The following is a 53,385-nucleotide window of genomic DNA, read 5'->3' as shown; positions in this document are numbered from 1 at the left end:
TGGGACCGATCAGGGCGTAGCACTCCTCAAGCGCTGCCTCGTCTCCGCTGGCCAGCCGAGGCCCCAGCGCGTCCACCACCTCCACGATGGCTACTTCGTACCGGGGGGCGCGACCGGTTGCAGTGCGGAGCGATGCAACCGCGCCAGCCGTCCGGGCCGAAGAGGGGTCGACCGGAACACCCCAGACCCCGCAACGACGCGGGGTCCCTGCTCGGGAGGCAACGTGTCCGTGATCCGCCGCTCCATCACCTCTGTCGTCGCCGCAGCCCTGCTCGGCGCGACCGCCCTCGCCGTCGCTCCGTCGGCGAGCGCCTCGACCCAGCACCGCGCCCGGCCCACGTCGGCCGCGCTGGGCACGAACAGCCTCGCCGCCGTGCTGGCGGCCGACGGGCACTCGTTCGACCGCAACTGGTCGGACTTCGACATCGTGGACGCCGCCGTCGGGGCGGTGCTGGCCGCGAAGCCGTCCAGTCCCGTCGCGGTCCTGGCCGACGGCACGGTGCCGCTGACCGCGTTCCTGCCCACCGACCGCGCCTTCCAGGTGCTCGTGGCTGACCTGACCGGGCACTGGTACCGCGCCGAGGCGCAGGTCTTCGCGGCCGCCGCCACGCTGGGCATCGACACCATCGAGGCCGTCCTGCTCTACCACGTGGTGCCGGGCGCCACGATCACGGCGAAGCAGGCGCTGCGCTCCGACGGGGCGGTCCTGCAGACCGCGCTGCCGGGCGCCACGTTCAAGGTCGACGTCCTCAGCCGGTGGTTCGGCATCGTCCAGCTCGTCGACAACGACCGCAACGACATCAACCCGTTCCTGGTGCCCGGCAAGCTGGACATCAACAAGGGGAACGTGCAGATCGCGCACGGCATCAGCTTCGTGCTGCGGCCCGCCGACCTCTGAGTCCCGGACGCGAAGCGACCCACCCCCCGAGCAGCCAGCTCGGCGGGTGGGTCGCTTCGTGCGGCGAGGGGCTCAGTCGCGGGTGAGCTTGCGGTACGTGACGCGGTGCGGACGCGCAGCGTCGGCACCCAGCCGCTCGACCTTGTTCGCCTCGTAGGACTCGTAGTTGCCCTCGAACCAGTACCACTTCGAGGGGTCCGCGTCGTCGCCCTCGTAGGCGAGGATGTGCGTGGCCACCCGGTCCAGGAACCACCGGTCGTGGCTGATCACGACGGCGCAGCCGGGGAACTCCAGGAGCGCGTTCTCCAGCGAGCCGAGGGTCTCGACGTCCAGGTCGTTCGTGGGTTCGTCGAGCAGCAGCAGGTTGCCGCCCTGCTTGAGGGTCAGCGCCAGGTTCAGCCGGTTGCGCTCGCCGCCGGACAGCACACCGGCCGCCTTTTGCTGGTCCGGACCCTTGAACCCGAACGTCGACACGTAGGCGCGCGAGGGGATCTCGACGTTGCCGACCTTCATGTAGTCCAAGCCGTCGCTGACGACCTCCCACACGTTCTTCTTCGGGTCGATGCCGCCACGGCTCTGGTCGACGTACGAGATCTTGACCGTCTCGCCGATCTTGAGGTCGCCGCTGTCGATCGGCTCGAGGCCCACGATCGTCTTGAACAGGGTGGTCTTGCCGACGCCGTTCGGGCCGATGACACCGACGATCCCGTTGCGGGGCAACGTGAACGACAGGTCGTTGATCAGGATCCGGTCGTCGAACCCCTTGCGCAGCGAGGCGGCCTCGATGACGACGCTGCCGAGCCGCGGGCCGGCCGGGATCTGGATCTCCTCGAAGTCGAGCTTGCGGGTGCGCTCGGCCTCGGACGCCATCTCCTCGTACCGGGCCAGGCGGGCCTTCGACTTGGTCTGGCGACCCTTGGCGTTGGACCGCACCCACTCGAGCTCTTCCTTGAGCCGCTTGGCGGTCTTGGCGTCCTTCTTGCCCTGGACCTGCAGTCGCTCGGCCTTCTTCTCCAGGTACGTCGAGTAGTTGCCCTGGTAGGGGTACAGCCGGCCGCGGTCGACCTCGGCGATCCACTCGGCGACGTTGTCCAGGAAGTACCGGTCGTGCGTGACGGCGAGTACGGCACCCGCGTACGCAGCCAGGTGCTGCTCGAGCCACTGCACGCTCTCGGCGTCCAGGTGGTTCGTGGGCTCGTCGAGCAGGAGAAGGTCGGGCTTCTGCAGCAGCAGCTTGCACAGCGCGACCCGGCGGCGCTCGCCGCCGGACAGCACGGTGACGTCAGCGTCCGGCGGCGGGCACCGCAGCGCGTCCATCGCCTGCTCGAGCTGGCTGTCGAGGTCCCACGCGTCCGCGGCGTCGATCTGCTCCTGGAGGGTGCCCATCTCCTCCATCAGCGCGTCCGAGTAGTTCTCGGCCATCTCGGCGGCGATCGCGTTGTAGCGGTCGAGGGCCGCCTTGATCTCGCCGGCGCCCTCCTCCACGTTGCCGAGGACGGTCTTCTCCTCGTTCAGCGGCGGCTCCTGCAGCAGGATGCCGACGCTGTAGCCGGGGCTCAGCCTGGCCTCGCCGTTCGAGGGCTGGTCGAGCCCCGCCATGATCTTGAGGATCGTCGACTTGCCGGCGCCGTTCGGCCCCACGACGCCGATCTTGGCGCCGGGGTAGAACGACATCGTCACGTCGTCGAGGATGACCTTCTCGCCGTGGGCCTTGCGCGCTTTGGTCATGGTGTAGATGAACTCGGGCATGCCCCCTAGGCTATCCGGCCCCACGGACCTGGCTGACCACACGCACCGCAGGCACGCACGACGTGGTGCAGGGCTAGGCGGTGGCGGCCAGCACCTCCCGCTCCTCGCCGTCGGCCACCGGCTCGGCCATCAGCTCCCCCGCGGGGGTCCGCCCCTCGTCGACCGGGGCGACCGGTCGGCGCTCGTGACCGGCCCGGCTCACCTTCTGGAAGTCCGCGCAGCCCCGACGCAGGTCGTGCCCCAGGGTGTGCGCGTTCAGCTCGAAGTCCTTGCCCGACCGGCCGTCCTCCGACTGCCACTCCCGACCGCGCAGGGCTCCGGTGACCACGACCGGCTGCCCCTTGCGCAGCGACCGGTCCGCGTTGAGCGCGAGCGAACCCCAGCAGCTCACGTTGACCCAGGTGGTCTCACCGTCGACGTACCCCTGGACCTCCTGGTCGAACTTCCGCGGCGTGGACGCCAACCGGAAGCTGGTCAGCGTCTGCCCCTTGGCGGTCGTGCTGCTCTTGGGATCGGTGGCCACGTTGCCGCAGATGGTCGTGATGATCTCGTTATCGGTCCTCCTCCGTCGCGGCCGGGTGCCGCGGGTGCCGACGTTTCCGGACTCGACAGCCACCGGGAAAGGGGACGCGTGACACCTGTGGACGGTGGGACGCACCCTCATCCACAGGATGCGGCGCAACCCCACCGTCCACAGCGGTCAGGAGCTGATCCGCTGCAGCGCCTCGCGGGTGGCACGGTGGTCCGCAAGCACCGCTGCCGCGGGCTGGACGACGCGTTGGTCCACGACGGCCCGCAGGGCGACCGTCAGCCGGTCCCGGGCGCGCTGGCCCCGCCGTCGGGCGGCCGATCCCGCCACGACCCGCACCACGATCCCGAGGAGGAAGCCGATCAGCAGGCCACCGAGCAGCATGAGCGTGGGCACCGGGATCGCTCCCAGGTACGGCGTGCCGGGCTCCGGCAGCTTCAGCCAGCCGGTGATCGCGAGCGCCACCAGCCAGACCAGACCCACGACTGCGGCCAGTGCGAGCAGCAGCTGCAGCGCGCCGACCACCCGCCACCAGGCGGGTCGGCGCAGACCGAGGTCCGTCGAGACCACGGCCTGGTCGGCGGCGTCGCGCAGGTCCTGCGGCGAGGGCACGGCAGCCGCCCGCGCCGCATCGGCCCACGGCTCGGGCAGGCCCTCGGCCGCGCGCTCACCGACGCGACGCAGCGCCACCTCGACCTTGGTGCGCTGGCCCGCGCTCGCCGGGGGCAACGACGACCTCACGAGATCTGCGTCGACCTGGAGCGCGCCCGCGTCCCGTCCGGGGTCACGGCCTGAGCCGCTGGCTGCGCCCCCCGAGCCACTCCCCGGCCGCAACCGCAGGCGCCGCAACGGGTCCGGGCGGAACCTCCTGGCCCAGCGGGTGAACGGCCAGCCCGCGGCGAGCCCGGCGTCCCGCTGGTACGCCAGCTCGACCGCCTGCACGACCCTGGGAACACCCGCGGCGTCCGCCAGGGCGTCCACGACCCCGCTGCCGTCGGTGAGCTGGGACACGGAGGGTTCCTTCGCTGCCACCTGGTCCTGGAGCCGGACGACCATCGAGTCCAGGTCCGCCGAGAGCCGCTGCGACCACGCGTTGCGCCGGTCCACGGCCGCGGCGAGCTCCTCACGCAGCCCGGGGACTCCGTCGCCGAGTACGGCCGAGGTGGTCAGGACCTCGACGTCGTTGAGGCCGTCCGCGGCAATGAGCCGCTGCAGGTCGCGCCGGCAGGACTCCAGCGCCTCCGGGGTGAGCCGGTCGGCCTGGTTCAGCACCACCACGGTCACCGCGTCGTGGCCGGCCAAGGGCGCCAGGTACCGGCGGTGCAACGCGGCGTCGGCGTACTTCTGCGGGTCGGTGACCCAGACGAACACGTCCACGAGCTCGACCAGGCGGTCCACCTCGAGGCGGTGCGACAGCTCGGTGGAGTCGTGGTCCGGCAGGTCGAGCAGGACCAGGCCCTGCAGCCGTTCGTCGCCGCTGTCCAGGGCGCTTTCGTGGCTGACCCGGTGCTGGCGCGGTACCCCGAGCCATTCCAGCAGGGCATCGGCGTGCTCGGCCCCGTACACGCACGCCGTCGCGGTGGAGGTCGTCGGACGGCGGGCTCCGACCGTGGCGATGTCCAGCCCCGTGAGCGCGTTGAACAGGCTGGACTTGCCGCTGCCGGTCGCGCCGGCGAGCGCGACGACCGTGTGGTCGGCGCTGAGCCTCATCCGCTCGGACACCCGGCCGACCAGCTCGCGACCGCCGCGAGCGGCGTGGGCATCGATCCGGTGCCCGGCGTGGTCGAGGGCGTCGCCGAGGGCCGCCGCCCGGTTCGCGACGTCCGTGGCGCTCGGCGCCCCGACGTGGCGGGGCTTGCGGCGGCTCATCGCGCGCCCTCCACGTTCGCGAGGGCCTTGCGGAGGTCATCGGCCCCGGGGCCGGGCTCGACCTCGGACAGCGCGAGGTCGTACCGAGCGCGTTCGTCAGCGAGCAGGATGTCGCACCGGGTCAGGAGGTCCGCGCGGGCCTGGGCCGCCAGGCCGCGGACGGCCTGGTCGCCGAACACGGCCTCGAGCAGGCGCTGCGCGAGCAGGGCGGTGCCGCCGGCGATGCCCACCTCCGCCCCCGAGAGGCCCGCGGTGTGACTGAACACGACGAGCATCAGCAGGACCCCGAGACCGTTCACGCCGTACGACAGCATCCGCGCGGTCGTGCGCCGGTCGCTGCCCTCGCTGCCCACCAGCTCCAGCACGAAGCCCTGCCAGTCGCGGGTAGCCCGGGCCGTCCGCTCGTGCAGGTCCGCGGACGCGGAGTCCAGCTCGGGGTGGGCCGCCACCAGCACGGCGCCGCCGTCGAGGTGCCGCCAACGCTGCCAGGCGTTCGCCGCCGCCAGCTCGGCCTCGCCGGTGACCAGCGACTCGACACCGGTCTGCAGGGCGACCTCGAGGTCGACCTCGGGCGCGGGCCGACCCTTGACCGCGGCCACGACCCGGTCCCGGATCCGGCCGACCCGAGCCTCCAGCGAGCGCAGCATCTCGCCGGTACCGACGAACTCCTGCCAGCGGGCGAGCACCTCCCCCCGCAGCATCGACCCATCCGACAGTCCGTCGACGATGGCCTCGCGCGCCTCGCCATAGGCCTCCGCGGCCGCGTGGGCCAGGGCCTTGCGGGCCGCGTCCTGGTCCTCGGCCGCTGCCGTCAGGGCTTCGATGCGCAGCGGCAAGGTCTGCAGGATGCCGTTCAGCGTGCGGCGCACCACCACCTGGCGAGCCTGGGCGTCCTTGGCGAGCGCGACCAGCCAGGAGCGGACGGGCCGCACGACCTCGGGGTCCAGCAGCCCGGCGTCGTCGACGGCGCTCTCGGCGATGGTGAACAACGGCGAGGACTTCAGCCCGCGCTCGCGCAGCATCTGCGCCAGGTGCAGGCGGACCTCGTTCATCGCCTCGGGCGGCACCCGGTCCAGCACGATCGCTACCGACGCGCCGCGCTCGGACGCGTCCAGCAGCAGGTCCCAGGGCACCGCGTCTGCGTACCGCGCGGCCGTGGTCACGAAGATCCACAGGTCCGCGGCGGCCATCAGCTGGGCCGCCAGCACGCGGTTCGCCGTCACGACGGAGTCGATGTCCGGGGCGTCGAGCAGGGCCAGACCAGCGGGTAGGGCGTCGCTCGCAGCCAGCCGCACCGCGGTGATGGCCGCGCCGTCCGCCCCTGCCGCGTCGACGGAGTCGACGGAACCGGCGTCGCCGGTGACCCGTCGCAACGACGGAAGCACCCGCGGGTCGGCGAAGGCGGCGGCGTCGTCCGGGTGGTGCACGAGCACCGGCGAGCGGGTGGTCGGACGCAGCACGCCGGATGCGCTCAACGGTGCCCCGACCACCGAGTTCACCAGCGTGGACTTGCCCGCTCCGGTGGAGCCGCCGACCACGGCGAGCAGCGGGGCATCCAGGGCGCGCAGGCGCGGCAGCACGTAGTCGTCCAGCTGCTCGACCAGCTGCTGACGAACGTCCCGGGCATCCGAGACCCCTGCGACGTCGAGCGGCAGGCGCAACCCATCGACACCACGGCGGAGCTCGTCGACGGCGACGAGCAGCGGGTCTCGATCCGACTCGTCCTGCACGAGGGTTCAGCCTGCCGTCTCCGGATCAGCTAAGCCAACTCGGCGCGCAGGAACAGGTCAGGGCAGCCCAAACCGTGACAGCCCGCGGCCCGGCACAGCACCATCGCGACGTCCTACACTCGGGCACCGAGGCCGCCACCCGCGGGCTCCGGCGCCCGTAGCTCAATGGATAGAGCAGCGGCCTTCTAATCCGCAGGTTGCAGGTTCGAGTCCTGCCGGGCGCGCCGACCGAGCGCCGTCAGCCGCTCCCCAGCAGTGCGTAGCGCTGGGCCGTCACCTCGCGCAGCAGCTCGCGCTCGACGTCCGAACCGCCGTGCGGCGACGACGTGCGGATGGCCCGGTCCCGGGCGAACGCGAGCTCGGTGGCCGCGGTCTGGAAGCCCCGCATCGCCTTCCGCCCCCGCGCACCGGCGATCTGCCCCGCCCAGGCCCGCGCCCGACGACGCTCGGACGTCGACCCGAGCATCTGCGCCTCGGCCGGGGTGAACCAGCCCGAGGCCACGTAGACCTGCAGGTGCTGGCGGATCAGCCGGCCCTCGCGGCTGCGGGCCCAGACCGCGAAGCCCACGGCGCCCACGAAGATCGGCACCTGAACGGCGACGTACACCCAGACGAAGCCGCGCAGACCGGCGATCGTGCTCAGGTTCCACAGGCCGTGCAGCAGCACCGCCACGAGCAGCCCAGCCAGCGGGGCGAGCACCCGCAGCGACCACCGGGACGTCTGCGCGGCGATGCCCAGCCCGATCCCGGTGGCCATCGTGAAGAGCGGGTGCGCGAACGGGCCGAACAGGCAGCGCAGCACGAACGTCACCACCAGGCCCGCCGCGCCGTCCTCCTGCAGCGCCCGGCCGAGGTAGAGCACGTTCTCGGTGAAGGCGAAGCCCAGGCCGGCCAGGCCGGCGTACACGATCCCGTCGACCACCCCGTCGAACTCCTGCCGCCGCCACAGCAGGATGACGAGCACGGCGCTGCCCTTGAGCGTCTCCTCGACCCACGGGGCCACCACCACGCCCGTCATCGACACGTCCCCGCCGTGCGCCGTGAGCACCGTCATCGAGTACGTGTTCACCACCAGCGCGATCGACGTCGCCACCAGCGCGCCCCACCCGAACGCGAACAGCAGCTGGCCCACCGGCTCGGCCTCGAGCCGGTCCAGCCACATCAGCGCGGGCAGCACGACGCAGACCGGTACCAGCGAGAACACGAACCCGGCGACGAACCCCGTGACGCCCGTGTCCGACCCGATCGCCAGCAGCACCAGCAGCAGCCCGGCGCCCATCACGACGACCGCGAGCGTCAGCAGCAGGCCACGGCCCAGGGCGCTGCGGGCGGTCCGCCGGGGCCCCCCGACGTCGACGGTGGCCGCCGCGGACGGGACGGTGGACCAGCCAGGGTCCGGTGAGGTCATGGGGCCAGAGGCTAGTCAGGTGAAGCGGCGTGGTCATCCGGGCCCAGGCACTCCCCCGCCCGTACGCTCGGCAGGTGGGGCGACACGGACTTCCACCACCGCGTCGGGCGGTTCCCTGGGAGCTGCTGGGCTGGGGGGTCTTCGCCTGCCTCGTCGCCGCCATCGCCGTGGTCTGGCTCGGCGGATCCTGGACCACCGCACTGCTCGTCGTGCTGGCCGGCCTGCTCGCCCTGGGAGCGCTCGCAGCCGTCGCCACCAGCGGGTCGACGCGCGCCCGCCGCCCGCCGTCCAACTAGGGTGGGCGCGTGGACCGTTCTGCTGACCGCATCGTCTGGATCGACTGCGAGATGACCGGACTCGACCTGACGCGCGACGCGCTGGTCGAGGTCGCCGTCCTGGTCACCGACTCCGAGCTCGAGATCCTGGGCGAGGGGGTGGACGTCGTCATCGCCTGCCCACCCGAGGCGCTGGAGACCATGCCGGACGTCGTCCGCGAGATGCACACGTCCAGCGGGCTGCTCGACGAGCTCGCAGCGGGCATCACCATGGAGGACGCCCAGCAGCAGGTCATGGACTACGTGCGCGAGCACGTCCCGGACGCCGGCAAGGCCCCCCTGGCCGGCAACACCGTCGGCACGGACCGCGGCTTCCTGGCCCGCGACATGCCCGAGCTCGAGCAGTACCTGCACTACCGGATCATCGACGTCTCCTCCATCAAGGAGCTCGCTCGGCGCTGGTATCCGCGCGCGTACTTCAACGCCCCCAAGAAGCAGGGCGGGCACCGGGCGCTCGCGGACATCCGCGAGTCCATCCTGGAGCTGCGCTACTACCGGTCCGCCGTGTTCGTAGCCGAGCCCGGCCCCGACTCCTCCACCGCCCGCAAGCTCGCGAAGCAGGCTGGGGCGGGCGCGCCGGCGACCGAGGCCGAGGCCGTCGCGGACTAGTGTCCCGAGCACTCCTTCGGAGCCGGTACGATGGTCGCCGCGGTGCGGGCGAGAGCCCGGACCGATGCACGTGGTGGGTGTAGCTCAGCTGGTAGAGCGCCGCGTTGTGGTCGCGGATGTCGCGGGTTCGAGTCCCGTCACTCACCCCACTGGTGACGCCGTTCCGTCATGTCGGGCAGATCGAGAGGGCTATCCGCCCTACATTGCCTCCATGGCAGACATCATCCTGGGCCTCCTGGCGATCGTCGCCGGCGGCGCCATGCTTCTCGCGGGCCAGTTCGTGCTGCGCCTGCTGATCCCCGTCTGGGGCTTCTTCACCGGGTTCGCCTTCGGCGCCGGACTCGTCGCCGAGCTCGCCGACGAGCGGTTCCTCGGCACGGTCCTCGGCTGGGTGCTGGGCCTGGTGTTCGCGGTGGTCTTCGCACTCCTCGCCTACCTCTACTACTACGTCGCCGTCACGCTCGCGATGGCCGCGTTCGGCTTCGCGATCGGCTCAGGGCTGGTCGTTGCCCTGGGCATCGACTGGAGCTGGGTGGCCGTGCTGGTGGGCCTGGTCGTCGGACTGGTCCTCGGCCTGGTGTCGATCGTCGGCAACATGCCGATGATCGTGCTCGTGGTCTTCAGCTCGTTCGCGGGCGCCGTCGGCGTGGTCGGCGGAGTGATGCTGCTGGTGGGCTCGCTGAACTCCGCGGACTTCACCAGGGGCGACTTCACCAGCACCGTCGACAACGGCTGGGTCTGGTCGCTGCTGGTGCTGGTCCTGGCGCTCGTCGGCATCCTCAACCAGGCCCGACAGCGGGCTGTGATGCGCCGGAGCATCCACGAGAGCTGGTACGCCGAGCACCCCTGAACCGAGAGCATGATGGATTCCGCACGACAGCACGATCACCGAGCGGAAGGTGCGAGGCGATGGCGACACTGCTGTCGGTCAACGTCGGGCTGCCGAAGGACGTGTCGTGGCGCGGACGCACCGTGCACACGGGTGTCTGGAAGAGCCCGGTAGCGGGGTCGCGCCTGGTCCGCCGGCTGAACGTCGACGGCGACGGGCAAGGTGACCTGGTGGGGCACGGCGGCGAGCAGCGCGCCGTGCTGGTCTACCAGATCGACTCCTACCGGCACTGGCAGAAGCTCTTCGGACGGGACGACCTGACGTACGGCGCGTTCGGCGAGAACTTCACGGTCGAGGGACTGGGCGACGACGAGGTCTGCATCGGTGACCGCTACCGGATCGGTGGGGCGGAGTTCGAGGTCAGCCAGCCCCGCGTCACCTGCTTCCGGGTGGGGATGCGGATGGGGGAACCCCAGCTCCCGGCGCTGCTGGTCGCCCACCACCGTCCGGGGTTCTACCTCCGCGTCCTGACCGAGGGTCGCGTGACGGCGGGCGACGGGATCGTGCGCACCTGGCGCGACCCGCGGGCGTTGAGCGTGGCCGCCGTCGATGCCCTGCTCTACCTGCCCGGCCACGAGGTGGAGCAGCTGCGAGCGGCGATGGACATCCCAGCCCTCAGCCCCGGCTGGCGCGAGTCGTTCCGGAGCATGGTGGAGGGCGGCGCGGGGGCGGCCCCAGCGGGTGTGCAGGTCGCTCCCACCCCTGCCTGGCCGGGCTTTCGTCGCCTGACGGTCGCCGACGTGGTCGCCGAGAGCACAACGGTGACCTCGTTCGGGTTCGTCGCGGACGACGCACTGCCGCCGTACCTGCCGGGTCAGTTCCTGGGCGTCCGCGTGCCCGGCGCGGACGGCGACCCCGCCCAGGTCCGGTCGTACTCGCTGTCGGGTGACCCGGACGGCGGCGCCTACCGGATCAGCGTGAAGCGTGAGGAGCGCGGTCTCGTCAGCTCCTTTCTGCACGCGCACCTGCGACCTGGAGACCACCTCGAGGTCGCGGCGCCGAGAGGTGACTTCACCCTGGACGACGGCTCCGACCCGGTGCTGCTCATCTCCGCAGGCATCGGCCAGACGCCCCTGCTGGCGATGCTGCACCGACTCGTGCGGGACCAGAGCGGGCGCGTGGTGTGGTGGGTCCACACCGCTCACGACGCGGACAGCCATGCCTTCTCCGCGGAGGTCGCCGACCTGCTCGGCCGGCTGTCGTCGGTGCACTCGTTGGTCTTCTACACCTCTGCGGCAGAGCCGCTGGCGCCGGACTCGGGGGTCCGGACGGGGCGGCTCACGGCCGAGGTCATCGCGGGTCTGGGTCTGCCGTCCGATGCGCACGCGTACCTGTGCGGCCCAGAGCCGTTCATGGACGACGTCGCGCAGGCCCTGACGGGGGTCGGCATCGCTCCCGCTCGTATCCACACGGAACGGTTCGGGTCGCGGTCGCCGATCAACCCCGGCGTGGTCGGGGCGCTCGCGCCGCGCCCGCATCAACCAGCCGGCGCACCCGGCGCCGGGCCCCCGGTGACCTTCGCCCGCTCGGGCCTGACGGCCGCGTGGTCGGACGCGTACGGGTCGGTGCTGGAGCTCGCCGAGGCGTGCGACGTGCCCACGCAGTGGTCGTGCCGCAGCGGCGTCTGCCACACCTGCGTCACGGCCGTGCTGTCCGGGGCGGCGTCGTACGCGACGCCACCCCTCGAGACGCCCGGTGACGACGAGCTCCTGATCTGCTCGTCCCAGCCGACCACGGCCCTCGTGCTGGACCTCTGACGGCGACCGCTACGTCGGCAGCTCCTCGCCAGCGCGCTCACGCACCATGAAGAGCGCGTACCAGTCCGGCCAGTCCGGATCCGCTTCGCCCGTTCGCTCCTCGTGCTCGCCGTGCGCGGCCGCGGCCCGCCGCAGGGCCTGGGCGAGATCGCTCGCGGACTCGTAGGTCGTGCCCATGCGGAACTCCTCAGCGACCCGGCAACCGGGTCTTGATCTCTTGGAGCAGCCAGCCATTGCCGTCCGGGTCGGAGAAGGACGCGAACGAGCCGTAGTCGGAACGTCCTGGGGCAGGGCCGTCCAGGCGTCCCTCGGTCCCCGCGTGATGGAAGATGCCCGTGACGTCATGGAACGGTTCGCTGACGTCGACCCCGCGGGCGACGAGGTCGGCCCGCGCCTCGTCGATGTCGTAGACGGAGAGTTGAAGGCCTTCACCCGAGCCGGCTGGGGCCGAGGTGACCCCGACACCGAAGATGATCGAGCAGCCGGAGCCCGGAGGCGTCAGCTGGACCACCCGGTACCCGTCGTGGACGACGAGGTCGGCGTCCAGACGCCACCCCAACGTCTCGTAGAAGTCCTTCGCCCGATCGACGTCGGAGACCGGTAGGACGACGACCTCGAGTCTCATCTCCCCAGGCCGGACCGGTGGGCTGCTCATCCACGTCTCCCTCGGTTGCGGCCGCGGCACACGGCGGCGACCGGACCCCACGGTGCTCCGGGTACCTGGCGCAGGTCAAGGAGCCCGTCGCCCCCGCTGCGCTAGGGTGCCAGGTGGTGCGCCGGGAAGTCTGGTCGGCAACGTCTGCTTGCTGTCCGAGACCAGGAGCCTCAGGTGCGCGCCAGAGAACTTGCCGAACCCTTCCCGATCGTCTCGCTGGACGACGAGGCGATGTCCGCGGCCCGAGCCATGGCGGGGCAACGCCTGCCCGGCCTCATCGTCTGCGACGCCGGCGGCCGCCCGTACACGATCCTGCCGGGTTCGCAGGTGCTGCGGTTCCTGATCCCGCGCTACATCCAGGACGACCCTGGGTTGGCGGGCGCCCTCGACGAACAGGCTGCGGACGACCTGTGCCACAAGCTGGTCGCCAGCACGGTGCGCGACCTCCTGCCGCGCCCGCAGGACGTGGACGAGCTGCCTGTCGTGGACGCCGACGCGACCAGCCTGGAGGTGGCGGCGGTCATGGCGCGCATGCACAGCCCGGTCGTCGCAGTCGTCGACGACGACGGTGAGCGGCACGTGGTCGGGGCGATCACGGTCAGCCGCCTGCTCGAGCACCTGCTGCCCTCGTGACCGAGGTCCTCGTCGTCGCGGTGTTCGTGGCCGCGTACGTGCTGATCGCGACCGAACGGATCCACCGCGTCGCCGCTGCCCTGGCCGGCGCGGCAGGCATGGTGCTCCTCGGGGTCGTCGACGCGCACGTCGCGTTCTACAGCGAGCGCACCGGCGTCGACTGGAACGTCATCTTCCTGCTGCTCGGGATGATGATCATCGTGAGCGTGGTCAAGCAGACCGGGGTCTTCGACTACCTGGCGATCTGGGCGGCCAAGCGCACCCGCGGGCGCCCCTTCCCGACCATGGTCATGCTCATCGTCATCACGGCCGTCGCCTCCGCGTTGCTGGACAACGTCACCACGGTCCTGCTGATGGCGCCCGTCACGCTGCTGATCTGCGAACGCCTGGCCCTGGCGCCGGTGCCGTTCCTCATCGTGGAGGCGATGGCGTCGAACATCGGCGGCACGGCCACGCTCATCGGCGATCCACCGAACATCATCATCGCCAGCCGCTCCGGCCTGTCGTTCAACGACTTCCTCGTGCACCTGCTGCCCGTCGTCGTCGTCCTGGTCGTCGTGTTCATCGGGCTGTGCCGGGTGCTCTTCCGTTCGGCCTTCACCTACGACGCCGACCGGGTCGCGGCCCTGATGGCCCTCGACGAGCGCGAGGTCATCCGGGACCGCCGGCTGCTGGTGCGCTGCGGCGTCGTCCTGACCGCGGTGATGATCGGGTTCGTGGCGCACTCGGCGCTGCACCTCGAACCCTCGCTCGTCGCCCTGCTGGGGGCCGGCGCCCTCGTCGCGCTGTCCGGGCTCGACCCGCCGCAGTTCCTCGAGGAGGTCGAGTGGGCCACCCTGGTCTTCTTCGTCGGGCTGTTCATCATGGTCGGCGCCCTCGTCGAGGTCGGCGTCATCGGCCGCCTCGGCTCCGCCGTCACCGACGCCGTGGGCGACCGGTACCTGCTCGCGTCGTCCGTGCTGCTCTGGGGCTCTGCGGTCCTGTCCGGGATCGTGGACAACATCCCGTACGTGGCCACCATGGCTCCACTCGTCCAGGACCTCGTGCAGGCCGGCGGCAACGCGCCCCCGGCCCGCGCCCTGTGGTGGGCGCTGGCCCTGGGCGCCGACCTGGGTGGGAACGCCACGGCCGTGGGCGCCAGCGCGAACGTCGTCATCATCGGCATCGCCGCCAAGAACGGTCACCCCATCTCGTTCTGGCGCTTCACCAGGTACGGCCTGGTCGTCGCGACCGTCACCGTCGCCGTCAGCTGGGTCTACCTGTGGCTGCGCTACTACGCCCTGGCCTGACCGTCCTCCCGGCCGCAGCGATCACCACCTAGACGTGGGACGGCAGCCGCGGTACACCGGGGTCCCACGACAGAAAGCTGACCGCCATGGCTGACACCGGCCCGCCCGTCCTGCCCTCCCCCGGCTTCGCGGCACGCCTGCAGGTCGACTACCCGGAACGGCTCGACCGGGTGAAGACCGCCTTCCGTCTCATCCTGGTCATCCCGATCGCGATCGTCATCGGCGTGCTCACCACCGGCGCTACCAGGACCGTCTACGACGAGGCCGGGAACGTCGTGAGCACCACGAGCGGAGGCATCGGCGCCGGCCTGTTCCTCGCGACCCTGCTGATGATCCTGTTCCGCCGGCGCTACCCGCGCTGGTGGTTCGACTTCGCGCTCGAGCTCGCCCGCTTCAGCGCCCGCGTCGGCGCGTACTTCGCGCTGCTCACGGACACCTACCCGTCCACGGTGGAGGAGCAAAGCGTCCACCTGGACGTCGACTACCCGGACGTCGAGGGTGACCTCAACCGCTGGCTGCCGCTGGTCAAGTGGCTGCTCGCGATCCCGCACCTGATCGCGCTGTTCTTCCTGTCCATCGCGGCCTTCTTCGCGGTCGTGATCGCCTGGTTCGCGATCCTGTTCACCGGCCGCTACCCGCGCGGGCTGTTCGACTTCGTGGTCGGCGTCGGCCGCTGGTGGCTGCGCGTCGAGGCGTACGCGTTCCTGCTGGTCACGGACCGCTACCCGCCGTTCTCCCTGGCCTGAGCGCGAGGTCGTCCCGCCGCTCGCGTCGCGCGGGCGACCTCACGCTCGATCCAGTGCGCGCTGGACGCATCGGGATCGGTCCACTCCAGGCCCACCACCCGCAGGAGCCGGTGGTCGTGGCCGCGCCGGGAACGGACGGTGGCGACGAGCGAGGCGCCGGTCGGCAGCCGGACGCTCACCTGCGCACCCACCAGCGGAGCAGTCGCGGCCTCCAGGACGGCGCCGCCGCCGCCGGCAGTCAGGTCGACCAGCCGGGCGGCGACCGGCCCGCGCCCCTTGTCCAGCGTCACCGGGACCGACACCTCGACGCGCACGGCCTTGCGCTGCTGGCTGCGCACCAGCCACGGCGGCGGATCCAGCAGCAGGACGTCGGGGCGAACCTCCCGCACGGTCGTGGACCAGTTGCCGGCCCCGCTGAGGCAGTGCACGGTCTCGGCCCGAGCCGGGAGGACGGGCACGGGCCCGGACAGCTGGTAGGTCAACGCCGACTGCGCGGACGAGGCTCCGGGGCTCGTCACCAGGGTCGCCGGGACGCCGGCGGGGTTGGTCCGGAAGCTGATGATCGCCGTGGGACCCAGGCGCTCCACCAGCGACGACATGCGCGCCACCCTAGCCAGGGCGAGGCCCGAATGGACGTGGAGCCCATCGCAGGAAGCCGTGGCGCGATGCCGGGGAGCGCCGGTCAGTCGCTGGCCTCCAGCACGGACATGATGTTGCCGGCGGGATCGGTGAACCAGGCGATGGCCGGTCCGGGCTGCCCGCGAACGATGCCGTCCTCGTCCTGGCTGAAGCCGTCGTACCGGGTGAACTGGACGCCGCGCTCGGCCAGCCCGCGCACGGTGGCCGTCACGTCCGGCACGGGGAAGTTCAGCACGGTGTAGGTGGCAGGGACGTAGTTCGGCTTCGGGTAGACGAGCACGGAGAGCCCGCCGCCGAGGTTGAGCCGCAGCAGGCCCATCTCGCCGTCGATGCTCGCGTCGAGCCCGAGCACGTCCACGTAGAAGGCCCGCGCCCGCTCGACGTCGTCCACGGCGAAACCGCTGAATGCCTTCGAGTCCTGGAGCACGACGGCTCCTCTCGTTCGGGGATGTCGGTGTCTTGACTGTCCTCCCGATCTCGACTCATCGCCTCCGACGGCTAGTTGCAGTGCGAAGCAGATCACATCCATTCGAGTCGCAGATCGGTCAAGTCGGCGAAATGACATGCCGATCATTCACTAGCAGGCCGGAGACCCCGGCCGCGAGAACACCGAACAAGGGAGGCCGACATGCACGACAGCAAGCCCGCCGCACCCTCGGACCGCATCGCCGAGCACGTCGCGATCATGGAGCCCGCGGAGACCGTCAAGGACCTGCTCGGCGAGCACGTGCCGTTGTCGCTGCTCATGGACCTCACCGAGCCCCAGGGCCCGGACAGCCAGCAGATCCTGGACGCCGAGGGCGCCCCCGAGCAGGCCTGGTGGGACGAGGCCTGACCGATTTCAGGGTCACGGCATCTGGCTGGTAACCTCTTCCCTCGTTGCGCCATTAGCTCAATTGGCAGAGCAGCTGACTCTTAATCAGCGGGTTCGGGGTTCGAGTCCCTGATGGCGCACTTCAGTACGCAGACCCTCGTCCGGACCTCCCGGGCGGGGGTTTTCTGCGTTCCCAGACACCAGCCAGTTGTAGTCGATCCCCGTCGCCAGAGCCCACTGCTTGATGTAGGCCAGGCGCGGTACGCCCTTGTCGCCCATCCAGCGGCTCAGTGTCTGCCGGGACACGCCCAGCAGCTCGCCCATCTCTTCGGCCTTCATCTCGCCAAGAGACATCTTCAAGCGCCACCCCAGCGTCAACGCTGGCACTCGGCCCACGTTCGGCATCTCACTCATGCGCTCATGATGGGGCACACGTCTGACATGCGTCAACCTCTCTGAACGAGAAATCTATCGCGATGGGTTCTTGACAGACATGAGTCATTGCCTCACAGTCTGAGGCTATGACTCAAACCGAGGAACTGCTCACGAGCACTCAGGCCGGTCTCCGCCTGGGCAAGAGCGGCCGCACGGTCGTCCGGATGATCCAGGCCGGCAAGCTCCGCGCCGTTGGGCAGTTGCCCGGTCCCAACGGCGCGTTCCTGATTCGCCGGTCGGACGTCGAGGCGCTCGCTGCCGGCCGGGAGTCGGCGTGAGCACCGACGCGGCCGCGCCGCTCCCGTCGTCTCTCGCGCACGTGATCGACGACCGGGCGAGCAGGGCCGCAGCCGGTCCGGTGCGGTTCCCGGTGTCCCCGCAGGCTCAGGCTCGGGCTTACCGCGAGGAGCGCGACCACGTGCTGCAGCGGATCCAGAGCGTGCGCTCGGTCCTGACCGGTGCCGGTGCGTTCGGCACTGAGCTCGCCCGGGACACGGTCAGGGCGCTCGCGGAGAACGAGCTCGCCGTCCTGGCCGAGCACCTGTCCGACCTGCTGCTCCGATCGCCGGAGCGCGTCGCCGCGGGCACGCGCACGGCCTCGACGCCCCTGGGTTTCATCGACGACGACGAGCGCGACGAGCGCCTGGCCATCGAGATGGCCCGCTCGGTCGAGCGCATCAACCGCGGTGGCGCCCGGTGAACGTCGACCTGCACACCGCGCCGCTCATGGTCGCCCACTTCCACGCGACCAAGGACGAGCGCCTCGCGTGCGAGGCCGAGCAGGCCGCACTGCTCGCCCGCCTCGAAGTCGCGTTCGCCGCCTGACCACCCGCTCCTACTGCACGAGGAGACGTCATGTACCCACCCGGCCCCCCGGCCCCGCCGCTGCGCCGCGGCCTCGACGTCCTGGTCTCTACGCCCGAGTCGCGCTGGCGCCGCTCGCGTTCGCTGACGATGGCGATGCAGTGCACGGCGCTCGCGGACCGGCACCTGCAGCGGGCGCGAGCGGCGATGGCTGCCGGTGACCCGATCCTCGCGTTCAACGAGCTGCGCACGACGGAGCAGTGGACGCTGCGGGCGACCGAGCACTACCAGGCGAGCACGTCATGACGCCGGCCGAGTATGCGCAGCTCGACCACCTGCGCGTCGTGTTCGGGTGGCTGGCCGCCGGCTTCCTCGTCTCGTCGGTCGCAGCGTTCGTGTACGCCGGCGTCTGCTGGCGGCGGCAGTACTCGCAGCCGGGTGCTCGTCACGCGGCACGCCGTAACGAGCGCAGCGCCGAGCCGGGCGACCCGCTGCCGGAGATCGACTCGTCCTGCTACCCGCCCGGCGCGAAGCCGCTGCCGCCCACGACTTCGCGGCCGCGGACGGCGCGCCACGACTGGGCGCAGGTCACCGACGCACCGCTGCCAGTGCAGGTGGCGTTCGCGCGGCTGATGCAGGCAGCCGGCACTGGCTCGACGAAGGCAACGGCTCGCGCCTGGGACCGGCTGCTGTTCCAGGGCCTGGTCGACGAAGAGATCGTGGTCGTCTGCCTCGAGCTGGCCGAGCGTGCCCGCGAGGCGTGGGGTTACCAGGCTGGTTCGCACGCGCGGCCGTTCATCTCGCTGCAGAACGGACGCAAGGCGGACGACCCTGACGCCGCGGTGGCCGACTCCCCTACCGGCAAGGGCGCGCTGGCCGCGATGCGCGTGATTGCCGCGCACACCAACGACTGCGACGACATGGCTCGCGCGATCGTGGCCGCCATCATCGATGCCGACGAGTCGCTGAGCTCCCCGGTGCAGTACGCGTTCTTCGCCGCGCTGGCTCAGCTGGCCACCGGTCACGAGTCGACCGTGGTCGGTGGGTCATGAGCTACGGCCTGTGCCAGGCGTGCGGCGCGGACGTCATCTGGGCGCTGACGTTGCCGGGGCGCAACCGGATGCCCGTCGATCCCGACCGGTACGAGCCGGACGACGGCCGCGCGAACCTGCAGATCGGCCGCGACCACAACGGCTCTGTGTTCGCCCGCGTCGTCACCGAGGACGTCGAGATCCTCCCGGGCCAGTGGCGGGGCATGCCGCACTTCGCGACCTGCAAGGCGGCCGCGGGACGCCGCCGCCCGCCCACCGACATCGACGAGCTCGCGAAGTACTACCCCAACGTCGTCGTCCTCGACCTGCGCCGCCGCAGGCAGGGCTGACCACGCAACTGTTCCGCACCACCCGACTGCACACGGAAGGCAACCCAGCCATGACTGCACCCACCCTCGAGCTGGTCTCCCCCGGCAAGATCAAGCCCCACGGCGACAACGTCCGCACCGAGCTCGGCGACCTGACCGAGCTGGCCGACTCGATCCGTGAGCAGGGCATCCTCGAGCCCCTGGTCGTCGCCCCGACCAGCCTGGCCAAGACGCCGTACCTGCTGATCGCCGGCCACCGCCGGCTCGCGGCCGCCAAGCTCGCCGGCCTCAAGCAGATCCCGGTCGTCGTGCGCGCCGACCTCGACGACCTCCCGAAGCAGCTCGAGGCGATGCTCATCGAGAACGGGCACCGCGCGGACCTCTCGCCCGTCGACGAGGCCGACGCCTACCAGCAGCTGCTCACCTTCCCGGGGTACACGCAGAAGATCGTGGCCAAGGCCACGGGACGGGCTGCGACCTACGTCCGCGACCGCCTCAAGCTCACCAAGCTCGGCGACAAGGCTCGCCACAGCGTGGCGGACGGACAGATCGCGATCGCCGACGCGATCGCCCTGTCCGAGTTCGTCGACGACGTCGAGGTGTACGACCGCCTCGAGCGGTGGATCGGCGACAGCAGGTTCGCGTGGGAGGTCACCGCCGCGAAGCGTCGGCGCGACGAGGCCAAGGCCGCGGCCAAGGCGACCGCCGCGCTCGAGGCTGACGGCGTGCGCGTGATCGAACGGCCGGAGGGCTACCCGTACACGCGGCAGGACGTCGTCGCGCCGCTCCGGTCGGAGCGGAACGTGCACTACTCGCTGGGCATCGACCCGGCCGAGCACATCGACTGCCCCGGGCACGCCGCGCTGCTGCTCGCCGACAGCACCGTCGAGTACGTCTGCACGGAGGCGTCGCTGCAGCACCGACAGACCACGATCGACGACCAGGCCCCGGCACCGTCGTTCCCGGACCGCACCCCGGAGCAGGTCGAGCGCGAGGCCGCCGCCGACCAGTGGCGCGAAGACGCCGCAACCGCGGCCGCGCTCCGCGACGCGTTCCTTACCCCGTTCGTCACCGGCACGCAGAAGCTCACCGCCGACCAGGCCGCGGAGGTGTGCCGAGTCCACCTGCAGCTGCACCTGAACAGCGAGCTGTTCATCGACAGCCGGTGGCTGGCCCAGGTGGCACTGCTCCGTGACTGGGAGCTCGCTGAGGTCGCGGCCGACGAGGCCGGCGACGACCGGCCGGAGATGGACGACTGGCTGCAGGTGCAGCTGATCGACAGCACCCGCCCGATCGGCATCGCGCTCGGGTCCTGCGCCGCGCAGATCGCGACCGACGTGCAGTCCCGCAGCGGCCGCTGGGACGTCTACAACGCCGCACGCATCAGCGCCTGGTACGGCCTGCTCACCGCGCTCGGCTACGAGCCCAGCGAGTGGGAGACCACCCAGCTGACGGCGCTCGCCGACGAGATCCAGGCGCGGCTGCCCGCGCCCGTCGAAGACGTCGTGGAGTCGCTGTGAGCGCCGACGCCCCCGCCGCAACACCGGACCCGCTGGACCAGCCCGAGCAGCCGCTGCTCACGATCACCTTCTACGACGGCGGAGGCGAGCCCTGCGCGGCCGAGCAGGCGGCCGCCGCCGAGGGGCACCCGGAGAAGCGTTGCCTCGCGTGCCGCAAGGACCAGGTGAGCTTCGACGTCCCGCCCGGCATCACCCTCAGCAAGAGGGACGTGGCCATGACCCTCGGCAGCGTCGCCTACCGGCTCCTTCTCAACCCGAACAGCATGGCTTCGATCACCCCTGAGGTGAAGCCGTGACCACGACACCCGCTGTCGTCTACGACACCGAGATCCTGATCCTCAAGGCGCTCGCGGCCGGGCGTGAACCGGAGCAGGTCGCCCAGACGTTGGCCGCTCACCCGACTGCGGCGCACCTGACCGCGGACGAGGTCGAGCGCGTCGGCCTGGCACACGGCTTCCCGGACCCGGACCAGCTGCGGTACCGGATCGCCGAGCTGCAGCGCCTGCACCGCATGGAGCCCTCGCTGCAGCAGCAGGCGCCGGTGCGAGCTCCGGCTCGTCCTGTGCCGGCGCCTGTTCCGACCGCACCGGCGGCTGCTCGCCCCGGGCCGCCTGGCGCGGCGGTCCCTGACGGCCGGTTCATGAAGGTGCGCATCGCGCAGCTGCGCCCGTCACCGGAGAACCCGCGCGAGCAGCTCACCGAGATCGCCGAGCTGGCCGCCTCGATCCAGTCTGCGGGCCTGATCCAGCCGCTGATCGTGCGCCCAGCGGACGACGGCATCCCTGGGTTCATCATCATCGCCGGGCATCGCCGGCACGCCGCGGTGCAGCTGCTCGGCTGGGAGCGCGTCGACGTCGTCATCCGCAACGACATGCGCTCGGACGACGACCTGGCCGCCGCCCTCATCGAGAACGGGCAGCGCGCCGGCCTGGACCCGATCGAAGAGGCACGCGCGCTGCAGCTGCTCAAGACGCGCCTGGACTGCTCGGACCGCGAGGTCGCAGCCAAGGTGGGATTCGGCCAGGTCATGGTCTCCAACAGGCTCGCCCTGCTCTCGCTGTCACCGTCGGAGCAGGACGAGGTCCGCAAAGGCACGATGACCGTGACCCACGCGGTCGCCCAGGGTCGGCTGAACTCCGGCCGAGTCCGCTCGAAGGGGCAGGCCAAGGGCTGGCACCTGGACCACACCCACGCGCTCGCCGCACAGGTCCGCGCCCGCTGCCTGCGCCTGGGCCACTCCCGCGGCCGCACCGTCGGGGGGCAGGGCTGCGGCCAGTGCTGGGAGGCCGTCATCCGCGCAGACGAGCGCCTGGCGACCGCCGAGCACGGCGCACGCACCGGGACCTGCCCGACCTGCAGCGCCCCGTACAACCCCGACGACTGAGCCGTGCTTGCGATGACGACCACCACTCGACGACGCCTCGGAGGCACCCGCTCGTGGCATGGCTCAAGACGGACGACAGCGCGGCGACCGAACCTCGCGTGCTGGCGCTCGCGGACGGCGTCGAGCTGCGTCGCCTTGCCGCGTGGGGGTTCCTCAGCCTGGTCTGCTCGCTGGCGGCGAACCACATGACCGACGACGTCCTGACCGAGGCGCAGTGCCGGTTCGTCGCCCCGACCACCTGGCAGCGGCAGATCGACGCGTGTGTGCGCGCCGGCCTGGTCACGAAGGTGCCGCGCCAGAAGGCTTGGAAGCTCGTCAAGCCGTCCCCGCTGCACATGCGGTCGCGCGAGGAGATCCTCAACGACCGCGTCCGGGCCAGCGACCGTCGCGACGACTTCCTGCGCGCCTACGTGATCCGCCGCGACGGCGACGCCTGCCGCTGGTGCGGCCGCAGCGTCAACACGAGCCGCTTCGACACCCGATCGCCCCGCGGCCGCGAGTTCGACCACCTGGACATCACCCAGCCCACCACCATCGCCACCTACGTCGTGTCCTGCAGGGGCTGCAACCGCCGCAGGGCCGTCCCGTCGGAGGCAGCGACCATGACGCTGCTCCCGGCCCCGCTGCAGCCGCTGTACGGCGAGCAGACCGTCTCTGACCTCCGTGAGTTCTTCCCCGGCGACACGTTCGTCGTCGGCCGTAATCCTGCACCGCGCGACCTCGCACCCGGCGAGACCACGCGCAGCGACACCAGCGACCTGGACCCCGCGCTCCGCGCGACCCAGACCCCGCTCGAGGCACCCCAGACCGTCGACGCAGACCGTCGACCGACCGTCGGTAGCCGCTCTGACGCCCGGGACGGGACGGGTCGGGTCGGGACGGGTCAGGTCGGGTCGGGTGCCGCTCCTCCACCCACCCAAGCCCAGATCCCTGCGAGACGTCGCCGAGCGCGCCGTGGTCGCAACAGGAGCAGCTCATGAACCACCTCACCGAAGCCGGACGCCGAGCACGCCAGCAGCAGAACGACGTCCGGGACCTGGCGGACCAGCGGCTGATGATCGCTGACGCCGGTCTCTGGCGCTGCGAGGCCTGCGGCGGCTGGCGGTACTCCGTCCAGCCGTGTGGCACGTGCACGCTCGGCTTCGCCGCGCTCGAGCGGCCGGTGGCGTCATGACCAGGGCCAAGGGCAAAGCGTCCCTCGCCGGCCTCGACCTGGTGGCGTGCATCGGTGGACCGATGGCCGGGCACTGGTACCACCGCTCGGACTGGGTGGCCCGCCGCGACGCAGCGAGGCGGATGGAGCACGACGAGACCCACCCGGCTGGCGGGTGCCTCGCCTACGTCGAGGACCGCGGTCCTGCGACCGTGCCGCACCCAACTGACACGGGCGGCATCGGGCACGCTGCGAGGTGGGCGCTGTGAGCGTGGACCTGACCGGCACCCGCGGGTGCTCCGGCTGCGACCGCCCGGCCGTCAAGACACGCCGCCTCGCCGGCATGCTCCTGCCCTGGTGCGGGTTCTGCGACAGCGACTGCCCCGTCCGCTCGCCGGGAGGCGGCCTGCAGTGCCGCCGCCCGCCTCACACCGACGGCGGCCACGTGTTCGAGGCCGCACAGGCGCCGGACGGCCGACACGACGATGCGGCGGTGGACTGGTGAAGCGCCGCTACCTGATCGAGGGAGCCGTCCTGCTGCTCATCGTCATCAACGGCTTCAACGTCCTACTCGACTTCGAGTGGGTCGTCCGCCGCTGGCTGCAGAACCGATCCGGGAGTGTCCGTTGAGCGTGAAGCCGAAGTGCCCGTGGTGTCTCGATCGCTCGAGCGCCGACGCGCTGCTGTGCCAGGGCTCGGGTAGCTGCACCGAGAAGCTTGAGCGCGCCTTGGGCGACGTCGCCGCTCTCGAGGACGCAGCGATGGTGACCTACACCCGTGCGGCGCGCATCAGCTCAGGCGGCGGCAGCGGGCGCTCGAGCACGGCCCCGCCGACCGCCGTGTCGGCTCCGGACGACCAGGACAGCGACCGCCCCGACCTCGGTGCCCGCGAGGCTGACCTGCCGTTCGATCCGCGGATCCGCTCCGAGCTGCGCCGGCTCACCGCGGCGGTCGACGCGATCGTGCGTCTGCTCGCGTGGCCGGGCGCCAGCTGGTCCGCGTCGCACCCGCTCGGCTACCGGGCGACCTGGGCGGCTGCTCACGTCCGCGAGCTGCGTGCCCGCGTCGACGACGCGTCGCTGCACTGGTACGGGGCGCTGCTCCTCTCGCAGGACAAGCTCGAGCAGCTCGTCGACCGCCCGGCCGACCAGGCCTACATCGGCCAGTGCAACGCCGACTGCGGCCAGGACCTGTACTGCTCGATCGACCTGACCGACCCGCAGCATCCGAAACTGCTCGAGCCGCTGATCGCCTGCCCGCGGTGCGGCCGGATCTGGGACACGAACGACCGTCGCGAGCGTTTGCTCGCTGCAGCCGAGGACGTCGAGGCATCGGCCACCGACCTGGCCAGGGCCCTGACGCGGATGCAGGAGCCCGTCACGCCAGAGCGGATCCGGCAGTGGGCAGTGCGCGACAAGATCACGCCGCGTGGCGCCGACGCCCGGGGTCGCCCCACGTACCGGCTAGGCGATGTCCGGGCCATCCTCAATGGCAAGCCGGTCGGGGCGGCGACAACCACCAGCGGGAAGTGAGCGGCTCCTTGTCAGTTCTCATCCGGCGGCGCCGCACGATCGTAACGATCTGCGAAGTCGTCGAGGTCGAGCGCGAGCTGCTCCAGTTGCGAAACCGTCGCGCCGACTCTTTGTCGGCGGCGCACTTCCCCAACCAGCAAGATTCCAGACCAGATAAACGCAGCAACCGCGAGACCGATCCCAATGATCTGGAGGATCCCGGCGTTGCGAGTGGGCTCTGGCGGCGCTGTCCAAGCCAGGTATGCGGTTGCCGAGAACAGCACTGTGGAACCGATACCGGTCGCGATGGTGAGCAGCCGGGTCCTGCGGCGCTGAGGATCCTCGACGCGCGCCACCCGGGCGGTCGAACGCGCGACCAGCGCCCACATCACCTCTCGTTCGCTGGATCCTTCCGGCAGCTTGTCCCAGATCCCGACCTGCTGATCGAGCTTGTTGCGCGCACGGGTGGCGCTACCCAGCGTCGTTACGGCGATCGCCAAGGAGGCAACGGCAACGCATGCAGTGACGGCCGCGGCCAGGTTCCGGACGTCATCTCCAGTCAAGCTCATGCCCCGGACCGTAGACCAGCGAGCCCTGCGGCCGTGCGGCATTCCAGGTTGGCGCACCTTGAACTGACATCGAGCGACGTGACCGCGTGGACGCTGGACTTCGCGACAGGGCTCTGTCACGCTGTTCTGGACACGGACGACGTGTCTTCAGAACCCGGTCGACCGCCTCGCGATCACCGGGTTTCGTGCTTCCCGAGCGGCTGTGGCCGTGGACGGGACCGCGGCCGGGCGCTACGTGCAGGGCGTCGTCGGGTCACGCTGGCTTCACATCGTCTTGGGCTTGGACGGTGGGCAGCGCAACCGCCTTCGGCCAGGCGGCCAGCGTGACGGACAAGCGCACGACGACGGAGAAGGGCCGCGGCCGGCAGTGGCAGCTGCTGTGCGAGCAGGCTCGCCGGGTCTACCCGCCGATCTGCTGGATCTGCCATCGCGAGATCGACCTCACGCTGGCCGCCACGGACCGGATGAGCTGGACCCTGGACCATCTCGACCCGGTTGCGACGCACGGCACGCAGGTCCCACCGATCGAGCGGACCCGCCCGGCGCACCGGGCGCATAACTCGTCCCGAAAGGCCGGCCCACCGCCGCAGCATCGGCCGTCTCGCCTGTGGTGATCGAGATAGGTCTCGATTTTTAGAACGACCACCGCCATGACCCTTCAACAGTCAGAGTTTTTCCCCCCGTGCTTTTGGGAGTGATCGGCCGATGGCTCGACGCATCGATCCTCGCATGCGAGACTACCGATGGTCGGATTCCGTTGTGGCACAAGGGATTCGGACGCTAGAAGACCTGGCGGCCCTGTCCGAGGATGAGGTGCTCGGTATCCACGGCATCGGGCTGGCCCGTCTGGCCGAGATCATCGACGTGCTGTGGGAGAACGACCTCGAGCTCGTGGTCAGCGAAGACCCCGAGGCGGAACTGCCCGTTGACCCCGAACCGCTCGATGTCGACGCGTCGCGCACCCCACCGAGCACCGCGGTGCAGCAAGCAGTGCACGCTCGTGTCGCGCCGTTCGCCGCCGACCCCGCTGATGCGCCGTTCGCTGCGATCGCCGAGCGCCTGGCGCGCGAGGTCGACGAGTCCGGCAACCCCTACGTCGCCCGCGAGCTGCGCATGGTGCTCGGCGCCCTCGGCCCAACGCCCACACCCGCCACCGGAGACGCCGGCGAGCCGCCGACCGTCGAGGACGAGGTTGCCAAGGCACGACGCGAGCGACAGGAGCACCGTGGCCGACGTTGAGGACTGGGGCACCCCGCCTCGCTTCGCGTCCTGGCCCGAGCACGAGACCACCGCGGCGAGTTTCGCGATCCGGTTGGCCGCACTCGCGCACCTGCGCCTCGACCCGTGGCAGCAGTTCGTCCTCGAGCACGCGATGGGTGAGCGTGCCGACGGGAAGTGGTCGGCGTTCTCGGTCGGCGTCATCGTCCCGAGGCAGAACGGCAAGGGCGCCATCATCGAGGCGGCGCTTCTGGCCGACCTGTTCACCACCGACTACGACCTGATCATCTACTCGGCGCACCAGTTCAAGACCGCAGCCCGCACCTTCGCCCGACTCAAGAAGCTGATCCAGCGCTCGCCCGAGCTGCGCCGTCGCGTGCCCGAGAAGAACTTCCGCAACAGCCACGGCGAAGAAGGCCTGCAGGTCGTCGACGGCCCCGAGCTTCGCTTCCTCGCGCGATCGCGGGTCAGCGGCCGCGGCTTCGACAAGGTCGACAAGATCTACCTCGACGAGGCGCTCGCCGGCCTGGACGCGGACGACATGGCGGCCATCCTCCCGACGATGACCGAGGCACCGAACCCTCAGATCTGGTACCTGTCCAGCTCCGGTCTCCACGACTCGCACCAGCTGACCGCGGTTCGCGACCGCGGCCGCGCAGGCAACGACCCCTCGCTTGCCTACTTCGAGTGGGGCAACCCGCTCGGCGTCGACCTCGACGACCCCGCGGCCGTGCGAACAGCGCTCATCGCCGGCAACCCGTCCTTCGAGATCCGCAACATGACCGAAGAGTGGGCACGCAACGAGCGCACGGAAACCAACGACGACGCCAAGTGGTCACGTGAGCGACTCGGCGTGTGGGAGGACGCCCTCGGCGGAGGCGTCATCTCCAGCACAGAGTGGCAAGCGCTCGCGGACCCGCCGGACTTCGACGAAGACACCAACCAGCCAGTGCTGGGCACCGGCTCGCAGATCCCGGACGACGTCACGCCGACCTTCTCGATCGCGGCGAGCCTCGACCAGTCCTGGGCGACCATCGGCGCGGCCGGCGCCAGGCACGACGGCCGGATGCACGGCGAGGTGGCAGACCGCCGCCGGCGCACCAGCTGGGTGGTCGACCGGGCAGTCGAGCTTCAGACCAGCAACGCGCGCGCCGTGTTCGCGATCGACGCCGGCGGGCCGGCCGCGTTCCTGATCCCAGACCTGCTCGACGCCGGCATCGACCTGCGGCTGCTCAGCACGGCGGACTACACCGCGGCGTGCTCGCGGTTCCTGGCCCTGGTCGTCGAAAGGCTCCTGGTCCACAACGGCGACCCCGTGCTCGAGGCCGCAGCGGTCGCCGCCGGCAAGCGTGCGATCGGCGACCGGTGGGCGTGGCGCCGCGCGAACCCGAACGTCGACATCGACGCGCTCGAGGCCGTGACGATCGCCGCGCACATCGCCGACATCGAACACGAACCGGAGTACGACCTCCTGTCGAGCTTCGCCTGACCTGCACGAGGGAGAGCACCGCATGGACCTGCGTGAGGTCGTGACGACCACCATCGAGCTGATCGGCGTGGCCCTGCTGTCGCTGTTCGCCGCCCTCACCTGGATGCCGGCAGCCGCACTCGCCGTCTGGGGCGTCGCCCTGATCATCGCGGCCGAGGTGCACGGCAACCCGCCGGCACGCGTCCGTGACGAGGTCGACCTGTGACCCTGTTTCGTCAGCGCGTCGCCAACCTGGACGCGCTCAGCGACGCCGCCGGCATGCCCCGGCGCTTCGGCAGCCGCAGCGGGCCCCGCGGCGCCAGTCAGGCCGACGCGATGCGCCACTCGGCGGTGTGGGCGTGCCGTCGGCTGCGCGCCAACCTCGTCAGCTCGCTGCCGATCGACCAGTTCCGCATGGTCGACGGCATCCAGGTCGAGATCCCCAACAAGCCGCAGGTGCTCACCCGGCCGGGCGCCCTGCACATCGGCGGCCAGCGCGCCACGATCTCCGAGTGGCTGTACGCCACCCAGATGGAACTCGACGGCTGCGGCAACACCTTCGGCCTGGTCATCGAGCGCGATGGCCTCGGCCTGCCCAGCCGCATCGACCTCTTCGAGTCCTCGGGCGTCAAGGTGCTGATCCGCAAGACCGGCGAGGTCCGCTACCGGGTCGGCAACAAGGAGTACTCCGCGCTCGACATCTGGCACGAGCGCCAGTACGTCGTCGCCGGCCTCCCGATCGGGCTGTCGCCGCTGGCCTACGCCGCCTACACGATCGGCCAGTACCTGTCCGCGCAGGAGTTCGCGATGCAGTGGTTCGACGGCGGCGGAAAGCCGGCGGCGAAGATGAAGAACACCGCCCGCGTCCTGACCACCGAGCAGGCGCTCGCGGTCAAGTCCCAGCACGAGGCGACGACCACCGGCGGCGGCGTCCTGGTCTTCGGCAAGGACTGGGAGTACGACATGATCGGCGCCGATGCCTCGGCCACATCGTTCCTCGAGACGCAGCGGTTCTCGGTCGCCGACGTCTGCCGGTTCATGGACACCCCCGCGGACATGATCGACGCCGGCACCTCCGGCTCGTCCGTCACCTACGCGAACATCGGCCAGCGCATGGTCAGCCTGCTGGTCACCTCGATCGGGCCTGCGGTCAAGCGCCGCGAGGACACGCTGTCGACGCTGACCTCCCAGCCGCGGTTCGTGAAGCTGAACACCGACGCGCTGCTCCGGATGGACCCGTACACGCAGGCTCAGGTGCTCGGCCTCAAGGTGACCAACCGGGCACTGACCCCGGACGAGTGGCGCGCGCTGGACAACCGACCGCCACTCACCCAGGACCAGATCGACACCCTCGCCGAGCTGTTCGGCCGCACCCCGCCGCCGACCGCGGCTCAGCCAGCACAAGGGAGTTCGTCGTCATGAGTGCACTCGACCGGATCCTCGAAGCGGCCGCGGAGGCGCGAGCCGACGGCATCCGTCAGTCCAGCGACCGCCCGCGTGAGCGTCGCGCCGGCGAGCAGCCGGGCCCGGCTCTGGTGCGCGTGCGCGCGGACCGGATGGAGCTGCGTGAGTCGACTACCGAGGACGGCGCGCTGCACTTCACCGGCTACGCGTCGGTGTACGACCGCGGCTACGAGATGTGGGACTTCTTCGGCCCGTACACCGAGCAGGTGACCTCGGGGGCCGGCGCGCGGTCGCTGGCCAACCCCGAGCTCGACGTGCCGCTGGTCTTGGCGCACGACTCGCTGCGCCGGATCGCCCGGACCACGAACGGCACGCTGACCCTCAGCGAGGACGAGCAGGGTCTGCTCGCCGATGCGCCGTCGCTGGACGCCGGCGACGCCGACGTCGCGTACATCGCCCCCAAGCTGCGCAGCGGCCTGGTGGACGAGATGTCGTTCCGGTTCGTCATCACCGATGGCAGCTGGTCGAGCGACTGGACCGAGTACCACATCGAGGGCTACGACATCCACCGCGGCGACGTCGCGATCGTCGGCTACGGCGCCAACCCCTACACCGCCGGGTCGGGTCTGCGCGGCCAGCAGCTGCCGAAGCTCGAAGAGCTCACCGAGTCCGACCTGCGCGACCTCGAGCGGCGCCTCGACCTCGAGCGCTCCCGCCGCGGTGGCATCACCCGTTCCGCCGGGATGACGTTCGCCGAGCTATGCGACATCGACCGCGGCACCGTCCTTCCCCCAGCGCTCGTCTGAGCGCACAACCACACGTCCCGGCCGTCCGGCCGGGTCTGCCCCGACGCCTCGCGTAGGGACCTCGCGCGCGCTCTGCCCGCCTGGGAGTCACCGCCTGTCGCCGGAAGGGCGAGCACCACCAGTCCCAGATCAACTACCCCACAGAAGGGAGATCGTCACCATGACGATCGAGCAGCTGATCGCGCAGATCCGGGCCGCCATGAAGGCGAAGCTGGACCAGCGCGCGGAGCACCAGAAGGCCGTTCAGGCGGTCCGCGAGGCCTGCTCCAAGGAGGACAACCGTGACCCGTCCGACGACGAGGCCACGAAGATCCGCAGTGCGCAGGACGAGATCCGCAAGATCGACGAGGACATCGCCGCCTCGCAGACGCGGATCACCGAGCTCGAGGCCGAGAAGCGCTCCGACGAGGCCGCCCAGCGCCTCGCCGGCGACCTGGCCCGCGCCAACGGCAACACCGGCGACCGGGCTCCGGTGACCACCAGCGAGGAGCGTACCTACAGCCAGCGCAAGTCGGCTCGCGGCGAGACCTCGTTCTTCGTCGACTCCTACCGGGCTATGAACCTGCAGGACATGGCCGCCCAGCAGCGGCTGCAGCGGCACATGGTCGAGGTCGAGCGCGAGGGCGAGGTGTCCGAGCGCGCCGTGGCGACCAGCGGCCTCGCCGGTCTGGTGGTGCCGCAGTACCTCATCGACCAGGCAGCCCTGGTCATCCGCGCCGGTCGCCCGGTGGCCAACGCCGTGCAGCACCTCGACCTCCCCGAGCAGGGCATGTCGATCCTGGTGCCGCGCGGCACCACCGGCGCGGCCGCGGCCTCGCAGGCCACGGAGAACTCGGCCCTGCAGAACACGGACGAGGTGTGGGCGAACCTGACCGTCCCGGTCGTCACCATCGGCGGCCAGCAGGACGTCTCCCGGCAGGCGCTGGAGCGCGGTGCCCCCGGCATCGACGAGATCGTGTACCTCGACCTCGCCGGCGCCTACCAGGCCGAGCTGGACCGCCAGGTCATCAACGGCTCGGGCGCCAGCAACCAGATGCTGGGCATCCTGCAGACCGCGGGCATCAACGCGGCCACCGCCTACGGCGCGGCCATCACGCCGGTGAGCTTCAACACGAAGATCAACGGCCAGATCACCGCGGTCGCCAGCGTCGGCGTCGGCATCAGCCCGAAGCTGCAGATCATGCACCCGCGCCGCTGGGGCTGGCTGTCCGCACAGGTCGACGGCCAGAACCGTCCGCTGGTGCCGGTCACCGCCCCGTTCAACGCCATGGGCGTGAACGCGCAGCCGGGCACCTACGGCGGCGATGGCCAGAACCTGACCGCCCGCGACGGCTACCAGGTCGTCGGCTCGTTCGCCGGCCTGCCGGTCGTCACCGACGCCAACGTCCCGACGAACCTCGGCACCCTGAACGAGGACGCCGTGATCGTCGCGGACACCGCCCAGGCCCTGCTCTGGGAGGACGGCGACGGCATGCCGCGCCAGCTGCGCTTCGAGCAGACCCTCGGCAACCAGCTGACGGTCAAGCTCGTCGTGTACGGCTACGCGGCCTTCACCGCCGGCCGCTACCCGACGGCCTTCGGCAAGACCGGCGGTCTGGACGGCACCGCCGGCTGGGGCCAGATCGCGCCGACCTTCTGAGCCGACCGGCTCATCCCACCCGGCGCCGGGTCCACCACCCGGCGCCGGGCACCCGCCAGATCGTCGAGCAGGAAGGCAACATCGTGTCCGAGTCCGAGACCACCGTGGACGCGCTGCCCCCGGAGCACTTCGTCCCCGAGGCCACGCGCGAGAACTACGACCAGATCGCCCGCGACCGCGCGTCGGTCACCGGCAACACCCCCAAGCAGGAGCTGGCCGAGCTGCGCAAGCAGTGGCTCGAGCAGCACAAGAAGGACCCGCAGGCGGGCTACAACCACCTGGCCGAGTGGGCCAAGGGCCGCGACCCCGGCGACGGCACCACGGACGCCGCGTCCGAGGCCAAGTCCCGGGCGATCGAGTCCGTGCGCCGTGACCCGCTGGCGTCCGTCGGCGGCTTCGCCGGCGACCCCGACGTCCAGAAGGCGCTGAAGGAGCGTTACGACGCCGAGGGGACCGAGCAGGTCAGCCCGTCCACCGGGTCGATCCCCAACCCGGGGCCCGCCCCGATCGACGCCGGCAGTTCGAGCGGCAGCTGACGCACCTCCACCTGGTCTCCCCCGCTCGCCGCACCTGAAGTGCGGCGAGCGGGGTGACCACCGATCTGCACGAAGGAGAACCGAGATGAGCAAGACCGCCACCAAGCCCGACGTTCAGGCGGTACCCGACCGTCGCGGCGACCTGATCGACGACGACGTGAAGGACAACTACCGGCAGCTGCGTGAGCAGCGTGACCAGAGCTGGGCCGAGCTCGAGGAGCAGTTCCGCAAGGACGCCGCGGCCGCTGGTGCGGCCCGCGGCCGCGGCTACGCGCTGCTCGCTGACTGGGCCGCACGCGAGGGTGAGGACGACAAGCCCGCCAAGCGCCGCGGCCGCTCCCGCTCGACCGGCACCCCCAGCCGTCCGGACGAGACGACGGCGGCCCCGGGTCCGGCGGAGACCGCGACCCCGACCGGGCCGCAGCAGCAGACGGCCTGACACGTGTCCGCCCTCTTGCTCGCCGACGCCAAGGAGCACCTGAACGTCACGATCACGCTCTCGGACGCCGAGCTGCAGCAGTTGATCGACGCGTGCGAGAAGGCGATCGCGCACTGGACCGGCCCCCTCGAGCCCACCACGAAGACCAAGCGGGTCGCCGGCGGCTCAAGCCTTTTCCTGCCGCCCCCGGTTATCTCCCTGACCTCGGTTACGCCGGTACTGCCGGGCGCGGTCGCCATGGACCTGGCCGGTTTCGACATCGACCCCGAGACCGGCCAGGTCACGAACTACAGCTCGCTGCCGCTGTACGCGGACCGCTACATCGTCGTCTACCAGGCTGGGTACACCACGCTGCCCGACGACCTGATGCTCGCCGTGAAGGAGCTGCTGCGGCACGTCTACTCCTCGAGCCAGCGCAAGCCCGGTAGCACGCCCAGCCAGGTCGTCTCGCCGTACTTCCTCCCGAACTTCGTCGAGACTCTCATCGAGCCCTACCGCGGCACCGGGTTCGCCTGATGAGCAGCCTGGACACAACGGCCATGTGCGCCGTGATCGACGCACTCGTGGCGGCCTGCCAGGTCGAGAACGTCACCGGAGGCTCCCTCGAGAGCGTCACCGTGACCGACGGTGCGGTCCCCTCCGAGAACCCGGGCAACTACCTCTTCATCGGGGTGACCGACGCAGACGCCGGCGACGAGGCGACGACCGGGCAGTCCGACCAGTCCTGGGTGCACATCAGCGGCACTCGCCGCGAGGTCGGCGAGATCACCTGTGTGGCGCTCGCGTGGAACGGCAACAACGACCTGAAGCAGGCCCGTGACGAGGCGCTCGGGATGTACCAGGCCGTGCAGCGCATCGTCCGGCCCGGACGCCGCCCCTTCGACCTGGGGATCAACGAGGTCGCGTGGGTCGACTGCGGCGGCAACACCCAGCTCCTCACCGTCCAGGACGAAGCGGGCGCGCTCGCGAAGTTCATCTTCACCGTCGGCTACCAAGCCGACCTCTGACAGGAGTGATCGTGGCTCAGATCCGAAACGTGTCCGGCCAGGACCTCGACGTCCCCTGGGAGGACCGCGTCGTCCCGGCAGGTGAGGTCCTCGAGCTCGACGAGCGCGACGTGTGGTCCTACACGCAGCAGGAGGGCGTTTGGGAGCCCGCGGACGAGGCGGCCCAGACCGAGCACGACAACCGCGGCCTGCGGCGTCCCCGTGGCGGCGACACCCGCGAGGCCTGGGTCGCCTGGGTCGTCGGCACCGGCCAGGCGGCTGAGGACGAGCTCGAGGACCTCGGCCGTGACCAGATCCGCGACCTCTTCACCCCTCAGGAGGGCTGAGCAATGGCAGTTGGCAGCGGCATCGGTGGCAGCTTCGGCATCTCCGACGAGACGGTCTACGGCACCTACGTGGCGCCGGCCCGCTTCTACGAGGCGAACAGTGCACCGCTGAAGCGGAACAAGACCGTCGTGCAGCGCTCGGGCCTGGCCGCCGGGCGGCTCGTGCGGGCCGCCGGTGGTCGTTCCGTGACTGACACCAACGGTGAGGGAACGGTCACGCTCGAGGTCGTGCAGAAGTCGATGGGGCTGCTGCTGAAGCACATCTTCGGCGGCGTCGTGACGCCGGTGCAGCAGGCCGCGACCACCGCGTACTTGCAGACGCACCTGCTCGTTGACAACGCCGGCCGGTTCTTCTCCGCGCAGGCCGGTGTGCCGATGACGTCGGGCACGGTCTACCCGTCGACCGGCGTCGGCACAAAGATCACCGACGCCGAGTTCTCCTGCGGCCGCGGCGAGTACCTGACGGCGGCGCTCACGCTGGACTGCCAGGACGTCGTGGACTCCCAGACCCTCGCCGCCCCCTCGTACCCGACGGGGCTGAAGGCGTTCAACTTCAAGCACTCCACGCTGAAGATCGGCGCGTTCGGTTCCGAGGCCGCGGTCGACGGGGTCAGCAAGGTGTCGTTCAAGATGACCCGGCCCCAGAAGACCGACCGCGTGTACGCCGGCAACGCAGGCCTGAAGAAGGAGCCGATCCAGAACGACCTGGTCGACCTGACCGGGACGATCGAGACCGACTTCGTCAACCGCACCGACTTCGCCGACCGCTTCGCTGCCGACACTCCGTTCTCGCTGATCTGGGAGTTCGTCGGCGCGAACATCGCCAGCACCTACTACGAGACGTTCCGGATCAAGCTGCCGGCCGTCTACCTAGACACGGACACCCCGACCCTCGAGGGGCCGGACGTCGTGTCGCCGTCGTTCAACTTCACCGCCCTGAACGACCTGACCAACGCGCCGGTCACCTGCGAGTACATGTCCGTCGACGTCGCCCTCTGACCCGATGGCACCCGCCGAGCTGCATGTGCAGGCCGAGAACCTGCACCAGGTCTACGCGAAGGTCAAGGCGGTCGGGGACGGCGAGCTCCGTAAGCGGGTCACCCGCGGGATCCGCGAGGCGACCCAACCGATGAAGGACGCGGTCAAGGCCTCGGCGCTCGCCGAGCTCCCCCACCGCGGCGGCCTCAACCAGCTGGTGGCCCGCTCACGGATCTCCAACAGCGTCCGCACCAGCTCCAGGTCGGCAGGCGTTCAGCTGAAGGCGACCAACGACCACGACATCAAGGCGATGGACCGTGGCCGGCTCCGGCACCCGACCTTCGGGCGGACCGGGTGGGTCACTCAGAAGATCGGCCCGGGCTGGTGGTCCCGGCCCCTCGAGAAGACCGCACCGCAGGTGCGGGACGGCATCCAGAAGGCGCTCAACGACATCGGGCGCGACATCTCCTGAAGGAGCACTGCACACATGATCGTCACGTACACCCCCGAGGGCGGCGAGGCCCACGAATGGAGCTTCAACCCGGGCAAGCTGCTCTCCCCCGAGGCTGAGGCCATCGAGCGTGTCACCGGCTGGAACTACCGCACCGACTTTGCCGACAAGCTGCTGCGCGGCAGCGCCCTCGCGCTCCGTGCGCTCATCTGGGTGCTGCTCAAGCGTGCCGACCCGAAGCTGAAGTTCACCGACGTCGAGTACGCCCAGGACGAGGCCGACGTGAACTTTGACGCCGACGAGCGGCGCGAGATCCGCCGGCTCGCCGCCGAGGACCCGGACATGACCGACGAGGACCGCGCCGAGCTTCTCGCCGCCCTGGACGACGAGGACTTCGCCGACATCGCGGAGGCAGCGGACGAGGGAAAAGACGCCGCCGCAGCGACGGACTGACCCCGCTCGAGCAGCTGCGGCGCACGCACCTGGTGGACCTCGCGACCGTCTGCCACGTCCCTGAGTACGACGTGGATCGATTGAGCGTCGACGCGCTCGTCCAGTACTGCGAGGCAATCGACCGGCTCCGCGAGAAGCAGGCAGCCGAGAACGCTGACGCCGCAACGGAAGGAGACGATGATGGCCACTTCGATCGTGTTCGACATCATCGCCAAGGACCGCGCGTCTAAGACGTTCAAGGGCGTCTCCAAGTCGATCGAGGGCACGGAGAAGAGCACCCACAGCCTGCGCACCGCGGCCACGGTCGGTCTGGCCGCCGGCGCAGGCGCAGCCGTCGCGTTCGGCAAGACGTCGATCGACAAGTTCCAGGCCGTCGCCAAGGAGACCGTGGCCCTGAAGCGCTACCTCGGGTCGACGACCGAGGAGGCCTCCCGGTGGCGCTATGCGGCCGGTCAGTCCGGCGTTGGCTCGGATGCTCTCGGCAAGGGACTCGGCATCCTCAACAAGCACCTGGCCGGCAACGACAAGGCGTGGAAGTCGGCGGGCATCTCTGCGCGGGACAGCAGCGGCAACCTCAAGCCGATGACCGAGATCCTCCCCCAGCTCTCGGACAAGTTCGCCGGCATGAAGGACGGGCCCGAGAAGACCGCGCTCGCGATGAAGCTCTTCGGCAAGGCCGGGGTGGGTCTCCTCCCGTTCCTCAGCAAGGGCTCCGACGCGATCGCTTCCCTCGGGAAGGAGTCCGATCAGTTCGGCAACACCCTCTCGGACAAGGACACGGCGGCGGTCAAGGAGAACACGATCGCCAAGCGCAAGTGGGACGCGGCGATCACCGGCGTCCAGATCCAGCTGGGACAGAAGCTCTTCCCGGCACTGACCAAGGTCTCGACGGCGATGGCCCGAGGCGCCAAGTTCGTCAAGGACCACTCCTCGGCGACCAAGACCGCCGTCACGGTGATCGGCCTGCTGGTCGGTGCCTTCTGGGCCGTCAGTGCGGTGACGAAGGCCTACGCAGCCATCCAGGCGGTCCTGAACGCCGAGCTGTGGGCCAACCCGATCGGTGTCGTCGTGCTGGCGCTGCTGGCGCTGGGTGCTGGCCTGTTCTTCGCCTACAAGAAGTCCGAGACCTTCCGGAACATCGTGAATGGCGCGTTCAAGGTCGTCGGAGCCGCGGCGAAGTTCCTGTGGACCGACGTGATCCGCGTGTACTTCAAGCTGGTCGCTGACCTGTGGCTAACCGTCGCCGGCGTCATCATTCACGGAGCGGCGCTGGCGTTCGGATGGATCCCCGGGATCGGCAAGAAGATCCGCGGGTTCGCCGACAAGTTCGACGAGATGCGCGACCGGATCAACCACGCCCTGGCCGGAACGAAGGACTACAAGGCCGTCAGGATCACGACCCCGGGGGCCGACAAGGCGATCGCCAAGCTCGCGGCGATCCGGTGGCAGCAGAACCACATCGACCCCACGATCACGATCCGGGCCTACACCAAGGCGAACCAGGCCGACGCGGCAGACCACCGGGCCGGCGGCGGCCCGGTGCAGGCGGGCGTCCCGTACATCGTGGGTGAGCACCGGCCGGAGCTGTTCGTCCCGGACCAGGACGGCACGATCCTGCCGTCGGTGCCCGGCCCCCGCCGCGGCGGCGGTGCAGCTGTGAGCGGGGGTGCGACCTACGTGCTCATCGAGGTGAAGGTCGCGCCTGGCGGTGAGCTCGCCGCGGCTCGTGCGATCGAGGCGTCGCTGATGAAGCTGAAGCAGTCCAAGGGCCGGCTGGAGTTCCAGAGGTGACGCTGTCGGTCAAGGTGGAGATCGCGTTCGCCACCGACCCTGACGACACCTCACCGGCGTGGACGGATGTGTCGGCCTACGTGGACGTCGCGTCGGCGACGGTCGACGTGACCAGGGGCCGCGGCGACCAGTACTCGAATGTGCAGCCCTCGACGGCCGCGTTCACGCTGGACAACTCCGACGGCCGGTTCACCCCGGGGTACGCGTCGAGCCCCTACTACCCGAACGTCGTACTGGGCAAGCGGGTCCGCATCTCCTTCCGCAAGGGAGTCGGAACCTGGCGCCCCCGGTTCGACGGCTTCATCGACTCGTGGCCGACGTCATGGGAGCCGACGGGTCGCCTGGCCACGGCAGCGGTGACCGCGGTGGATCGGCTGAACCGGCTGGGCCGAGGCAAGGTCGCCGACAACCTGCTCGTTAAGTCGTTCAAGGACTCGAACCCGGTGAACTACTGGACGCTCGGTGACGACAGCGCCGCCACCGCGCCGGCCAACACTGTCGGTGCGATGACGCTCGTCGCGTCCCCGGCGGGGGCGCTCACCTTCGGTGATGCGATCGGCGTCCCCACGGACGGACTGACCGCTGGCCGCCTGGCCGACGGCATCCTCTTCACGGGCGGCACCCAGCAGTACTTCGCGTTCTCGTCCACCCAGTCGTTCTCGTTCGAGTGCTTCTACACGGCCGCGGCCGGCGGAGCGAACCTGCTCTTCTACGGTGCGCCGCTGGGGTCCTCGGACAACCTGTTCATCCGCGCCAACGACGGCATCGCGAACCAGGTGACGGCACAGTTCCTCCCAAACGCTGGCACCGGCGGGACCGCGACCAACACGGCCGTCGTCAACGACGGGAAGCTCCACCACATCGCTGTCGTCTGCAACGGACCCGCGGCGACCGTCACCGTCTACGTGGACGGGGTGGCTGGCACCCCGGTGTCAATGACGTTCGGAACGCCCAGCTCGGTCGACCCCATCTACGAGGTGGGCAACGCCCTGCACTCCACCTCGTACACCGACTTCACGCTCGCCCACGTCGCGCTCTACGCCTCCGCACTGTCTGCCGGCGAGATCGCCAAGCGGACCGTGCTAGCTGGTCTCAGCACGGCCGACGACTCAGCTGCCCGCTGGGCCCGCGTCGCTGACATCGCCGGGATCCCGTCAGCGTTCGTCGCCACGGTGGGCGCTCCTGGAACGGTCAGCATGGGTGCGCTGGACGTCCAGGGTGATGGCCGCACCTACGAGGATCTGCTCGAGGCAACGGCGGCCCTGGAGTCGGGGACGATGTTCGTCTCGACGACCGGTGTCCTCACCTTGCAGATGCGCACCGTGCGCTACAACCAGGTCCCTGTCGCCACCCTGGCCCTCGACGACTACGAGGCGGACCTGACGTTCCTGCTGGACTACAAGGGCCTGGTCAACGACTTCACCACGACCGACGGCCACGGCGACCAGCACCGGTACGTCGACGCCGCGTCGATCGTGGCCAACGGTCTCTACAACGACGACGTGACCCTGGACCTGATGGACCCGGCGCAGGCCGAGGCCTACTCCCAGATGCGCGTCACCACCGCCCAGCCGGCCCCGCGGATCTCGACGTTCACCGCCCAGCTCCTGGCGAACGAGACCCTCGCCGACACGCTCTGGCAGTCCGAGCTCCTGGGGCAGTCGGTCGTCATCTCCGGTCTGCCGTCGACGGCGCCGGCTACCTCGGTGACGGTCGAGATCCAGGGGTACACCGAGTCCTTCTCGCCGCTGTCCGGCTACACCCTGCAGGCCAACACCACCCCGGCGCTCGCAGCCGTCTGGAAGCTCGGAGACGCCGTGCTCGGCGTCCTGGGGTCCACAACCCGACTCGCCTACTAGCAGAGGAGAGCCAGTGCCCTTCGGTGACGCCAGCACGTACCGTCAGCAGGCTGCCGCCCGCGGCATCCTCACCACCGCGCAGACCGAGGCGACCTGCGCGCCACTGGTCTACTGGGCCGCGCCGCGGCCGCTGGACGTCTCCACGGCGCTCGCGGTCGACTCACCGGTGTCGGTCCGGGTCAACCACGGCCGTTGGCTGGTCGACTGCCCCTGCGGTGGCGCGCAGCTGGCCTCCCGCACGGATCAGCGGTTCCTGTGCTGCGACTGCGGCAACGCCCTCGTCGACGGCTTGTTCCGCCCGGTCGTCTGGCCGCCGGACGCCGACGCCATCGAGACCGCACTGGCCGAGCTCGAGCTCGACGCCCAGAACTGGCCCGTCGACGAAGTGGAGGCACCCTCGTGAGCCTCAACACCACGCCGCGTACCTGGGTGACCGGCGAGGTCGTCACGGCCGCGATGAACAACACGGAGATCCGGGACGCGCTCGCCGGTATCCAGGCTGGCTGGACGTCCTACACCCCCGCGTGGACCGCGGGCGCGAACCCTGTCATCGGCAACGGCTCGATCGCCGGCGCCTACCTGCAGGTCGGCAAGCGCGTCGACTTCCGCATCGACGTCACCATGGGATCCACCACCACCTACGGATCAGGTCAGTGGCGGCTGAGCCTGCCCACGACGCCCGTCGCGCGGATCTGGCGCTGGCTGGCGAACTGCTACGACGCGTCCGCGTCGGGCTACTACGGCGCCTGGGCGGCATGGCTGTCCAGTGGGCCCTACGCGATCGTCTGGGCACCGGCCACCACGGCCGGCAACAACGACCGCGCGATCGGCGCCGCCTCGCCGTTCACCTGGGCCACCGGCGACGTCCTCAGCGTCAATGGCACCTACGAGAACGCCTGATGCGCGTCAACCGGCGCCGCGGCGCGTTCCTGCTGTCGTTCGGCATCGCCTATGCCGGCATCGGCTACTCCTACGCCGTCGCGCAGTCCTCACCCGGCCGCGCGGTCGCGCTCTCGTTCATCACCGACCACCTGTCGATCCACTGGCTCGGCGTCCCGTGGTTGGTCGCCGGAGTCGTCGCGATCGTCTCGGCGTTCATGCGCGAGCCACGTGACCGTTACGGCTACTCGTTCCTGACCTTCGTGCCGCTGCTGTGGGGCGGGCTGTACCTGCTCGCCTGGCGGCTGCACACCGCACCGCAGGGGTGGGTGACATGGATCCTGTACTCGGCCATCGCGGCTGCGCCGCTCATCGTCTCCGGCATGTCCAACCCGCCACGGTCCCGGTCATGACGCAGAACATCGTCACCCTCGCCATCGGCTTGGCCACCGTCCTGGCATCGGTGCTCGGCGCGCGGGTCGCACGGAAGTCGACCGTCGAGGTGGCCAAGGTCGGAGTCGAGCAGGGGGCGTTTTTGCGGGCCGAGGGCATCTACAAGAACGCCATCGAGCGCCTGGAGAAGGAGCGCGCCGAGGACCGGCAGCGCATCGCCGACCTCGAGGACGAGGTGCGCAAGCTCAAGGCCCGGCTGAAGCAGTCCGGCATCGACGTGTCGGACATCGAGGTCTGAGGAGCAACTGCACATGGCTACATCACGCGGTATTGACATCTCCCATCACCAGGGCGTCATCGACTGGCGCTCGCTGAAGGCGAAGCACCAGCTGACCTGGGGTGCCTGCAAGGCGACCGAGGGCACGTCGTTCGTCGACAGCCAGTTCGCGCGGAACTGGGCCAACCTGAAGGCCGCCGGGCTGGTCCGGATGGCCTACCACTTCGCCCGACCGGAGAAGTCGTCCGCCGCCGCGCAGGCGCGCCGGTTCGTTGCCGTCGTCCGGCCCGTCAAGGGCGACGTGCTCGCACTCGACCTCGAGGACTCCGCCCTCTCCCAGTCCAGGACGAACGCGTGGGCGCGAGCATTCGGCGACGAGCTGCGCCGGCTCGCACCGCAGTGCACGACCGTCGTCTACCTCGGTGGGTACGCCGCCAACGCCTCCGGCAGGGGCGTGGCGGCCCACTTCGACTACTGGTGGTACCCGCGCTACCCCTCGGCCGATCCGAAGCCCTGGCCGCGCCTGTACCGCCCCAAGCTCGCCGGCAACACCACCGGGTGGAAGACCCCGCACATCTGGCAGTGGACCGCGGCGCTCGCGGGTGGGCCGTTCGACGCGAACCTGTCGACGCTGACCGCCGCGCAGCTCGCCGCCGGCCCGAAGTCGCCGGCACCGACCCCCAAGCCGAAGCCGACCGTAGGAGGCACCGTGACCACCAGCCCGTGGGACGAGGACAAGATCGCGGCACCCGACCGCACAGACACGAAGAAGAACCCGACCTGGACCGCGAAGGTCTTCCTGCACTACCTCGGCGAGTGGGTCCTGCAGTGCCGCGACCTGCTCACCGCGCAGTCGTCGAGGCTGGCCCGCATCGAGGTGGCGCTCGAGGCGCTCAAGACCGACGTCGCAGCTCAAGTCGCTGCCGCGGTCGACGACCGCCTCGAGCACGTCTTCGACGACGCCGAGATCACGTTCACCACGAAGAAGGGCTGACCCATGCGCAACCGCCAGGTCGTCATCACCCGCTCGAGCATCGCCGGCGCCATCGGAACCCTGGTCGGGCTGTTGGCCCTGCTCGGCGTCGGCGTCTCCGATGCGCAGGCCGACCAGCTGGTCAACGTCCTGGTCCTCGCCATGCCCCTGGTGGTGGCTGTCGGTGGCGCCCTGTGGTCCCGCCTGCACGTCACTCCGGTGTTCGACCCCCGCGACGCCGACGGTACGCCCCTCGTACCGACGACACAGGTCTCGGCCCGCCGTGACGAGCTCGACGACATCGCCACCGCCACCGCGCTGATGCACCTGGACGACCCGACCGCGTAACACCCCACGACGACCCAGACCACCCTTCCTTGCAGCACAACCGAAAGGACCACGATCATGGCTGTCTCGGCCAAGATGTACGGGCTCTTCCTCAAGAGCCTGGCGAACAAGGAGGTCGACCTCGACAGCGACACCCTCAAGGTGATGCTGTGCACGTCGACCTACTCGCCGAACCAGGACACCCACCAGTACAAGTCGGCGGTCACCAACGAGGTCACCGGCACCGGCTACACCGCCGGCGGCCAGACCCTGACCAGCGTGACGGTCAACTACGACTCGTCGTCGAACACCCTGAGCTTGGACGCGGCTGACCCGTCGTGGACGGGCTCGACGATCACGGCCCGCTACGCCGTGTTCTACGACTCGACCCCGGCGACCGACTCGACCAGGCCCCTGATCGCCTACGTCGACTTCGGCGCGGACATCTCGTCGTCGGGCGGTCCGTTCACCATCACGCTGGACGCCGCCGGCATCGCCACCATCACCGCGGCCTGAGCCCCGCCAGGAGCTGCTGCCGTGCCGATCATCGTCGCCGGGACCAAGTACAAGGACCGGTTCACGATCGAGCCCGACCGGGATTACGGGCCCCCGGGTTCGTATCGGCCGAGCTACCAGACGACCGGCCCGGACCCATCGATCCCGCTCACGACGCTGACACAGAACGTCACCCTGTCGACGCCCGGCCAGATCCTGCAGAACGTCGACGTGCACGGCAAGATCAGCGTGACAGCGGCGAACGTGACGATCCGGAACTGCATCGCTCGGGGCCGGGTCTCGACCGGCTCCGAGTGGTGCATCCAAGCCACCAACGCGGCGGTCAAGAACCTGCGCATCGAATACACGCGGATCCTGCCGGAGTTCCCGGGTGACTTCACGAACGGCGTGGGAGGCCACGACTTCACCCTGTTCAGGAGCGACATCCAGGACTGCGTGGACCCGGTCGACCCGTTCAATGCTGTGGGCCAGGCCGGCCAGCCGCTGAACATCGTCATCGACCAGAACTGGATGCACGACCTCCTGTACTGGACCCCGGACGCGCACGCCGACGGGCAGACCCACAACGACATCGTGCAGATCCAGGGCGGCACCGGCCTCATCATGCGCGGCAACAGTGTCGAGGCCTACTACGGGTCGCGCGGAACCCACCAGCCCGCTCTCGACGCATCGCCCACCCCGTCCGGGGCGCCAAACCTGTCGCTGTCCTGCGTCCTGCTCAACTCGGGTGGGTCCTTCGGTGCCACCGGCGGCCACGTGTTCGAGGACAACTGGTTCATGGGCGGCTTCCAGCCCCTGAACTTCGGCGGCGGCGGCGCCGGTGCCAACCTGGGCCGCGCCTGGCGAAACCGGTTCAGCCGCGACGCACACCAGCCCGCAGACTCCCACCCCAGCGACCCGTGGACCATCGTCGTCCGTGCCGACCAGACCCTCGACACTGGCGACGGCACGCCGAACCAGAACGTCTACGACGACAACGGGTCACCCATCTACGTCCGCCACAACGGGTGAAGGGCGCAGCCACATGACGTATGGGTTGAACGACTCCGAGACCAACCTCGGTGACGGCACCACCGTCACCAGCGGCAACAGTGTCGGAATCAACAGCGGTACTGCCTTCGCCCCCGTCGTCGCCAACTCGGGCACGTGCAAGTTCTCGACGACCTACGCCCACCGTGGCAGCTACTCGTTCAGGTTCGACGGCAGCGCCGGCAACAGCGCGGTCAGCCGCGGTGACGTCTCGGTGTCGGCGGCGCAGCTCACCTCCGATCAGTACGTGCGGACCCCCACCAGCCCGGTGACCGCAGGCACGAACCTGTTCGAAATGCGGGTCACGTCCGGGCTTGGCTGTCGCCTGGTGCGCCGCACCGACAACAAGCTCGAGTTCTACGACGGCGGCGGCATCCTGCGCTGGACATCGACCGGCACCACGCCTAGCAACGCCTTCTGGCGGTTCTCCGTCACCTGCATCCCCGGCGCCTCGACGTCGACCGGCACCATCAAGTGCTCGTACCACACGGGCGCCAACCTCGAGTCGACGACTGCCGACGAGTCGTTCGCGATCAACGGCACCGCGAACGCCGGCACAGGCAGCATCACCGGCTACCGGCGCGGCAAGCTCAACTCCACCGGCACGGACATCGTCTGGTTCGACGACGACCAGTTCGACGACACCATGACGTCGCCTCTCGGAGCGCCGGTCCAGGGCGCCACGGTCGCGGCTGTCGCCGCCACCGCGACCGCAGACGCGCCCATCCCGACCGTGCAGGCGACCGTCGTGATTTCTGGCGGCGGCCCAGCCACAGCGTCCGCGCAGGCGATCCCACCCGCCATCACGACGGGTGGGGCCGTCACCGCGATGGCGGCCACGACCGCCGCAGCCGCCGCAGCACCCGTCATCACGGGCGGCGCCAACGTCGCGGCGCTCGCGGCCACGGCAGCGGCGCAGGCGATCGGGCCGGCCGTCCAGGCGGGCAGCTCGGCGAACGTGACGGCCGTGGTTGCGACGGCGACCGCACAGGCTGTCCCGACGATCCTGCCGACGTTCGTCGTGGCCGTCGTCGCGACCAGCTCGGCGGCCGCGGTACCGCCTGTGCTGTCCACTGGGGCGACGGCCGTGGCCGTGCGAGCGGTTGCGTCATCCGCCGCGGTACCACCGGGGACCTTGACCGGGGTGGCCATCCCGATCTTCAAGGCGACCGCGATCGCGCAGGCGCCGACGGGCGTCGACGTCGCCGTCGGCGCGACCGTCCTGATGCTTCCCGTGTCAGCCTCCGCGGCCGCCCCCACGCCCGTCGTGGCCGGCAGCACGCAGGGCCCGCCGCCGAGCTCGCGGACCACCACGATCGAAGCCGTTGACCGCGTCTACCGAGTCGCCTGAAGGGATCGGCCACGATGCCGCACCAGTTCACGCATGACCCGCAGGAGAAGAACGACTACGCCTTCGATTGGTCGCAGATCCTGGCGGTCGGGGAGGCCATCCTCACCCACGACGTGTCGGTCAGCGACGACTCGCTCACCGTCGACACGGTGAGCCACACGGACTCGATCGTCGTGTACTGGGTGTCTGATGGCGTCAGCGGCCAGCGCTACATGGTGACCTGCCACGTCAGCACGAACCTCGGCCGCGAGCTCGAGCGGTCGGCCCGGTTCCTCGTCAACGACCGTTAAGGCCTCCGCGAGCTGTAACCTCGAGACCGCCGTGACGCGAAGCGCCCCCGCCCACGTTCCTTGGGCGGGGGCGCTTCGTCATGTCCGAGCCACCTGCGAACGATGCGCCGGACACTCGATACAGGGCCGGGCATCGCGCACAGCGCTGGCAGCCAGGAACTCGTAAGTCGAGCTCGAGGCCGGCGGCCCGGTCGGAACACGGGTGAGTGCGGTCCATCCGCCGCTTGGCGCTCTCAGCCAGGCCTCAAGCTCCCCACGACCCCAGCGGCCGCGGTGGAAGGCGAGGACGGGACGGTATGTGCGCGGGATACGACTAGGATAGGCAACCGCCAGACGCGACCCAGCGACCGGCCTAGAGTGCCGAGGTATGGCATCACCCCTGGCGCACTGCCCCACCCACGGGATCTTCGAGGCCCAGATCATTGGGCTCGGACAAGGGTCCGAAGTGACATTCCGCGGCAGTGCGACTAGATGCCCCATCTGCGGGAGAGCCGCGCCGATCCTGGACGGCACCTACGTAGCCGGGGTCGACGAGCTCGGTGACGAGCTGGTTCGGGTGTTCAACGCCCCGGGCTGGACCTTGGCCAAGATCAGGCAGCTGCAACGTGCACTCGAGCAGGTTCGAACCGAACCCGAGGAGAACATCGACCTGGCGCTGGCGCGCGTGGCCGCGATCGACCCGCAGGTGGCCGCGGTCCTCAAGGCTAGGCAGGGCTCCGGCAAGTGGACGCGCATGGAAGTGATCGCGCTGGTTGGCTTGCTAGTAACTACGTTGTTCGGCCTGGCCGGGCTGCGCCGCGAGGATCACGGGGACGTCAACGAGGAGCGCGTTCGTCAGCTCATCGAGCAGGAGATCGAGAACGCGCGCCCTGATCTGCCGGGAGCTTCCTCCGACCTGCCATCAACGGAGCCTGGGTCTCATCGGGGCACCGACTGGCCGTGACCTTCACGGGACTTCAGCGCGGATGTAGTCAGGGATCGGGTTGGGTGTGCCGGTGTACTTGAAGTTGACATTCTTCGCGCCGACGATGTCCACCAGACGAAGGCCGTCGTCCTTGCGGCGATTTACGAAAACGACTTCGCGCCCGGGCAGGGTCTCCGCGAAGAACGCGTGTACGGCCTGGTCGGTTGGGGGCAGAGAGTAGCCAAGCATGATCACCTTGGTCGCGGTCCTGATCGCCTCCCTGGCGGCCGTCCACTGGTGTGCAAGCGCCGGGATCGCGTAGTAGGCCGATTTCATGGCGGTGGGGGGCACGATCAGCGTCTGCAGGTACGACCACGCGAACTCCAGGCCGTCACGGTAGCCTTCCGAGCTCCGCCAATCCGGGGCCGCTGAACCCGTGAGGTGGATGTTCTGGTCTGGCCTATCGGGGCCGGCTGACTTCCAGTTCAGCGATCCGTGGAGCTTCAGCACCGCTGCGTGAAGGGAATCGAACGAGTCGTCCTGACGGAAGGATCGACCCGGCCAAAAAGCCCCGCCTGGCAGCACGAGTGGGGGGACGTACAGGTGGTGCCAGTCCTTGTCGTAGCCGCCCATCATGATCAGGCGCTCGGCGAAGGTGTCGTAGTTGAACGTGATGACGGTGCACGCCGTGAGCGCCCCTGGGCGGCCGGCCCAGTGCGCCCCTAGCCGGGTGAACTCACCTCGGGTGTCGGCGTTCGGAGACAAGCCGCCGTGCACGAAGGCCTCGTCCTCCGCCCAGTAGGTCGCGTTGAGTTCGCGCTGCCGGACTTCGTCGCCAACGGCCGTGGTTGCCTTGCCGAGGAGGATCTTGTTCTTCAGTTGCTCTTCGGTCGTGAGCCAGGGTTGGTCGTTGGCCAGGTACGACAGCCACAGCTCGAAGTCCTTGTCGTAGCGCTCTAGAGAGAAGTCCTGCTGCAGATGCTGGGTCTGGCGGAGGCTCTCCGTGATCGTCTCCCCCAGCTCGAGCGTCGTGGGCATGTGGTGATCGATCGCCTTGGAGAACCCCGCGCCTAAGACGTACACCTGGTCGGACATGCGCCACCTCCTAGGAACTCGGTACGTCGGGCATGTCCATGCCGGCGTCGACGCAGGCGTCGTGCATCTTCTGGGCGTCGGCGCCCTTGTCGTCGCCGAGGTCCACGACCGCGGCGCGGATCGCGTCGGTTTTGGCCTGCGCGGCGGCCGCGCCGGACTTCATGACGCCGGCGACGGCAGCGTCGGTGTCGTCCTTGTGCTTGAACGCGTCGGCGAGGGCTGTGCAGGCCTCGGCGCCCTTGGGGTCGCTCTTCGACAGGTCCGATCCGCCGCCGCTGCTGCCACCGCCACAGGCGCTCACGAGCATCAGAGCCAGTGCGGCGAGGAGCACGCCGAGTCGAGTCGTCATGGTGCGGGACGCTACGCCCGTGGCGATGTCGCGCGCAGGCGAAGTCACAGCATCCACCCGCTTCCGGGTGCGTAGAACGTGCACGTCCCGGCGAAGTCGATGCGCTCCTGGTGTGGGTGCTTGTTGTCGACGTAGGTCCGGGGGTTCCAGCACATCTGCCCGGCGGGGGCACCGCAGCGGTCACACTCGACGTCGAGGGGCGCCGGGCCCGGGCCTACGTCCACTGCATCCGGGTCGGTCAGCGCCTCGATGTGGCCGGCCTCCCAGGAGCCGGACCGGTTGGCGGTCAGGGCCATCCCGCGCGGCAGCAGCCGCGTGGCCTCGGAGCAGGCGTGGGCGAGGAGGTCGCCGATGTCGATGCCGTTCGCCGCCGCGTCGGCGAGCAGCCGCGGCAGCGTCTCGTACAGGTTGGTGTCGGACTGGACGGGGACGTCCGTGATGGGCGTGGTCATGTCGTGCTCCTTCGCGTCAGGCGACGTCGCTGGCAGCACCGAGGGCTGCGCGGCGCTTCGAGTCGTCGGGGATGAGGGTGTAGACAGCGGTCGTCTCGGGCTTGGCGTGACCGAGCAACTCCTGGACGGCCCGCAGGTCCCGCTCGACGGCGTAGGCGGCGGTCGCGAACCGGTGCCGCAGAGTGTGCGCCGTCCAGCCCGGGCCGAGGATGCGCGACACAATGCGGCCGACGTGGGGGGCGGACAGGTGCCCGTTGATGCCACCAGGGAACAGGTAGCCGGGGTCCAGGGAGAGCAGCACCTCAGCGAACTGGTCGTCGATGGGGACGAGGCGCTGCTTGCCGCCCTTGCCGTGTAGCCGCAGCGACCAGCCGTCGCTCAGGCCACCCTCGAGGTCGCGGGTGTGCACCTGGGCGAGCTCACCGCGGCGGGCCCCGGTCTTGGCCAGGATGAGCAGCATGAGGCGCTCGCGGATGGTGGCCCCCGCGAGGGCGTCGTTCACGACCGCGGTGGGCGCCGGTCGCGGCATGGCACGGGCCGGCCGGATGGACGGGAGGCCGTAGGCAGGGTTGGTGGTGATACGGCCCTCGGCGTGCGCCCAGCCGTAGAAGACGCGCAGGCTGGCCCGGTAGGAGCGTCGAGTCTCGGTTGACCACTCAGGCCGGCCAATCCAGAGCAGCAGGTCCTCCGCGGTCAGTTCGTAGGGGTGGGTCAGCGGGTGCTCCGCGCCGAGCCGGCGCAGGTGGTAGGTACGCAGGTACCGCGTCGTGTCGGGCCGGTCCGCAGCCGTCATCCACACGTTCCAGGCGTCGATTTCCGTCGTCCATGCTGGTGCCACGACCAGTTCTTGTTTCGTCATGGCCCGGACGGTGCGGGCGTGCTCCGACGGGACAGCCCCGGCCGGCGCAAACGGGTCGGGCAATTGGGGTGAAGGTGCGAATGGCCGTTCTCCTGCAACGGATTTCACTCGTTCAGCCCAGCGCTCCCGCGCCGACACCCGATCGGAGTAACCGATCGGCCTTTCGGGTGACATGATTACGCCGCAAGTCGGTCAGATGCGCTGAACCAGCGGGTTCGGGGTTCGAGTCCCTGATGGCGCACCAGTGTTGACCAGCGGGTTCTCCCCTTCGGGGAGGGCCCGCTGAGTCGTTTGCGGGCTGAGTCATTTGCGGGCTGAGTCGTCGTCGACCCCTAGACGCCCCCCGCGGGGACGTTGCGGGTCGGCGGGTCCTCGTCGACCTTCCCGCACCTCGTGCACTTCACCGTGTACGCGGTACTGCCCGGCGCGTAGACCCGGGTGTACTTGTGCCCGATCACGAGGCACACGATCCGACTGGCCATGGCCACCTCCGGTGATCATGACCCACGATCCGCCGGGGGCCGGACCGCGTCAACGGACGAAACGACCGCCTTCGGCTCAGCCCAGCTCAGCCCAGCTCAGCCCAGCTCAGCCCGCAGCACCTGCGCGGCCGCGACGAGCGAGCGCATCTTGCCCTCCGCGGACTCGCGCGGCAGGTACTTCATCCCGCAGTCGCTGGCCAGCACCACCCGCTCGGCGTCGACGTACGGCAGCGCCCGGCGGACCCGGGCGGCGACCACCTCGGGCGGCTCGACGACGGGGTCGGACAGGTCCAGCACGCCCAGCAGGATCGTCTTGTCGGGCAGGTGCTTCAGCACCACGGGGTCCAGGTTCGACTGGGCCGTCTCGATCGACACCGCGTCGCAGGAGCAGTCCGCCAGCTCGGGCAGGAACGAGTAGCCCGACGGCCGCTCGTGGATGATCGCCGCGTACCCGAAGCAGATGTGCACGACCGTGCTGCCCACCACCCCTTCCAGGGCGCGGTTGAGCGCCTCCAGCCCGAACTCGCGGGCCGGCTCGGGACGCGCCTGCATGTACGGCTCATCGATCTGGACGACGTCCGCCCCCGCCGCGAACAGGTCCTTGACCTCCTGGTTGACGGCCTCGGCGTAGGCGAGCGCCATCGAGCGGGGGTCGCCGTAGAAGTCGTCCTGGGCCTGCTGCGACATGGTGAACGGTCCCGGCACGGTCACCTTGGTCGTCCGGTCCGTGTGCGCCGTCAGGAACTCCAGGTCCGGGCGCTGGATCGGCCCGGGCCGACTGATCGGACCCACCACCCGGGGCACCGGGTTCGGGTGCCCGCTGCGGTCCATGCCGACGCCGGGGTTGTCGATGTCGACGCCGTCCAGCCGGGTGGCGAAGTGGTTGGAGTAGCTCTCGCGGCGGATCTCGCCGTCCGTGACGATGTCGAGCCCGGCGTCCTCCTGCGCCCGGATCGCCAGCAGGGTCGCGTCGTCCTGCGCCTGCGCGAGGTACGCCTCGTCCGGCCGCCACAGCTCTCGCGCCCGCACCCGGGGCGGGAACCGGCCGGCCAGCTTGGCGCGGTCGATCAGCCAGTCGGGCTGCGGGTAGCTGCCGACCAGGGACGTCGGGAACAGCGGGAGTGCGTTCATGGGCGGGGTCGCCTTCCTCGGGGTGGCGCCATCTCTACACCCTGGCGATCCTCCAGCAGAAGGGGTTCAGCCGTCGTGTCCGCTCTCGTGGCTCCCCTTGCCCTTGCCCCTGCCCCTGCCCCGCTTCTTCTTCTTGGGACCGTGCTGGCTGTTGTCGGTCACCGAGGCCGTGGGCGTGGGAACGCTGGTCGCCGTCGGACCGGGCGGCGGCAACGCCGTTCCGGAGGGCAGCGGGACGTCCGTCGGCGCACCGGTCGATGCCGGCGTCGGCGCCGCCGTCGCCCCGGACTGCTTCGCCGCCGCCGGCGGCGCGGTGGCCCGAGCGGCCGAACCCGACGCGGGCCGCGCGGCACCCCCGGACGGGCGTGCGACCTTGCCGCCGGACTTCTTCGTGCCGTGCTCGGACGGCTGCTTGTTGACCTGGTGCACGCCGGGCCTGGCGGCGCTGGGCGCCGGGTCGGCGGCCGCAGCGGGCAGGGCGCCGGAGGCGACGACGACCGCTGAGACCCCGGCGACGTTGACGGCGGTGGACGACGCCTGCGCCAGCCGCGCCCCGCCGTCCCCGACCCAGCGCAGCACCGGGAGGTTGACGAAGAACGCGAGGGGTCCCACGGACCACAGCAGCCGCGGCAGCGCGATGCCGAGGAAGGCGCGCACCATGGCCGGGTCGAAGTGCGTGCCGGCACAGCGGGTCAGTTCGGCCCGGGCGGCGACGGCCGAGACGGCCGCCTTGTAGGTGCGGGCGGCCGTCATCGTCTCGTAGGCGTCGACCACGGCGACGGCGCGCCCGGCGAGCGAGATCTGGTCACCGGCCAGCCCCAACGGGTAGCCGGTGCCGTCGAAGCGCTCGTGGTGCTCGGCGATGCCGGCGAACCAGGGCCCGAGCCACGGTGCCAGCGGCCGCGCCAGTCGCGCCCCGGCCTGCGGGTGCATCCGGATCTGCGCCCACTCGCGCACGTTCAGCCGACCCGGCTTGTTCAGCACCGTGACGGCGACCTCGAGCTTGCCGATGTCGTGGATCAGTGCGGCCCAGCGCAGCCGCCCGGCGTCCTCCTCGGACAGCCCGAGCTCGCGGGACAGCAGGTCGCAGAACAGCCGGACCCTCTCGCTGTGCCCGCGGGTGTGCCGGTCGTGGCGCCCGAGCGCGGTGACCAGCGACAGCATGGTGATCGCGGCCTCGTGCTCGTCGGTGCGTCCGCTGGTCAGCCGGCGGCGGATCTCGTCCGCGCTCGTGGAGCGACGGGCCACCTTCAGCCGGGTCGGCGCGTGGTCGGGGAAGATCATGGTCATCTTCAGCAGCACGGCGAGCGGTCCGAGCCGCATCGTCAGGTGCGAGACGAACAGGCTGACGACGACCGCCACGGCCAGGGACAGCCCGATCACCGCCGGGTGCGGGACGAGCCCGACCAGCATCGGCGCCACGATGGTGACCGCCACGGAACCGGCGAGCAGCGGCAGCCCGTACTGGACCACGCGCACGCCGAAGGCCAGCACGGGACGCGGGGTCCAGTGCGCTTCGGTGGTGCTCGCGATCACCGTCGATCCCTTCCCTGCACAGACAAGGCCTGCGCGCGTGATCGGCACGATCGGCCACCGGGTTCACCGGTGGGGGGCGCTGTCCCCCGGACGGCCCAGCGCCCGCGTCGTCAGCGCGGCTGGACGTGCAGCGGCAGGCCGCCGTGCGGGCGCAGGGTGACGAGGGCGTCGACGTCCGGGCGGGTGGGCGCACCGTCGCGCCGCACCGGCTCGAACCGGACCCGTTGCAGGAGCGTCGCCAGCACGAGCACCGACTCCACCAGGGCAAAGTCGCGCCCGATGCACAGCCGCGGACCCACCCCGAAGGGCAGGTAGTCCGGCCGCGGCGCGGCGGCGCGGTCGGCGGCGAACCGGTCCGGGTCGAACGCCGCCGGGTCGGGCCACGCCTCGGCGCGCCGGTGCAGAAGCCACGGGCTGATGATCACGAGGCTTCCCGCCGGGACGTCGACGCCGGCCACCACGTCGGCCTCGACGGCGCGTCGGGTAAGCACCCAGGCGGGCGGGTAGAGCCGCAGGGCCTCGTCGACGACCCGCCGGGTGTAGCGCAGGGCCGGGACGTCGGACCAGCCCGGACGGCGCCCCTCCAGCACCTGCGTGAGCTCGGCGTGCAGGCGGTCCTGGACGGCGGGGTGCTCGGCGAGCAGCTGCAGGGTCCAGCCCAGCGAGGACGCCACGGTCTCGTGCCCGGCGATCACCAGGGTGACGATCTCGTCGCGTACCTCGCGGTCGGTGAGGCCGCCCTGCCCGTCCGCGTCCGGGTCGGCCGAGCGCAGCAGCAGGGCCAGCAGGTCGCTCGCCGCCGGCTCGATCCCGCGGGCCCGACGCGACCGGACGACGCGCGCACACGTCTCGTCCAGGGTGGCGACCGCCCGGTCCAGCCGG

Annotated in this window: 70 protein-coding genes, 3 tRNA genes and 1 pseudogene (2 of these 74 cut by a window edge); 55 read left to right on the top strand and 19 right to left on the bottom strand. The window is 70.4% G+C overall.

Going from position 1 to position 53,385, the window contains the following annotated elements:
• Window positions 1-85, bottom strand: partial view of an RNA polymerase sigma factor gene (locus ABEB17_RS15905; RefSeq protein WP_345717711.1) — the 5' end (the start) only. 476 nt of this gene lie to the left of the window's left edge; 85 of the gene's 561 nt are visible here — the first part of the coding sequence; its start codon is at window positions 83-85; its stop codon lies off the left edge, out of view.
• Between the two features lie 138 nt (window positions 86-223).
• Here ABEB17_RS15905 and ABEB17_RS15900 point away from each other — a divergent pair, with 138 nt between their 5' ends.
• The gene (locus ABEB17_RS15900) at window positions 224-898 is read left to right on the top strand and encodes a fasciclin domain-containing protein (RefSeq protein WP_345717710.1); all 675 of its coding nucleotides are present in this window, start codon (window positions 224-226) and stop codon (window positions 896-898) included.
• A gap of 72 nt (window positions 899-970) precedes the next feature.
• Here ABEB17_RS15900 and ettA read toward each other — a convergent pair whose 3' ends face one another.
• From ettA to ABEB17_RS15880, 4 genes are all read right to left on the bottom strand, one after another.
• Window positions 971-2,647, bottom strand: coding sequence for an energy-dependent translational throttle protein EttA (ettA, locus tag ABEB17_RS15895; RefSeq protein ID WP_345717709.1), 1,677 nt, complete (start codon window positions 2,645-2,647; stop codon window positions 971-973).
• A 73-nt stretch (window positions 2,648-2,720) separates the two neighbouring features.
• A complete protein-coding gene (locus tag ABEB17_RS15890) occupies window positions 2,721-3,263 on the bottom strand; it encodes a single-stranded DNA-binding protein (RefSeq protein ID WP_345717708.1) in 543 nt (180 codons plus the stop codon).
• A gap of 84 nt (window positions 3,264-3,347) precedes the next feature.
• Complete coding sequence (locus ABEB17_RS15885) at window positions 3,348-5,045, bottom strand: GTPase (protein ID WP_345717707.1); 1,698 nt, start codon at window positions 5,043-5,045, stop codon at window positions 3,348-3,350.
• Window positions 5,042-6,775, bottom strand: a complete 1,734-nt coding sequence (locus ABEB17_RS15880) for a dynamin family protein (protein ID WP_345717706.1) — start codon at window positions 6,773-6,775, stop codon at window positions 5,042-5,044. Before ABEB17_RS15880 ends, ABEB17_RS15885 begins: the two co-directional genes overlap by 4 nt.
• A gap of 151 nt (window positions 6,776-6,926) precedes the next feature.
• Between ABEB17_RS15880 and ABEB17_RS15875 the strand changes: the two genes are divergently transcribed.
• Window positions 6,927-6,999 (top strand) — tRNA-Arg (locus ABEB17_RS15875).
• 14 nt (window positions 7,000-7,013) lie between these two features.
• Here ABEB17_RS15875 and ABEB17_RS15870 read toward each other — a convergent pair.
• The gene (locus ABEB17_RS15870; RefSeq protein ID WP_345717705.1) at window positions 7,014-8,183 is read right to left on the bottom strand and encodes a PrsW family intramembrane metalloprotease; all 1,170 of its coding nucleotides are present in this window, start codon (window positions 8,181-8,183) and stop codon (window positions 7,014-7,016) included.
• Between the two features lie 74 nt (window positions 8,184-8,257).
• Here ABEB17_RS15870 and ABEB17_RS15865 point away from each other — a divergent pair, with 74 nt between their 5' ends.
• The 5 genes from ABEB17_RS15865 (at window position 8,258) to ABEB17_RS15845 (ending at window position 11,773) form a co-directional block, all read left to right on the top strand.
• Complete coding sequence (locus tag ABEB17_RS15865) at window positions 8,258-8,479, top strand: hypothetical protein (protein ID WP_345717704.1); 222 nt, start codon at window positions 8,258-8,260, stop codon at window positions 8,477-8,479.
• Between the two features lie 9 nt (window positions 8,480-8,488).
• Complete coding sequence (gene orn / locus ABEB17_RS15860) at window positions 8,489-9,127, top strand: oligoribonuclease (protein ID WP_345717703.1); 639 nt, start codon at window positions 8,489-8,491, stop codon at window positions 9,125-9,127.
• Between the two features lie 73 nt (window positions 9,128-9,200).
• A tRNA-His gene (locus tag ABEB17_RS15855) sits at window positions 9,201-9,276 on the top strand.
• Between the two features lie 62 nt (window positions 9,277-9,338).
• Window positions 9,339-9,977 (top strand): DUF4203 domain-containing protein, encoded by a 639-nt coding sequence (locus tag ABEB17_RS15850; RefSeq protein ID WP_345717702.1) that lies wholly within the window; start codon window positions 9,339-9,341, stop codon window positions 9,975-9,977.
• 59 nt (window positions 9,978-10,036) lie between these two features.
• Window positions 10,037-11,773, top strand: coding sequence for an MOSC domain-containing protein (locus ABEB17_RS15845; protein ID WP_345717701.1), 1,737 nt, complete (start codon window positions 10,037-10,039; stop codon window positions 11,771-11,773).
• Between the two features lie 9 nt (window positions 11,774-11,782).
• Here ABEB17_RS15845 and ABEB17_RS15840 read toward each other — a convergent pair.
• A pseudogene (locus ABEB17_RS15840) lies at window positions 11,783-12,428 on the bottom strand (VOC family protein).
• Between the two features lie 174 nt (window positions 12,429-12,602).
• Here ABEB17_RS15840 and ABEB17_RS15835 point away from each other — a divergent pair.
• The 3 genes from ABEB17_RS15835 (at window position 12,603) to ABEB17_RS15825 (ending at window position 15,096) form a co-directional block, all read left to right on the top strand.
• Entirely contained in the window at window positions 12,603-13,061 is a 459-nt protein-coding gene (locus ABEB17_RS15835; RefSeq protein WP_345717700.1) for a CBS domain-containing protein, read from the top strand.
• Window positions 13,058-14,350 carry an ArsB/NhaD family transporter gene (locus tag ABEB17_RS15830; protein ID WP_345717699.1) on the top strand — a complete coding sequence of 431 codons (1,293 nt, stop codon included), beginning with the start codon at window positions 13,058-13,060 and terminating at the stop codon, window positions 14,348-14,350. Before ABEB17_RS15835 ends, ABEB17_RS15830 begins: the two co-directional genes overlap by 4 nt.
• Window positions 14,351-14,436: 86 nt before the next feature.
• Window positions 14,437-15,096, top strand: a complete 660-nt coding sequence (locus ABEB17_RS15825) for a DUF4389 domain-containing protein (RefSeq protein WP_345717698.1) — start codon at window positions 14,437-14,439, stop codon at window positions 15,094-15,096.
• On the opposite strand, the gene ABEB17_RS15820 is transcribed toward ABEB17_RS15825, so the two are convergent.
• Together ABEB17_RS15820 and ABEB17_RS15815 are read right to left on the bottom strand one after the other, a co-directional pair.
• The gene (locus ABEB17_RS15820) at window positions 15,072-15,695 is read right to left on the bottom strand and encodes a PilZ domain-containing protein (RefSeq protein WP_345717697.1); all 624 of its coding nucleotides are present in this window, start codon (window positions 15,693-15,695) and stop codon (window positions 15,072-15,074) included. The two genes, ABEB17_RS15825 and ABEB17_RS15820, sit on opposite strands and share 25 nt — an antisense overlap.
• 83 nt (window positions 15,696-15,778) lie before the next feature.
• Window positions 15,779-16,162 carry a VOC family protein gene (locus ABEB17_RS15815; RefSeq protein WP_345717696.1) on the bottom strand — a complete coding sequence of 128 codons (384 nt, stop codon included), beginning with the start codon at window positions 16,160-16,162 and terminating at the stop codon, window positions 15,779-15,781.
• Window positions 16,163-16,363: 201 nt separating this feature from the next.
• Between ABEB17_RS15815 and ABEB17_RS15810 the strand changes: the two genes are divergently transcribed.
• Entirely contained in the window at window positions 16,364-16,570 is a 207-nt protein-coding gene (locus tag ABEB17_RS15810) for a hypothetical protein (RefSeq protein ID WP_345717695.1), read from the top strand.
• A gap of 46 nt (window positions 16,571-16,616) precedes the next feature.
• Window positions 16,617-16,689 (top strand) — tRNA-Lys (locus tag ABEB17_RS15805).
• On the opposite strand, the gene ABEB17_RS15800 is transcribed toward ABEB17_RS15805, so the two are convergent.
• The gene (locus ABEB17_RS15800) at window positions 16,655-16,963 is read right to left on the bottom strand and encodes a helix-turn-helix domain-containing protein (RefSeq protein WP_345717694.1); all 309 of its coding nucleotides are present in this window, start codon (window positions 16,961-16,963) and stop codon (window positions 16,655-16,657) included. The genes ABEB17_RS15805 and ABEB17_RS15800 overlap by 35 nt on opposite strands.
• Before the next feature lie 107 nt (window positions 16,964-17,070).
• Between ABEB17_RS15800 and ABEB17_RS15795 the strand changes: the two genes are divergently transcribed.
• From ABEB17_RS15795 to ABEB17_RS15725, 15 genes are read left to right on the top strand one after another with little or no spacing between them, the layout of a single operon-like run.
• A complete protein-coding gene (locus ABEB17_RS15795) occupies window positions 17,071-17,262 on the top strand; it encodes a helix-turn-helix domain-containing protein (protein ID WP_345717693.1) in 192 nt (63 codons plus the stop codon).
• The gene (locus tag ABEB17_RS15790) at window positions 17,259-17,684 is read left to right on the top strand and encodes a hypothetical protein (protein ID WP_345717692.1); all 426 of its coding nucleotides are present in this window, start codon (window positions 17,259-17,261) and stop codon (window positions 17,682-17,684) included. Before ABEB17_RS15795 ends, ABEB17_RS15790 begins: the two co-directional genes overlap by 4 nt.
• Window positions 17,681-17,809, top strand: coding sequence for a hypothetical protein (locus ABEB17_RS15785; protein WP_345717691.1), 129 nt, complete (start codon window positions 17,681-17,683; stop codon window positions 17,807-17,809). Before ABEB17_RS15790 ends, ABEB17_RS15785 begins: the two co-directional genes overlap by 4 nt.
• A gap of 30 nt (window positions 17,810-17,839) precedes the next feature.
• A complete protein-coding gene (locus ABEB17_RS15780) occupies window positions 17,840-18,094 on the top strand; it encodes a hypothetical protein (protein WP_345717690.1) in 255 nt (84 codons plus the stop codon).
• A complete protein-coding gene (locus ABEB17_RS15775) occupies window positions 18,091-18,840 on the top strand; it encodes a hypothetical protein (protein ID WP_345717689.1) in 750 nt (249 codons plus the stop codon). Before ABEB17_RS15780 ends, ABEB17_RS15775 begins: the two co-directional genes overlap by 4 nt.
• Window positions 18,837-19,169 (top strand): hypothetical protein, encoded by a 333-nt coding sequence (locus ABEB17_RS15770; RefSeq protein WP_345717688.1) that lies wholly within the window; start codon window positions 18,837-18,839, stop codon window positions 19,167-19,169. The genes ABEB17_RS15775 and ABEB17_RS15770 overlap by 4 nt, the downstream gene beginning before the upstream one ends.
• Window positions 19,170-19,219: 50 nt before the next feature.
• Window positions 19,220-20,668 (top strand): ParB/RepB/Spo0J family partition protein, encoded by a 1,449-nt coding sequence (locus ABEB17_RS15765; protein WP_345717687.1) that lies wholly within the window; start codon window positions 19,220-19,222, stop codon window positions 20,666-20,668.
• Window positions 20,665-20,964 (top strand): hypothetical protein, encoded by a 300-nt coding sequence (locus tag ABEB17_RS15760; protein WP_345717686.1) that lies wholly within the window; start codon window positions 20,665-20,667, stop codon window positions 20,962-20,964. Before ABEB17_RS15765 ends, ABEB17_RS15760 begins: the two co-directional genes overlap by 4 nt.
• Window positions 20,961-22,052 carry a ParB/RepB/Spo0J family partition protein gene (locus tag ABEB17_RS15755; protein WP_345717685.1) on the top strand — a complete coding sequence of 364 codons (1,092 nt, stop codon included), beginning with the start codon at window positions 20,961-20,963 and terminating at the stop codon, window positions 22,050-22,052. The genes ABEB17_RS15760 and ABEB17_RS15755 overlap by 4 nt, the downstream gene beginning before the upstream one ends.
• A 53-nt stretch (window positions 22,053-22,105) precedes the next feature.
• Complete coding sequence (locus tag ABEB17_RS15750) at window positions 22,106-23,032, top strand: HNH endonuclease (RefSeq protein WP_345717684.1); 927 nt, start codon at window positions 22,106-22,108, stop codon at window positions 23,030-23,032.
• Window positions 23,029-23,226 carry a hypothetical protein gene (locus ABEB17_RS15745; protein ID WP_345717683.1) on the top strand — a complete coding sequence of 66 codons (198 nt, stop codon included), beginning with the start codon at window positions 23,029-23,031 and terminating at the stop codon, window positions 23,224-23,226. The genes ABEB17_RS15750 and ABEB17_RS15745 overlap by 4 nt, the downstream gene beginning before the upstream one ends.
• The gene (locus ABEB17_RS15740; RefSeq protein ID WP_345717682.1) at window positions 23,223-23,474 is read left to right on the top strand and encodes a hypothetical protein; all 252 of its coding nucleotides are present in this window, start codon (window positions 23,223-23,225) and stop codon (window positions 23,472-23,474) included. Before ABEB17_RS15745 ends, ABEB17_RS15740 begins: the two co-directional genes overlap by 4 nt.
• Window positions 23,471-23,710, top strand: coding sequence for a hypothetical protein (locus ABEB17_RS15735; RefSeq protein ID WP_345717681.1), 240 nt, complete (start codon window positions 23,471-23,473; stop codon window positions 23,708-23,710). The genes ABEB17_RS15740 and ABEB17_RS15735 overlap by 4 nt, the downstream gene beginning before the upstream one ends.
• Window positions 23,707-23,835 (top strand): hypothetical protein, encoded by a 129-nt coding sequence (locus ABEB17_RS15730; protein WP_345717680.1) that lies wholly within the window; start codon window positions 23,707-23,709, stop codon window positions 23,833-23,835. The genes ABEB17_RS15735 and ABEB17_RS15730 overlap by 4 nt, the downstream gene beginning before the upstream one ends.
• The gene (locus tag ABEB17_RS15725; protein ID WP_345717679.1) at window positions 23,832-24,737 is read left to right on the top strand and encodes a hypothetical protein; all 906 of its coding nucleotides are present in this window, start codon (window positions 23,832-23,834) and stop codon (window positions 24,735-24,737) included. The genes ABEB17_RS15730 and ABEB17_RS15725 overlap by 4 nt, the downstream gene beginning before the upstream one ends.
• A gap of 11 nt (window positions 24,738-24,748) precedes the next feature.
• Here the strand turns inward: ABEB17_RS15725 and ABEB17_RS15720 are convergent, their stop codons facing one another.
• Window positions 24,749-25,285 carry a hypothetical protein gene (locus tag ABEB17_RS15720; RefSeq protein ID WP_345717678.1) on the bottom strand — a complete coding sequence of 179 codons (537 nt, stop codon included), beginning with the start codon at window positions 25,283-25,285 and terminating at the stop codon, window positions 24,749-24,751.
• Between the two features lie 287 nt (window positions 25,286-25,572).
• On the opposite strand from ABEB17_RS15720, the gene ABEB17_RS15715 reads away from it, so the two are divergent.
• The 28 genes from ABEB17_RS15715 to ABEB17_RS15580 all read left to right on the top strand — a co-directional run bounded on the left by ABEB17_RS15715 (window position 25,573) and on the right by ABEB17_RS15580 (window position 46,638).
• Window positions 25,573-25,899 carry a hypothetical protein gene (locus ABEB17_RS15715; RefSeq protein ID WP_345717677.1) on the top strand — a complete coding sequence of 109 codons (327 nt, stop codon included), beginning with the start codon at window positions 25,573-25,575 and terminating at the stop codon, window positions 25,897-25,899.
• A gap of 91 nt (window positions 25,900-25,990) precedes the next feature.
• Window positions 25,991-26,524, top strand: coding sequence for a hypothetical protein (locus tag ABEB17_RS15710; RefSeq protein WP_345717676.1), 534 nt, complete (start codon window positions 25,991-25,993; stop codon window positions 26,522-26,524).
• Entirely contained in the window at window positions 26,511-27,992 is a 1,482-nt protein-coding gene (locus ABEB17_RS15705; protein ID WP_345717675.1) for a hypothetical protein, read from the top strand. Before ABEB17_RS15710 ends, ABEB17_RS15705 begins: the two co-directional genes overlap by 14 nt.
• 22 nt (window positions 27,993-28,014) lie before the next feature.
• A complete protein-coding gene (locus ABEB17_RS15700) occupies window positions 28,015-28,197 on the top strand; it encodes a hypothetical protein (RefSeq protein WP_345717674.1) in 183 nt (60 codons plus the stop codon).
• Window positions 28,194-29,393 carry a phage portal protein gene (locus ABEB17_RS15695; RefSeq protein WP_345717673.1) on the top strand — a complete coding sequence of 400 codons (1,200 nt, stop codon included), beginning with the start codon at window positions 28,194-28,196 and terminating at the stop codon, window positions 29,391-29,393. Before ABEB17_RS15700 ends, ABEB17_RS15695 begins: the two co-directional genes overlap by 4 nt.
• On the top strand, window positions 29,390-30,181 hold the full coding sequence (locus tag ABEB17_RS15690; protein WP_345717672.1) for an HK97 family phage prohead protease: 792 nt from the start codon (window positions 29,390-29,392) through the stop codon (window positions 30,179-30,181). The genes ABEB17_RS15695 and ABEB17_RS15690 overlap by 4 nt, the downstream gene beginning before the upstream one ends.
• A 160-nt stretch (window positions 30,182-30,341) precedes the next feature.
• Window positions 30,342-31,820: a phage major capsid protein gene (locus tag ABEB17_RS15685; RefSeq protein ID WP_345717671.1), complete on the top strand. Its 1,479-nt coding sequence runs from the start codon at window positions 30,342-30,344 to the stop codon at window positions 31,818-31,820.
• An 83-nt stretch (window positions 31,821-31,903) separates the two neighbouring features.
• Window positions 31,904-32,356, top strand: a complete 453-nt coding sequence (locus ABEB17_RS15680; RefSeq protein ID WP_345717670.1) for a hypothetical protein — start codon at window positions 31,904-31,906, stop codon at window positions 32,354-32,356.
• Window positions 32,357-32,441: 85 nt separating this feature from the next.
• A complete protein-coding gene (locus ABEB17_RS15675; protein ID WP_345717669.1) occupies window positions 32,442-32,795 on the top strand; it encodes a hypothetical protein in 354 nt (117 codons plus the stop codon).
• Window positions 32,796-32,798: 3 nt separating this feature from the next.
• Window positions 32,799-33,311 (top strand): head-tail connector protein, encoded by a 513-nt coding sequence (locus ABEB17_RS15670; protein WP_345717668.1) that lies wholly within the window; start codon window positions 32,799-32,801, stop codon window positions 33,309-33,311.
• Window positions 33,311-33,802 (top strand): hypothetical protein, encoded by a 492-nt coding sequence (locus ABEB17_RS15665; protein WP_345717667.1) that lies wholly within the window; start codon window positions 33,311-33,313, stop codon window positions 33,800-33,802. Before ABEB17_RS15670 ends, ABEB17_RS15665 begins: the two co-directional genes overlap by 1 nt.
• A gap of 11 nt (window positions 33,803-33,813) precedes the next feature.
• The gene (locus ABEB17_RS15660) at window positions 33,814-34,128 is read left to right on the top strand and encodes a hypothetical protein (protein WP_345717666.1); all 315 of its coding nucleotides are present in this window, start codon (window positions 33,814-33,816) and stop codon (window positions 34,126-34,128) included.
• A 3-nt stretch (window positions 34,129-34,131) separates the two neighbouring features.
• Window positions 34,132-35,127 (top strand): phage tail tube protein, encoded by a 996-nt coding sequence (locus ABEB17_RS15655; RefSeq protein ID WP_345717665.1) that lies wholly within the window; start codon window positions 34,132-34,134, stop codon window positions 35,125-35,127.
• Window positions 35,128-35,131: 4 nt separating this feature from the next.
• Complete coding sequence (locus ABEB17_RS15650) at window positions 35,132-35,578, top strand: hypothetical protein (protein WP_345717664.1); 447 nt, start codon at window positions 35,132-35,134, stop codon at window positions 35,576-35,578.
• A gap of 15 nt (window positions 35,579-35,593) precedes the next feature.
• On the top strand, window positions 35,594-36,010 hold the full coding sequence (locus ABEB17_RS15645) for a hypothetical protein (protein WP_345717663.1): 417 nt from the start codon (window positions 35,594-35,596) through the stop codon (window positions 36,008-36,010).
• A 180-nt stretch (window positions 36,011-36,190) separates the two neighbouring features.
• Complete coding sequence (locus ABEB17_RS15640) at window positions 36,191-37,801, top strand: phage tail tape measure protein (protein ID WP_345717662.1); 1,611 nt, start codon at window positions 36,191-36,193, stop codon at window positions 37,799-37,801.
• Window positions 37,798-39,660 (top strand): LamG-like jellyroll fold domain-containing protein, encoded by a 1,863-nt coding sequence (locus tag ABEB17_RS15635; protein WP_345717661.1) that lies wholly within the window; start codon window positions 37,798-37,800, stop codon window positions 39,658-39,660. Before ABEB17_RS15640 ends, ABEB17_RS15635 begins: the two co-directional genes overlap by 4 nt.
• A 13-nt stretch (window positions 39,661-39,673) precedes the next feature.
• Complete coding sequence (locus ABEB17_RS15630) at window positions 39,674-40,063, top strand: hypothetical protein (RefSeq protein ID WP_345717660.1); 390 nt, start codon at window positions 39,674-39,676, stop codon at window positions 40,061-40,063.
• Entirely contained in the window at window positions 40,060-40,560 is a 501-nt protein-coding gene (locus ABEB17_RS15625) for a hypothetical protein (RefSeq protein WP_345717659.1), read from the top strand. The genes ABEB17_RS15630 and ABEB17_RS15625 overlap by 4 nt, the downstream gene beginning before the upstream one ends.
• On the top strand, window positions 40,560-40,952 hold the full coding sequence (locus tag ABEB17_RS15620) for a hypothetical protein (protein WP_345717658.1): 393 nt from the start codon (window positions 40,560-40,562) through the stop codon (window positions 40,950-40,952). The genes ABEB17_RS15625 and ABEB17_RS15620 overlap by 1 nt, the downstream gene beginning before the upstream one ends.
• Window positions 40,949-41,230, top strand: a complete 282-nt coding sequence (locus ABEB17_RS15615; RefSeq protein ID WP_345717657.1) for a hypothetical protein — start codon at window positions 40,949-40,951, stop codon at window positions 41,228-41,230. Before ABEB17_RS15620 ends, ABEB17_RS15615 begins: the two co-directional genes overlap by 4 nt.
• A gap of 13 nt (window positions 41,231-41,243) precedes the next feature.
• Window positions 41,244-42,203, top strand: a complete 960-nt coding sequence (locus ABEB17_RS15610) for a glycoside hydrolase family 25 protein (RefSeq protein ID WP_345717656.1) — start codon at window positions 41,244-41,246, stop codon at window positions 42,201-42,203.
• 3 nt (window positions 42,204-42,206) lie between these two features.
• Window positions 42,207-42,530 (top strand): hypothetical protein, encoded by a 324-nt coding sequence (locus ABEB17_RS15605; RefSeq protein ID WP_345717655.1) that lies wholly within the window; start codon window positions 42,207-42,209, stop codon window positions 42,528-42,530.
• Between the two features lie 57 nt (window positions 42,531-42,587).
• Window positions 42,588-43,025 (top strand): hypothetical protein, encoded by a 438-nt coding sequence (locus tag ABEB17_RS15600; RefSeq protein WP_345717654.1) that lies wholly within the window; start codon window positions 42,588-42,590, stop codon window positions 43,023-43,025.
• Between the two features lie 21 nt (window positions 43,026-43,046).
• The gene (locus ABEB17_RS15595; RefSeq protein ID WP_345717653.1) at window positions 43,047-44,036 is read left to right on the top strand and encodes a hypothetical protein; all 990 of its coding nucleotides are present in this window, start codon (window positions 43,047-43,049) and stop codon (window positions 44,034-44,036) included.
• A gap of 13 nt (window positions 44,037-44,049) precedes the next feature.
• Window positions 44,050-45,405, top strand: a complete 1,356-nt coding sequence (locus tag ABEB17_RS15590) for a hypothetical protein (protein WP_345717652.1) — start codon at window positions 44,050-44,052, stop codon at window positions 45,403-45,405.
• Between the two features lie 14 nt (window positions 45,406-45,419).
• On the top strand, window positions 45,420-45,695 hold the full coding sequence (locus ABEB17_RS15585; protein ID WP_345717651.1) for a phage fiber-tail adaptor protein: 276 nt from the start codon (window positions 45,420-45,422) through the stop codon (window positions 45,693-45,695).
• A gap of 367 nt (window positions 45,696-46,062) precedes the next feature.
• A complete protein-coding gene (locus tag ABEB17_RS15580) occupies window positions 46,063-46,638 on the top strand; it encodes a hypothetical protein (RefSeq protein WP_345717650.1) in 576 nt (191 codons plus the stop codon).
• Window positions 46,639-46,641: 3 nt separating this feature from the next.
• Here the strand turns inward: ABEB17_RS15580 and ABEB17_RS15575 are convergent, their stop codons facing one another.
• The 8 genes from ABEB17_RS15575 to ABEB17_RS15540 form a co-directional block, all read right to left on the bottom strand.
• The gene (locus tag ABEB17_RS15575) at window positions 46,642-47,694 is read right to left on the bottom strand and encodes a hypothetical protein (protein ID WP_345717649.1); all 1,053 of its coding nucleotides are present in this window, start codon (window positions 47,692-47,694) and stop codon (window positions 46,642-46,644) included.
• 10 nt (window positions 47,695-47,704) lie between these two features.
• Window positions 47,705-48,043, bottom strand: coding sequence for a hypothetical protein (locus ABEB17_RS15570; RefSeq protein ID WP_345717648.1), 339 nt, complete (start codon window positions 48,041-48,043; stop codon window positions 47,705-47,707).
• A gap of 44 nt (window positions 48,044-48,087) precedes the next feature.
• Window positions 48,088-48,495 (bottom strand): zinc finger domain-containing protein, encoded by a 408-nt coding sequence (locus tag ABEB17_RS15565; RefSeq protein ID WP_345717647.1) that lies wholly within the window; start codon window positions 48,493-48,495, stop codon window positions 48,088-48,090.
• Between the two features lie 16 nt (window positions 48,496-48,511).
• Window positions 48,512-49,333, bottom strand: a complete 822-nt coding sequence (locus tag ABEB17_RS15560) for a tyrosine-type recombinase/integrase (protein WP_345717646.1) — start codon at window positions 49,331-49,333, stop codon at window positions 48,512-48,514.
• 353 nt (window positions 49,334-49,686) lie between these two features.
• Window positions 49,687-49,836: a hypothetical protein gene (locus tag ABEB17_RS15555; RefSeq protein WP_345717645.1), complete on the bottom strand. Its 150-nt coding sequence runs from the start codon at window positions 49,834-49,836 to the stop codon at window positions 49,687-49,689.
• A 96-nt stretch (window positions 49,837-49,932) separates the two neighbouring features.
• Window positions 49,933-50,967, bottom strand: a complete 1,035-nt coding sequence (locus tag ABEB17_RS15550; RefSeq protein ID WP_345717644.1) for a uroporphyrinogen decarboxylase family protein — start codon at window positions 50,965-50,967, stop codon at window positions 49,933-49,935.
• Between the two features lie 66 nt (window positions 50,968-51,033).
• A complete protein-coding gene (locus tag ABEB17_RS15545) occupies window positions 51,034-52,503 on the bottom strand; it encodes an HD-GYP domain-containing protein (protein ID WP_345717643.1) in 1,470 nt (489 codons plus the stop codon).
• A 110-nt stretch (window positions 52,504-52,613) separates the two neighbouring features.
• On the bottom strand, window positions 52,614-53,385 hold the 3' portion of the coding sequence (locus tag ABEB17_RS15540) for a cytochrome P450 (RefSeq protein ID WP_345717642.1). The gene runs 551 nt beyond the window's last position; only the last 772 of its 1,323 coding nucleotides appear in the window; the start codon falls outside the window, past its right edge; it ends in the stop codon at window positions 52,614-52,616.

Origin of the sequence: Angustibacter luteus (assembly GCF_039541115.1) — a bacterium.
In the GTDB taxonomy this organism is placed as follows: domain Bacteria; phylum Actinomycetota; class Actinomycetes; order Actinomycetales; family Angustibacteraceae; genus Angustibacter; species Angustibacter luteus.
This window is presented reverse-complemented; position numbering and strand designations above follow the sequence as displayed.

Bases quoted from the DNA above. Each gene is read 5' to 3' on its own strand.
- ettA (WP_345717709.1), bottom strand. From the start codon at position 2,647: ATGCCCGAGTTCATCTACACCATGACCAAAGCGCGCAAGGCCCACGGC.
- ABEB17_RS15885 (WP_345717707.1), bottom strand. From the start codon at position 5,045: ATGAGCCGCCGCAAGCCCCGCCACGTCGGGGCGCCGAGCGCCACGGAC.
- ABEB17_RS15870 (WP_345717705.1), bottom strand. From the start codon at position 8,183: ATGACCTCACCGGACCCTGGCTGGTCCACCGTCCCGTCCGCGGCGGCC.
- ABEB17_RS15850 (WP_345717702.1), top strand. From the start codon at position 9,339: ATGGCAGACATCATCCTGGGCCTCCTGGCGATCGTCGCCGGCGGCGCC.
- ABEB17_RS15845 (WP_345717701.1), top strand. From the start codon at position 10,037: ATGGCGACACTGCTGTCGGTCAACGTCGGGCTGCCGAAGGACGTGTCG.
- ABEB17_RS15825 (WP_345717698.1), top strand. From the start codon at position 14,437: ATGGCTGACACCGGCCCGCCCGTCCTGCCCTCCCCCGGCTTCGCGGCA.
- ABEB17_RS15820 (WP_345717697.1), bottom strand. From the start codon at position 15,695: ATGTCGTCGCTGGTGGAGCGCCTGGGTCCCACGGCGATCATCAGCTTC.
- ABEB17_RS15810 (WP_345717695.1), top strand. From the start codon at position 16,364: ATGCACGACAGCAAGCCCGCCGCACCCTCGGACCGCATCGCCGAGCAC.
- ABEB17_RS15800 (WP_345717694.1), bottom strand. From the start codon at position 16,963: ATGAGTGAGATGCCGAACGTGGGCCGAGTGCCAGCGTTGACGCTGGGG.
- ABEB17_RS15795 (WP_345717693.1), top strand. From the start codon at position 17,071: ATGACTCAAACCGAGGAACTGCTCACGAGCACTCAGGCCGGTCTCCGC.
- ABEB17_RS15780 (WP_345717690.1), top strand. From the start codon at position 17,840: ATGTACCCACCCGGCCCCCCGGCCCCGCCGCTGCGCCGCGGCCTCGAC.
- ABEB17_RS15775 (WP_345717689.1), top strand. From the start codon at position 18,091: ATGACGCCGGCCGAGTATGCGCAGCTCGACCACCTGCGCGTCGTGTTC.
- ABEB17_RS15770 (WP_345717688.1), top strand. From the start codon at position 18,837: ATGAGCTACGGCCTGTGCCAGGCGTGCGGCGCGGACGTCATCTGGGCG.
- ABEB17_RS15765 (WP_345717687.1), top strand. From the start codon at position 19,220: ATGACTGCACCCACCCTCGAGCTGGTCTCCCCCGGCAAGATCAAGCCC.
- ABEB17_RS15745 (WP_345717683.1), top strand. From the start codon at position 23,029: ATGAACCACCTCACCGAAGCCGGACGCCGAGCACGCCAGCAGCAGAAC.
- ABEB17_RS15740 (WP_345717682.1), top strand. From the start codon at position 23,223: ATGACCAGGGCCAAGGGCAAAGCGTCCCTCGCCGGCCTCGACCTGGTG.
- ABEB17_RS15720 (WP_345717678.1), bottom strand. From the start codon at position 25,285: ATGAGCTTGACTGGAGATGACGTCCGGAACCTGGCCGCGGCCGTCACT.
- ABEB17_RS15710 (WP_345717676.1), top strand. From the start codon at position 25,991: ATGGCTCGACGCATCGATCCTCGCATGCGAGACTACCGATGGTCGGAT.
- ABEB17_RS15700 (WP_345717674.1), top strand. From the start codon at position 28,015: ATGGACCTGCGTGAGGTCGTGACGACCACCATCGAGCTGATCGGCGTG.
- ABEB17_RS15690 (WP_345717672.1), top strand. From the start codon at position 29,390: ATGAGTGCACTCGACCGGATCCTCGAAGCGGCCGCGGAGGCGCGAGCC.
- ABEB17_RS15685 (WP_345717671.1), top strand. From the start codon at position 30,342: ATGACGATCGAGCAGCTGATCGCGCAGATCCGGGCCGCCATGAAGGCG.
- ABEB17_RS15675 (WP_345717669.1), top strand. From the start codon at position 32,442: ATGAGCAAGACCGCCACCAAGCCCGACGTTCAGGCGGTACCCGACCGT.
- ABEB17_RS15665 (WP_345717667.1), top strand. From the start codon at position 33,311: ATGAGCAGCCTGGACACAACGGCCATGTGCGCCGTGATCGACGCACTC.
- ABEB17_RS15655 (WP_345717665.1), top strand. From the start codon at position 34,132: ATGGCAGTTGGCAGCGGCATCGGTGGCAGCTTCGGCATCTCCGACGAG.
- ABEB17_RS15650 (WP_345717664.1), top strand. From the start codon at position 35,132: ATGGCACCCGCCGAGCTGCATGTGCAGGCCGAGAACCTGCACCAGGTC.
- ABEB17_RS15645 (WP_345717663.1), top strand. From the start codon at position 35,594: ATGATCGTCACGTACACCCCCGAGGGCGGCGAGGCCCACGAATGGAGC.
- ABEB17_RS15640 (WP_345717662.1), top strand. From the start codon at position 36,191: ATGGCCACTTCGATCGTGTTCGACATCATCGCCAAGGACCGCGCGTCT.
- ABEB17_RS15620 (WP_345717658.1), top strand. From the start codon at position 40,560: ATGCGCGTCAACCGGCGCCGCGGCGCGTTCCTGCTGTCGTTCGGCATC.
- ABEB17_RS15615 (WP_345717657.1), top strand. From the start codon at position 40,949: ATGACGCAGAACATCGTCACCCTCGCCATCGGCTTGGCCACCGTCCTG.
- ABEB17_RS15610 (WP_345717656.1), top strand. From the start codon at position 41,244: ATGGCTACATCACGCGGTATTGACATCTCCCATCACCAGGGCGTCATC.
- ABEB17_RS15605 (WP_345717655.1), top strand. From the start codon at position 42,207: ATGCGCAACCGCCAGGTCGTCATCACCCGCTCGAGCATCGCCGGCGCC.
- ABEB17_RS15600 (WP_345717654.1), top strand. From the start codon at position 42,588: ATGGCTGTCTCGGCCAAGATGTACGGGCTCTTCCTCAAGAGCCTGGCG.
- ABEB17_RS15590 (WP_345717652.1), top strand. From the start codon at position 44,050: ATGACGTATGGGTTGAACGACTCCGAGACCAACCTCGGTGACGGCACC.
- ABEB17_RS15585 (WP_345717651.1), top strand. From the start codon at position 45,420: ATGCCGCACCAGTTCACGCATGACCCGCAGGAGAAGAACGACTACGCC.
- ABEB17_RS15580 (WP_345717650.1), top strand. From the start codon at position 46,063: ATGGCATCACCCCTGGCGCACTGCCCCACCCACGGGATCTTCGAGGCC.
- ABEB17_RS15575 (WP_345717649.1), bottom strand. From the start codon at position 47,694: ATGTCCGACCAGGTGTACGTCTTAGGCGCGGGGTTCTCCAAGGCGATC.
- ABEB17_RS15570 (WP_345717648.1), bottom strand. From the start codon at position 48,043: ATGACGACTCGACTCGGCGTGCTCCTCGCCGCACTGGCTCTGATGCTC.
- ABEB17_RS15565 (WP_345717647.1), bottom strand. From the start codon at position 48,495: ATGACCACGCCCATCACGGACGTCCCCGTCCAGTCCGACACCAACCTG.
- ABEB17_RS15555 (WP_345717645.1), bottom strand. From the start codon at position 49,836: ATGGCCAGTCGGATCGTGTGCCTCGTGATCGGGCACAAGTACACCCGG.
- ABEB17_RS15550 (WP_345717644.1), bottom strand. From the start codon at position 50,967: ATGAACGCACTCCCGCTGTTCCCGACGTCCCTGGTCGGCAGCTACCCG.